Genomic DNA, 54,555 nt, shown 5'->3' on the forward strand with positions numbered 1-54,555 from the left:
GTCCCATTCCCGGGACGTGGATATCGTGCTCTACCCGGAGGACTTCGAGTTCGACGAAGGCTCGGATGAGGCCATCCGCACCAACAACCAGACCAAGACCATGGTCAACACCCTCACCAACTGGCTGGTCGAGGAGCAGGACACCGGCGCGTCGCGCCGGCTGCACCTGCACTTCCTGCACACCCCGGTGGAAATCCTCGAAGGCACCGGGGACGGGGCCGGCAAGGTCGCCGGCATCCGGTTCGAGCGCAACGAGCTGGACGGGACCGGCAACGTGCGCGGCACCGGCGAGATCGTCGAGTACCCGGTGCAGGCCGTCTACCGGGCCATCGGCTACTTCGGCTCGGAACTGCCCGAGGTCGGCTTCGACGAGCGCCGCGGCGTCATCCCGAACGAGGCCGGCCGCGTAATCGACACGGAGGGCAAGCCGGTACCCGGCCTCTACGCCACCGGCTGGATCAAGCGCGGGCCGGTGGGCCTGATCGGGCACACCAAGGGCGACGCCCTGGAAACCATCGGGTGCCTGCTCGAGGACCGCCTGGACCTGCCGCCGGCCAAGCACCCGGAAGAGGACGCGATCATCGCCCTGCTGCAGGAACGCGGCGTGGAGTACACCACCTGGGAAGGCTGGCTGAAGCTGGACGCCCACGAACTGAGCCTTGGCGCCTCCTTCACCGGCGGCGAGGACATGCCCGCGGTGGCACGCGAGCGCGTCAAGGTGGTGCCCCGCGAGGACATGATCGGGATCTCCCGCGGCTGAGCCGGAGCGGCCCTTGGCAGGGCACGTTAGCGGTTCACGTAGAACCGGAGGACGTCGCCGCCCGGAAGTTCCAGGCGCACCTTGTCCGCACCGACAGCCACCACCCGGGAACCGGGGTAGGCGCGCTGCAGGCTCCGGACCAGCCGCCGGGTTTCGGGGGTGCCGTCCCCGGCACCCCGCCGGACGACGGTCTGCCATGCTGCGCCCGGCCGGAGCAGGGACCACCTGAAAGCCACAGTATCCATCCTCTCGATGGGCCGGCCGCCAGCTGCGGCCACCGGGCCGCGGGCGGCCCTCGTTCCAGTATCGGAGCCTGTGTGGCCTCCGTCACGGCGGCATGCCGGGGCGGGCCGGAAAAGATATTCTGGGCCGGAAGCCCCGGCGAGGATCCCGAAGGAGCATATGGCCCGGCCGCAGAACCCGCAGCGCAAGCCGCAGCTGCTCGCCGCCATCGTGGAGTACCTCAAGGACAAGTCCCTGGCGGAGGTGTCCTTCCGCTCCCTCGCCGAGGGCCTGGGCATCAGCAGCTACATGCTGGTCTACCACTTCGGGCAGCGGGAGCAGCTCATCGCCGAAATCGACGAGCGGATCCAGGCCGGGCGCCGCTGGGCCCTGCCGGCCGAAACCTCCGCGCTGGGGCCGGCAGCGTTCCGGCGGAGCCTGGGCCGGTTCTGGCAGGCTTCCCTTCAGGACGGCAACCGCCAGCTGCAGCGGCTGGGCTTCGAAGCGGCCGTGCGCGCCCCGGACGACGACGGCGGCAGCGCGGCTGCCGGGGCGTACCTGTCCTGGGCGGAGGCGGCGGCCGGCTGGCTGCGCGCCCAGGGGATGCCCGGACCGGAGGCGGCGGCACGGGGCAGGATGCTCGCCGCAGCGGTGCACGGGCTGCTCTACGACTACGTCCTGACTGGGGACCGGCAGCAGTCCACCGCCGCGTTCGAGGCGCTGCTGGACACCTTCCTGGCCGGCCTCGAGGTGCCGCGGCAGTAACCGCTGCCGGAAGCGGCCGGCAAGGGTATTCGTCCGGTGCCGGCGCGGGAATACTTGACCCATGAGCCTCTTCCGAACCAAGTCGATCGAGCAGTCCATCGCGGACGCGGACGAGCCAGGCCACCAGCTCAAGCGCACCCTGAGCACCTTCGACCTGATGATCCTGGGCGTGGCGGTGGCCGTCGGCGCAGGCATCTTCTCCGTGGGCGCCAGGGCCGCCGGCAGCTATGCCGGGCCGGCGGTGACCTTGTCCTTCGTGCTGGCCGCCATCACCTGCGCGCTGGCCATCATGTGCTATGCCGAATTCGCCTCCACGATTCCGGTGGCCGGCAGCGCGTACACCTATACCTATGCGACCGCCGGCGAACTGCTGGCCTGGATCATCGGCTGGGACCTGATCCTGGAACTGCTCACCGCCGGCGCCGTCATCGCCAAGTACTGGGGGATCTACCTCAGCAACGTCTTTTCGCTGTTCAACCTGGACGTGCCCTCGACGGTCAGCTTCCTGGGCCTGCAGCTGACCTGGGGCCCGCTGCTGGTCGTCGCCGTGTTCACCACCCTGCTGGTGCTGGGCACCGAGCTGTCCGCCCGGGTGAACAACGTCTTCACGATCATCAAGGTCGGCATCGTCCTGTTCGTCATCGTGGTCGGCTTCATGTACGTGCGGCCGGAAAACTACACGCCCTTCATCCCCGAATCCGTCCCCACCAGCGGCGCCGGCGGCGACGCCTGGACCCAGTCGCTCTTCTCCTTCCTCAGCGGCGCCGAGCCGGCGCAGTACGGGGTCCTGGGCATCCTCTCCGGGGCCGCGCTCGTCTTCTTCGCCTTCATCGGCTTCGACGTCGTCGCCACCAGCGCCGAGGAGGTGCGCAACCCGCAGAAGACACTGCCGCGGGGCATCTTCGGCGGCCTGATCATCGTCACCATCCTGTACATCCTGGTGACCCTGGCGCTGACCGGCATGGTCTCCTACCGGGAGCTGGCCGAGGCCGACGAGGCCTCCCTGGCCACCGCCTTCATCAATGTCGGGGCGGAGTGGGCGGCCCAGGTTATTTCGGTGGGCATCCTGGTCGGGCTGACCACCGTGATCATGGTGCTGCTGCTCGGGCTGGCACGCGTGGTCTTCGCCATGAGCCGCGACGGTCTGCTGCCGCGCTGGCTGAGCCACACCACCGAGCACCACAGGACGCCCGCCCGCGTGCAGATCGTCTCCGGCGTGCTGGTGGCGCTGCTGGCCGGGTTCACGAATGTGGACGTGCTGGAGGAAATGATCAACATCGGCACCCTCTCGGCCTTCGTCCTGGTCAGCATCGGCATCGTCGTGCTGCGGAGGAAGCGGCCGGACCTGCCGCGGGCCTTCCGGGTGCCGGCATCGCCGGTGGTGCCGATCCTGTCCGCGGCGCTGTGTTTCTGGCTGATGCTGAACCTGACCACGCTGACCTGGGTGCGGTTCGCCATCTGGCTCGCCGTCGGGCTGGCCATCTACTTCCTCTACGGCCGGCAGCATTCGCGGCTGAACCACCCGGAGCTGATCGCGTTCGAACGCCAGCGCGAGGAACAGCACCGGATCGAGCACGAGCGGCGGGTGCACCAGCGCGGCGGACACCGGCACCACGGATCCCCGTAACCGGCCCGCCGCAGGCATCGTCACCTACGCTTGAGGTGTGACGGACAATATTCCCCTGAATGAAGAACAGACCAGCCGCGTCGTGGAGCTGGCCATGGACCTGGCCCGCGAGGGCCGGACCGGCGAGCTCGCCGAATTCCTCGACCACGGGCTGCAGGTCGACGTGGCCGATGCTGGCGGCAATACGCTGCTGATGCTGGCCGCCTACCACGGGCACGAAGAAACCGTGGGCATGCTGCTGGAGCGCGGCGCGGATCCCGACATCCGAAATGCGCGCGACCAGTCCCCGGTCGCCGGGGCGCTGTTCAAGGGCGAGGATGCGGTGGTGGGCAGGCTGCTTGCCGCCGGAGCCGACCTGGACGCCGGGACGCCGAGCGCGCGCGAGGCGGCCAGGATGTTCGGCCGCGAGCACCTGCTGGAGCAGTGAAGCCCGGGACATGAAAACTGCCCGGGACCGGACCCCGGACGGGGCACGGTCCCGGGCAGTTCCCGGATGATCAGGCGGAGTCGGTGTTGACGTCCACCGGGGAGATCTTGTTGGCCCGCAGGGCCTCGATGGCCTTGCGCACGCCTTCGCCGTAGGCCGGGTCGGCCTTGGTGCAGTTGGCGATGTGCCGCTCGATGGTGGCCTGGGAGGCACCGTCGATGGCACGGGCGGTGTTCTCGAAGAGCACCTGCCGCTGCTCGGCGGTCATCTTCTCGCGGAAGAGGATGCCCGGCTGCTCGAAGTAGTTGTCGTCGTCCTGGCGGTAGTCGAACCGGTCGGCGACGCCGCCCACACCCAGCTGCGGCTCGCGGTAGGCGGGCTGCTCTTCCCAGCGGCCGTAGGAGTTCGGGTTGATGCCGGGGGTGGCTCCCTGGTTGCCGTCGACACGCATGGCGCCGTCGCGGTGGAAGGAGTTCACGACCCTGGCGCCGCGCGGGTAGTTCACCGGGATCTGGTGGTGGTTGACGCCGAGGCGGTAGCGCTGGGCGTCACCGTAGGAGAACAGGCGGCCCTGCAGCATGCGGTCCGGGGAGAAGCTGATGCCCGGCACGACGTTGGCCGGCGAGAAGGCAGCCTGCTCGACGTCGGCGAAGTAGTTCTCCGGGTTGCGGTTGAGCTCGAACTCGCCGACCTCGATGAGGGGGTAGTCCTTCTTGGACCAGACCTTGGTGAGGTCGAACGGGTGGTACTTGTAGGACCCGGCGTCGGCCTCGGGCATGATCTGGACGAACATCGTCCACTTCGGGAAGTCGCCCCGCTCGATCGCATCGAAGAGGTCGCGCTGGTGGGATTCGCGGTCCTCGCCGACGAGCTTGGCAGCCTCTTCGTCGGTCAGGTTCTTGATGCCCTGCTGCGTGCGGAAGTGGAACTTCACCCAGTAGCGCTCGCCGGCCTCGTTGTAGAAGCTGTAGGTGTGCGAACCGAAGCCGTGCATGTGGCGGTAGGAGGCCGGGATGCCGCGGTCCGACATCACGATGGTGATCTGGTGCAGGGCCTCAGGCAGGTTGGTCCAGAAGTCCCAGTTGTTCTCGGCGCTGCGCAGGTTGGTGCGCGGATCGCGCTTGACCGCGTGGTTAAGGTCGGGGAACTTCAGCGGGTCGCGGAAGAAGAAGACCGGCGTGTTGTTGCCCACGACGTCCCAGTTGCCCTCCTCCGTGTAGAACTTCACCGCGAAGCCACGGATGTCGCGCTCGGCGTCGGCGGCACCGCGCTCGCCGGCGACGGTCGAGAAGCGGATGAACATCTCAGTCTGCTTGCCGATCTCGGAGAAGATCTTCGCGGACGTGTAATTCGAGATGTCGTGGGTCACCGTGAAGGTACCGAAGGCGCCGGAACCCTTGGCGTGCATGCGGCGCTCGGGGATGACTTCGCGGTCGAAGTGGGCCAGCTTCTCGAGGAACCAAACGTCCTGCAGCAGCATCGGGCCGCGCGGACCGGCCGTCAGGCTGTTCTGGTTCTCCGCAACGGGCGCGCCCGCAACGGTGGTCAGCGGCGTGGTGTTCTCAGCCATGCTTCTCTTTCTGTGGTCGGTTAGTGGTTGCGGGAGGATCAGTCCGCGGCCTGCGCCGCGGTCCTGCAGTCGGCGCAGATGCCCTGGTAGAGCACATCCGCCACCTGGATGGTCATGCCGTGCGTGTCCGACGGGGTCAGGCAGGGCGCATGCCCCACCGCACAGTCCACGTCCTCGATCCGCCCGCAGGAACTGCACACCGCATGGTGGTGGTTGTCGGCCACCCGTGTTTCGTAGCGGGCCGGGCTCTGCGGGACCTCGATCCGGCGCAACAGGCCGGATTCGGTCAGATCCGACAGAACCACGTAGACGGACTGCACGGTAATGTCCGGCAGTTCCGCCCGGACGGCGTCGACGACGTCCTCCGCTACGGCATGCGGTGCATGCTCGACGGCCTCCAGCACGGCCAGGCGCTGCCGGGTGACCCGGCGCCCATGGCCGCGCAGGCTTTCGGCCCAGCGGGCCTCGCGCGCTGCGCGTTCCGTATCCGGTACCGTCGAACTCATGTGAGTTATGTAACCACACAATTATGAGTAATTCATAATAAGGTGAGGCTAACCCGAGGCGAGGCCGGGAAGCGGCCTGAATGCCGGGCACGGAAAGGGAGCGCATTTGCAGGTAGGCAGTATGGAACGGCGGCATCTGAGCGTGGAGGGCCGCGAGTTCGGGATCGAGACCCAGGGGGCCGGGCCCGACGAATTCGTGCTGCTCCACGGGATCGGTGCCTCCCCGCGCTACTTTGCCCCGCTGGTCCGCGAACTGGCCGCCGCCGCCACGGTCCATGCCGTCCACCTGCCCGGCTTCGGCCGGACCCGCAGGCCCCGCCAGTCCCTGAGCATCGCGGAATTCGGGCGGCTCACCGGCCTGGCCCTGCGCCGGCTGGGCATCGGCCCGGCCATTGTCGTGGGCCATTCGATGGGATGCCAGGTGGCCGTCGAGCTGGCCCTGGCCGGCGCCGCCGTGCGCGGCCTGGTCCTGCTTGGCCCGACCGTCAACCGGCGGGAGCGGACCGCCTGGCAGCAGGGCCTGCGGCTGCTCCAGGACACCTGCCTGGAACCGCCCGGGGTAAACTGGAGGGTCTTCAGCGACTATGCGCGGTGCGGACCGCGCTGGTACCTGGCCACCCTGCCGCACATGATCGGGCACCGGCTCGAGGAACGGCTGCCGCTGGTCGGCGTTCCCACCCTGCTGCTGCGCGGCGAGCATGATCCCATCGTTCCGCAGCGCTGGCTGGCCGAACTGGCGGCGGGCGGAGCCGCGGCTGCGGCCCAGGTGCCGGGGGCGGCCCACGTGGTGATGTACCGGCGTCCGCAGGCCGTCGCCCGGCACTGCCTGGACCTGGCGGCCCGGACATGAGCCCGGACAGGAATCCGGATCCGGACCCGGACCTGGGCACGGGCGCCGGCCCGGGGAGGACGCGGCGCCGGCCTGCCGCGGCCGTGCTGGCAGCCCGCGGCTGGTGGTGGACGCTCGATTACGCCTATGCGGCCTATTGGCAGCTGCGCGGCCTGCTGTTCCCGGCCGACCCGGCGCCGTACCTGCAGGCGCCGCGCCGGGACCGGCCGGTGCTGCTGATTCCCGGGGTCTACGAGAACTGGCAGTTCATGCACCGGATCGCCGAGCTGCTGCACGGGGCCGGGCACCCGGTCCACGTGGTCAGCCTGCTGGGCTACAACCGCGGCGAAGTGCCCAGGATGGCGGCGCTGGTTTCGGCGTACCTGGAGGAGGCGGACCTGCGGGACGTGACCATCGTGGCCCACAGCAAGGGCGGGCTGGTGGGCAAGCGGGCCATGATCCTGCCGGCCTCCGCCGGGCGGATCCGGCACATGGTGGCGGTGAATTCCCCGTTCGCCGGCTCGGTCTACGCCCGGCTGTTCCTGCTGCCCAGCATCCGCGCGTTTTCGCCACGCAACGGCGAGCTGCGCGCCCTGGCCGCCGACCTGTCGGTCAACCACCGGATCACCTCCGTCTACAGCACCTTCGACCCCCACATCCCCGGCGGCAGCTACCTTCCGGGGGCCCGGAACATCCAGCTGGATTCGGCGGGCCATTTCCGCACGCTGGAGGATCCGGCGCTGCCGGGCATCCTGCTGCAGGCCCTGGCCGAACCGGATGCTCAAGGCAACTAGAATCGGCGCATGCCCCAACTGCTTGCCGACATCACGCCGCTGAAGGAAAGCCCGGACTTCCGAAGGCTGTGGATCGGCACCTCGCTCTCCTCCATCGGCGCGCAGCTGACCCTGGTGGCGGTGAGCCTGCAGGTGTACCAGCTGACCGGATCGACGCTGGCCGTCGGTGCCATCGGCGTGGCCGGCCTGGTGCCGCTGGTGCTGGCCGGCCTGTACGGCGGCGCCATGGTGGACGCCCACGACCGACGCAAGGTGGCCCTGTACTCGGGGCTGGTGCTCTGGGGCTGCAGCGCAGCCTTCGCCGTCCACGCCTGGCTGGGGCTGCGCGAGCTGTGGCTGCTCTACCTGCTCATCGCCGTGCACTCCGCCGCGGCCGGCGTCAACCAGCCAGCCCGCAGCGCGATCGTGCCGCGGCTGGTCCGCCAGCAGACCCTGCCGGCAGCCAACGCCCTGACCATGATGACCTTCGGCCTGGGCATGACCCTGGGGCCGCTGCTGGCCGGCGTGCTGGTAGCGCAGGCGGGCTTCGGCTGGACCTACACCATCGACGTGCTGACCTTCACCGCCTCGATCTGGGCGCTGTTCAAGCTTCCGCCGGTGCCGCCCGAGGGCGAGGTCAGCCGGGCCGGCGTGCGCTCGGTGCTGGAAGGACTGCAGTTCCTGGGCACCCGGCCGAATGTGCGCATGACTTTCCTGGCCGACCTGGCGGCCATGGTGATGGCCCAGCCCCGGGCGCTGATGCCGGCCATCGGCGCCCTGGTCATCGGCGGCGGCGAAACCACCGCCGGCATCCTGCTCGCCGCGGTGGCCGCCGGTGCCTTCCTGGCCGCGCTCTTTTCCGGGCCGGTGGGCCGGATCCACCGGCAGGGCCTGGCAGTGCTGGTCTGCGTGGCTGCCTGGGGCGCCGCCGTCGCCGGCTTCGGCGCCGTCGTCGTGCTCGCCGGCCATGCCGGCGCCGCCGCGCACGGGCAGACCCTGCCGTGGCTGCTGGCTGCGGCGGCCTGCCTGGCCGCGGCCGGGGCAGCGGACACCGTCAGCGGCGTCTTCCGGAACACGATCCTGCAGTCCGCCACCCCGGATGCGATGCGCGGGCGGCTGCAGGGCATCTTCATCGTGGTGGTGGCCGGTGGCCCGCGGCTCGGCGACGCGGTCGCCGGCGGCAACGGGCAGTGGCTCGGCGAGGGGATGGCCGCCGTCGCGGGCGGGCTTGCCTGTGCGCTGCTAGTCTGGCTGCTGCACCGGTGGCAGCCCGGCTTCGCCCGCTACGACGCGCGCCATCCCGTGCCGTAGGGATTGGGGCGCTCCCGCAGTGTCGGCTTCGGCGCCACTGCGGGCCCCTCGCGCCCCGCTCTGCGGAACACCGCCGGGGGCGCGTGCGTTCTTAAGGATGATCCGGCGCTCCGGCGTCCGCAGCCGGAAGCCAGTTGACAACCTTGCCGGATACAGGAGGAGACCAGAAGCGGTGCACAATCATTTCAACGGACTGAAGACGGCGGCCCTGTTCGGTGTGCTGTTCGCCATTCTGCTGGGCATCGGCGGCCTGCTGGCCTCCGGCACCCGCAACAGCAGCTTCATCTGGATCATGGGGCTGATCGGTGTCGGTACCGTCGCCTACAGCTACTGGAACAGTGACAAGATCGCCATCCGGGCGATGCACGCCTACCCGGTCACCGAGGCGCAGCAGCCGGTCATGTACCGGATCGTGCGCGAACTCTCCGCCCGGGCCAACCAGCCCATGCCCGCGCTCTATGTCTCGCCCACGGCGTCGCCGAATGCCTTCGCCACCGGCCGGAACCCGGCCAATGCGGCCGTGTGCTGCACCGAGGGCATCCTGCAGATGCTCAACGAGCGGGAACTGCGCGGGGTCCTGGGGCACGAGCTCATGCACGTGTACAACCGGGACATCCTGACCTCTTCCGTGGCCGCGGCGGTGGCCGGCGTCATCACCTCGGTGGCACAGTTCCTGATGTTCTTCGGCGGCGGCAGCAGCGAAAACCGCAACGCCAATCCGATCGCCCTGCTGGCGATGTCGCTGCTGGCCCCGTTCGCCGCAATGCTGATCCAGATGTCCATCAGCCGGACCCGGGAGTACGACGCCGACGAGGACGGCGCCCGCCTGACCGATGATCCGCTGGCGCTGGCCTCGGCGCTGCGCAAGCTGGAGATGGGGACCATGCGGGCGCCGCTGCCGGCGGACCAGCGGCTGGTGAACACCAGCCACCTGATGATCGCCAATCCCTTCCGCGGCGGCGGCCTGCGGCAGATGTTCAGCACGCACCCGCCGATGGACCAGCGCGTCGCCCGGCTCGAGCGCATGGCCGGACGTCCGCTCGGCTACTGAGGCGCCGTGCCGGGCAGGCTGCCCGGCGGCAGGTTCCCGAGCGGGTTTAATGAACCTATGCGCCTGCTGCTGATCCGCCATGGGCAGACCCCGTCCAATATCCGCGGCCTCCTGGACACCGCCGTTCCCGGCCCGGGCCTGACCCGGCTGGGCCGCGAACAGGCCCGGGCGCTGCCGGACGCGCTCGCCGGGGAACCGATCGAGGCCCTGCTGGCCTCCACGGCCATCCGCACCCAGCTGACCGCCGAGCCGCTGGCCGACGCCAACGGGTTGCCCGTCGAGGTGCGGCACGGCCTGCGGGAGATCTCCGCCGGGAAGCTGGAAATGCTCGCCGATGCCCAGGCCCACCGGACCTATATGTCGGTGGTCTTCGGGTGGAGCGCCGGCGACCTGGACCAGCGGATGCCCGGCGGCCCGGACGGGCATGAGACTTTCGGCAGGTTCGACGCCGTGGTCGCCGAGCTGCTGGCCTCCGGGCTGCGGACCGTGGCGGTCGTCAGCCACGGGGCGATGATCCGCAGCTGGGCCGGTGCCCGCGCCGCAAACCTCGGGGCGGACTATGTGGCCCGGAACATCCTGGGCAATACCGGCGTGGTCGTGCTCGAAGGCGACGGCAACGGCTGGGAAGCGTTGAGCTGGATGGGCGAATCGGTGGGTGGCCGGGCGTTGGAAGGCAGCCTGGCGGATGGCCCCGCCGGCGACGCCGTCGAGCTGGACGGCAGCCGCAGGCCCGAGAGCGGGACGGGCGGGGCAGGTTAGCCCCCGGACGTGCGCCCCGCCCGCCGGGCGCGGATTGTCAGCGGTAGTTGATGAACTGCAGATCCACGTCCAGGTCCGCCGACTTGAGCAGGGAGATGACTTCCTGCAGGTCGTCGCGGGACTTGGAGGAGACTCGCAGTTCGTCGCCCTGGATCTGGGACTTGACGCCCTTGGGGCCCTCGTCCCGGATGATCTTGCTGATCTTCTTGGCCTGGTCCTGGGCGATGCCCTCCTTGATGGAGGCCTCGATGCGGTACTCCTTGCCGGAGGCGTACGGTTCACCCGCATCCAAAGACTTCAGCGAGATGCCGCGCTTGATCAGCTTGGACTGGAGCACGTCCAGCACGGCCTTGACCCGGTCCTCCGAGCTGGCCTTCATCAGGATCTTCTCGCCGCTGAAATCGACCTCGGCACCGACGCCCTTGAAGTCGTAGCGCTGGGCGATCTCCTTCTGCGCCTGGTTCAGCGCGTTCGCCACTTCCTGCTTGTCCACCTTGCTGACAATGTCGAACGAAGACTCGCTGGCCATGGTTCCTCCTGGTTCGGTCCGGATATTCTCCTCCCTAGCGTACTGGCTGCCGCGCACGGCAGGACGTCCAGCCAATCCACAGGTTCGCAACAGGAAGCCCCCACGTTCTTTGGCCAGACTGGCTTCGGTTAATCGATCCACACCGAGGCACTCGAAGGAGCATCAGATGGGGAGCCGCCCGCGCTATATCGTCCGGTCCATGAAGGCAGCGGCAGGCTCGTTCCTGACTGCGGCGGCCGTGGGCGTCCTGGGAATGCTGGGGGCAACCCCGGCACAGGCCGCCGTGCTGGACGTGATCGCCGCCCACGCACCCCTGACCGCGGCCGGGGCCGGGACCCTGGTCCGGCGGGAGGGCGAAGCGCCGGAGCAGCAGGCGGCTCCCGCCCGGTCCGCAGGCCAGGGCGCAGTCCGGGAGCGGCTCGGGCGCATTGCCGGGATCCGCGCGGAAATGCAGCAGGCAGTGTCCCTGGGCCTGGTCAGCCAGGAACAGGCGGACCGGTTCACCCAGCAGCTTGCCGGCCGGATCATGTGCGGCCTCTGACAGGTCTCCGGCACGGCCGGAAACCGCCGATTCGAAACTCGGGAAAAGTTTGTGTACAGTTATGTTGCTCCCGAAAACGGGGGCGGTCTTCCCAGCGAAGACGTTCGGCAGATTACCCGAGCGGCCAAAGGGGGCTGACTGTAAATCAGCTGGCACTGCCTACGGGGGTTCGAATCCCTCATCTGCCACCGGACGCCTCAGGAGCCCGGAACCTAGCGGTAAAACGCAGGTTCCGGGCTCCTCGGCATATCAGGCGCCTATCGACCGATGTTCCGCGCCGGCCGGCATGGCGGCCGGCTGCCCCCAGCGAATACACAGGAAATTCCCAACCTGCCAACTGCATCATTGGTCACCATAGGGAAGGACCGACTGTCTAGCGCAACACGGACAAGGGGGACCGTCCATGCTGATGCGGCTGCTGCACTGGCTGGGCCTCGATCTGCTGGCCCACGAACCCGACGTCGAAGACTGGCCGGAACCGGCTGAGTAGGCCGGCTGCTCTGCGGGCCGGCACAGGCGCCCCTGCCTCCGGAGCCTGGCGTGCCTGCCCGGCGGCCGGCCATGCTTCCGGCCCCGCCGGATCCTGCCCTGCCGGGAAGCGCCCTGCGGGTTCGGTGAGCCGGGTGCCGCCGCCATCGTGACGTCACCCGGATTGCGATTCGGCATCGGACCTATCCAACCTTCCGCCGACACTCTAGTGTTCAGAATGATTGCTCCGTCTTCGAGGAAGGAGGGGTGCGTCAGACCAGGTGAACCGTGGTCCGGGGGAACCACCGGCGGCAGGGGGAAGCTGCCATCGGGGGCGCATTTCCAGATTTTTTCCTGCCATCAGGCACGCCCGGCCGGCACGAGGAAGTGCCGCCGGAGCGCACCGGCCCCGGACGGCCAGCAGGTGCGGATCACCGAATCTTCCGCACATCGGAACTATGGGGCTTTGGAGACGAAGGAAGCCGGACTCGATCGGGCTCGACCAGCTCATGGATGCCGCCCCGCAGGGGTATCCGGAGCGGAACCGCGGCATAGCCGCGCGTGCCGCCTTCTGGACAGCCTCCGTGGCCGCCGTCGCGCTGAGCGCCGGTTCGGTGGTCGCGCCGGCCGCGGTGGCGATTTCAGTGGCAGGCAACTCGGCGGTGGATTACTGGGAGGACCTGCCCGGGGAACTGCCGCTGGACAGGTCGCTGCCGCAGCATACCGTCCTGCTGGACAAGGAGGGGAACGAGTTCGCCCGCTTCTACAGCGAAAACCGGATTGACGTGTCCCTGGACCAGGTCTCCGACATCTTCCTGCAGACGCTCATCACCACCGAGGATTTCCGCTTCTACGAGCACCACGGCGTGGACCCGTACGGCATCACGCGCGCACTGGTCAACAACGCCATCTCGGACGACATCCAGGGCGCCTCCACCATTACCCAGCAGCTGGTGCAGAACATCCTGGTCAACAACGCCCGGGACGCCACCGAGGAAGCGGTGGCGGTGGGGGACACGTACAACGCCAAGATCCGCGAGGCCAGGTACGCCGTCGAACTGGAGGAACGGCTGACCAAGGACGAAATCCTCAACCGTTATGTGAACGCAGTGTATTTCGGCAACCAGGCCTACGGGGTCGAAGCGGCCGCTCGGATCTACTTCAGCACCACGGCGGCCAAGCTCAACCGTGCCCAGTCGGCGCTGCTGGTCGGCATGCTCAAGGCCCCCGGCCACTATGACCCCATCCGGAACCCGGACGCCGCCACGCAGCGGCGCAATACGGTGATCTCCGTGCTGCAGGACCGGGCCGTGATCAGCGCGGAGGAGGCCCGCAAGCTCAGCAAGGCTCCGCTGGGCCTCAAGCGCGGCTCCGTCCCCTCCAGCTGCGGAGATTCCAAATACCCGTTCTACTGCGCAGTGGTCCGCGAGGAGATCCTGACCGACCCCGCCTTCGGCGCCACGCCGGAGGAGCGCCAGGACCGGCTCTCCCGCGGCGGCATGACCCTGACGACGGCGTTGGATCCGAAGGCGGCCAAGGCCGCCCAGAAGGCGGTGCTCGAGGCCCTGGGCACGGGGAACCGGGCCGCCCTGGGCACCGCCGTCGTCGAGCCCGGCACCGGCCACATCGCGGCGATTGCCCAGAACCGCAAGTGGGGCAGCGGCAAGGGCAGGACCGAAGTCGTCTACGCCAAGCAGGCCTTCCAGGTCGGCTCCTCGATGAAACCGATAGTGCTGGCGACGGCGCTGAGCCAGGGCATTCCGGCCTCGACCCGGCTGGCGGCCAACGGTCCGTACCACTCGGTCCTGGACAACCCTCCGGGCGGCTACATCAACTACGGCAACCGCGACTACGGGGTGATCGATGCCTACGCGGCCATCCGCAGTTCGGTCAACGTGTACTTCATCCGGATGATCGAGCGCACCGGCGTCAGGAACGTGGCCAAGTTCGCCCGAACCTTGGGCATTACCTCCCTGCCGATCGACCAGCTCGGCGGGCTCGAGGCATCCCTGGCCCTGGGCGCCTACGAGGTGTCGCCGCTGGAAATGGCCGGTGCCTACGCCGCGTTCATGAGCGGGGGCGTGGTGTGCCGGCCGGTGGCGGTGGTTGCCGCCGAGCGCAGCGACACCGGGGAGAAGCTGCCGGTCCCGGACCCGGGCTGCCGCCAGGCGATCGACCCGGCAGTGGCCGATACGGTCGCCGACGTGCTCAAGGAACCGTTCAAGCCGGGCGGAACCCTCGGGCTGCTGGGCGGGCCCAAGGGCCGGGAGGCCGGGGCCAAAACGGGCACCACCAACGACTTCGCGGCGAACTGGATTGTCGGGGCCACCCCGCAGCTCTCCGCCGCCGTGTGGCTGGGGGACCCGCGCGGCGGCACCGCCTATCCGCTGAACCGGGTCCAGGCCTACGGCAAAACCTTCCACGACCTCACCGGGTCCGAGGTGGCCGGTCCGGTCTGGAAGGCGACCGTGGAAGGAGCGCTCAAGGGCCGGCCCGCGCTGCCGCTTCCGGAAGCGGAGTCATCGGTGGCGAGCCGGATCGCCCAGCAGGCCGTGCCGGATGTGCGGGGGCTGAAGGTGGACGAGGCACTGACGGTCCTGCTGCGCAACGACCTCCGGCCCGTCATCCGCACCAAAACCGCCGCGCCGAATGAGCTCTACCCGGCGGACACCGTCGTGCGGCAGTCCCCGGCACCGGGCAAGAAGCTGCGCTACCGGCAGAAAGTCGAGCTCACGCTCAGCGACGGCAGCCGGACCGGAATCACCGTTCCCGAGGAAAGGTAGGGCCCGCAGATGTCAGTGCTCGAAAAGCATCCGGTCCTGGCCCTGGCCGCCGGAGCGCTGGCGCTGGCCGCCGTCGCCGGAACGGGGGTGGCGGCGCTGTCGATGACCGGGGCGCCGCTGGCCTACCAGCGCCCGGCCGCGGTCGGCGGACGTACCGTCGGCCAGACCGCCCCCGAGGCAGTCATCGCCAGGATCAAGGATTCGCCGGCCGAATCCGTCCTGGCCAAGATGCTGGACTCCCCGCCCAAGGGCTTCAAGCCCACCGGCATCGTGCAGCGCGCTGCGGTGCCCCCGGTCCCGTTCTCCTGCCCGGCAGCCGGCACGGCACCGGCGGTGTCCGTCTCGCGGTTGTTCAGCGTCGAGGGGAAGCGGATCCAGGTGGTCCTCGCCGCCTACCGCGCCGGCCAGGGGGCCGAGGTGCTCCAGGAGCAGCTGGATCACGCCGGTTCCTGTGCCGACGACGGCATTACCGTTGTGGAAGCCGGGATTGAGGGCCGGGATCCCGGCATCGAGGCGTACCGGGTCTTCGCCTACCAGGGGCAGGCCGCTTCCCAGGTGCTGGCCGTACGCCGCGGCGACGTGCTGGCCTTCTACGTGGGGGACGAGGCGGCACCGCTGGTGGAGCTGGCGCGTGGATTCGACCGGGCCCTGGCCCGCCGGCTGGAGCCGGTCTGTGCCGACCAAAAGTCGACGGTGGCCGACGCCCGCAGGAACCCCTGGTCCGGTGAGGGCTACCAGCCGTATGCGGTCCGCACCGCCGTGGCGGTGCGGGACATGTCCCTGCCGCAGCAGCCTGCCGGTTCCGACGTGCTAATGGTGCAGCTGCCCGGGCCCGAGATCAAGATCAAGAAGGTCGAGCCGACGATGCAGCCGTGGTACCCGGTCTGGCCGGCGATGCCCGAGCCGATGGAGTTCCCGGAGCCGCCGGAAAGCCCGGACCCCGGCGCCGACACGGAGCAGGCCGTCCGGATCCTGGCCGAGGACAAGACCGGTCCCGGGTGCGGCTGGGCCTTCACCGGCATGTCCGGCGTCCCTTTCGACGAGGCGGCCGCCGCCAGGACCAATGCCGAACGCACCAGCAAGGCGCTGGTGTCGCTGGCCAAAGGCCAGCAGCAGTGGCAGCAGGACGTGCTGGACTACTGGAAGGAGTACGGCACATACAAGGAAAAGGCCCTGAAGTACAAGAAGTATGCCGCCCAGGTCCGCAAGGTCAACGCGGCCTGGGCCGACATCGAGGGCGACTGGAACGAATACTGGGCGCGCTACGCGCAGTACCAGTCCGCCCTGGCAGAACACAACCGGTTCCTGGCCGACCAGGCGGTCGCCCGGACTTCCTACTCGAAGGCACTGGACCGCTGCGCCAAGGAGAACGAGGAAGTCCTCGAGGAAGCGGAGGAGGCCGAGGAGGACGAGGAAGCCCCCGAGACCGTGGACTGCCAGGACACCGTCGACTGGCCGGCGATCCTGTCCCGGACCGCCCCGGAAGTGCCCGCCGAGCCCGTGCCGCCGGCCGACCCGCGCCCGGAGGACGCCCGCTGAGGCGGCCCCGGCCGGCCTGCCACCCGTCATGCGCTGAGCGAACACGGGCGACAGGCCGGCCGGACGGCCGTTACCCTCGGACTATGGCAACCATTAATGTCACCGAGGCCGAGTTCCCCCAGACCATCGAAGAGAACGACATCGTCTTTGTCGACTTCTGGGCCGACTGGTGCGGCCCGTGCAAGCAGTTCGCCCCCGTCTACGACGCCGTTTCCCAGCAGCACGAGGACGTGGTCTTCGCCAAGGTCGATACCGAGGCCGAGCAGCGCCTCGCTGCCGCCGCCGGCATCACCTCGATCCCCACCCTGATGGCCTTCCGCGAAAAGGTCCTGGTCTTCTCCCAGGCCGGCGCCCTGAACGCCACCCAGTTCTCCCAGCTGGTGGAGGCGGTCAAGGGACTGGACATGCAGGAAGTGCACGCCCAGGTCGCCGCCCAGCAGGCCGGCCAGGAGTAGCCTCCCGCCTTCCGGCAAGGGGCACCGCGCAACAGCGGTGCCCCTATTCCTTTTCGGGAACGCTCAGTGGAAGCGGTGGTCCTGCGGGGACAGCCGCGGGCCGAAGGCGGGCTTGCGGACCCCGCTGAGCCCGAGCATCCGCACCACGCGCTGGCGGTGGCCGCGCCACGGCTGCAGCAGCCGGAGCATGCCGGCGTCGTCGGTCCGGCGCCCGGTCAGGGCATAGCCCACGAAGGCTGCCAGATGGAAGTCGCCCACGGAGACCGAGTCCGGATCCCCGTGCGTGCGCTGGGCGATCTCGGCAGCGGTCCACGGGCCGATGCCCGGTACCGAGCACAGCTTGGCGGCCAGGTCCGGGCCGGGCGGCAGGGCGGCGAGCCGGTCCAGTCCGGCCGCCACGGCGCAGGCGCGCAGGATCGTGGCCGAACGCTTCGGATCCACGCCGGCACGGTGCCACTCCCAGGACGGGATGCGCCGCCACTGCGCGGGGGAGGGAGCCAGCATCAGCCCGGCCGGTGCCGGTCCGGGCGCCGGAGAACCGTGCCGGGCCACCAGGTACCTCCACGAGTGCCGGGCCTCGATGGTGGTGACCCGCTGTTCCAGCACCGCCGGCACGAGCGCGTCGAAGACCCGGCCGGTCGAAGGCAGCCGCAGGCCGCGGTGCCGCCGGCGGGGCTCGGTGACCAGCCGCGGGAGGGTGGCCTGGAAGTCCGGGTCGTCAAAACCCGACCAGTCGTCGCCGGCGCCCAGCAGGGCCGGCAGGCCCGCCAGCGCCGCCTCCACGCCCGGTCCCCAGCAGCCGGCGGTGACGGCGGTGGCCGCGGCGTCCGCCCGGGCGGCCAGGTGCAGCGTCACCGGGCCGGCCGGCGTGGCGAACGCCAGCCAGACGCCGCCGGACCCGATCCGGCAGGTGGGGTCCTGCCGGCCGCGCGGCAGGATGCCGAGCGTGCCGGCTAGATCGTAGCCTGCCGGCATGTCGACGACGGCGGTGCGCCCGGCGGGCAGCGCCGCCGGCGCTGCAGCCGTCGAAGCGGTGGCCGAAGCAGTGGCAGGCATGCATCCATCGTCCCACGCACGGGCCCGGCCGGCAGGCAGCCGGGCGCCCATTATGACGGGCGAACATGACCTTGCCGCGGCAGGCAGGTAGATTTGGGCCCATGAAATATGCCAATTCCGTGCTGGACCTCATCGGCAACACCCCGTTGGTCAAGCTGAACAAAGTGACCGAAGGTATCGCCGCCACAGTCCTGGCCAAGGTGGAATATTTCAATCCGGGCGGCTCGATCAAGGACCGCATCGCGGTGAAGATGATCGAGCAGGCCGAACGGGACGGCAAGCTCAAGCCCGGCGGCACCGTGGTGGAACCGACCAGCGGCAACACCGGCGTCGGCCTGGCGCTGGTGGCCCAGCAGAAGGGCTACAAGTCCATTTTCGTCACGCCCGACAAGGTCGGCCAGGAAAAGCGCGATGTGCTCAGGGCCTACGGCGCGGAGGTGGTGGTGACCCCCACGTCCGTGGCCCCGGACAGCCCCGAGTCCTATTACGGTGTCTCCGACCGGCTGGTGACCGAGATCGAGGGCGCGTACAAGCCGGACCAGTTCTCCAATCCTGCCGCCCCGGCCAGCCACTACGAGACCACCGGCCCGGAAATCTGGCGCGACACCGACGGCAAGGTCACCCACGTGGTGATCGGTGCCGGCACCGGCGGCACCATCACCGGCACCGGCAGGTACCTGAAGGATGTTTCCGCGGACCGCCCCTCGGGTCCGGTGAAGGTCATCGCCGCGGATCCCGAAGGCTCGGTCTACTCCGGCGGCACCGGGCGCCCCTACTTCGTCGAGGGCGTGGGCGAGGACATGTGGCCGGGCAACTACGACAAGAGCGTGCCGGACGAGGTCATCGCCGTCAACGACGCCGAATCCTTCGCCATGACCCGGCGGCTGGCGCGGGAGGAAGGCCTGCTGGTCGGCGGCTCCTCCGGCATGGCCGTGGTGGCGGCGCTGCGGGTGGCCCGGGAGCTGGCCGCCGGCGACGTCGTCGTGGTCATCCTGCCCGATTCCGGCCGCGGCTACCTGGCCAAGATCTTCAATGACGAGTGGATGCGCTCCTACGGCTTTATCCCCGGCGCCGAGGAAACCACCGTCGGCGAGGTGCTCCGCGGCAAGGGCGGCATCCTGCCGGACCTGGTGCACACCCACCCTGCCGAATCGGTGCGCGATGTCATCGAGATCATCAACGAATACGGCGTCTCCGTCCTGCCCGTGCTGTCCCAGGAACCGCCGGTGGTGATGGGCGAGGTGGTCGGGGCCGTCGACGAGCGCGCGCTGACCGCGAAGCTGTTCAAGGGCGAAGCGAAGCTGACGGACAGGATCGGGGACCACATGGGGCAGAAGATGCCCATCATCGGCGCCCTGGAGTCCATCTCCGCCGCCCGCGAAAAACTCCAGCAGGCCGACGCCCTGATGGTGACATTCCAAGGCGCGCCGGTGGGCGTGCTCACCCGCCACGACCTCCTGACCTACCTGACGAGCTGAAGGAAGCTGCCATGACCGCACTTGAGAATGCCTCGGGCTTCAACACCCGCGCCGTCCACGCCGGACAATCCTTCGAACCGCGCACCGGCGCCGTCGTGCCCCCGGTGCACTTCAGTTCCACCTACGCCCAGGACGGCATCGGGGGACTGCGCGACGGCTACGAATACGGCCGCGGCGGCAATCCCACCCGCGATGCGCTGCAGCTGCAGCTGGCGGCCCTCGAAGGCGGCCGGCACGCGTTTTCCTTCGCCTCCGGCCTGGCCGCCGAGGACGCCCTGATCCGGGCGCTGCTGGTGCCGGGGGACCACATCGTGCTGGGCAACGACGCCTACGGCGGCACCTACCGGCTGATCAGCCGGGTGCTCGGCGGCTGGGGCGTCGGGCACACCGTGGTGGACATGGCCGACCTCGAATCGGTCGCCGCCGCCGTCGCCGCGCAGCAGACCCGCTTCGTGTGGGTGGAAACCCCCTCCAACCCGATGATGAAGGTCACCGACATCGCCGGTCTGGCCGCCGTGGCGCACGACGCCGGGGCGCTGCTGGTAGTGGACAACACCTTCGCCTCGCCGTACCTGCAGAACCCGCTGGCCCTCGGGGCGGACATCGTGGTGCATTCGACCACCAAGTACATCGGCGGCCACTCGGACGTGATCGGCGGCGCCGTGGTGCTCAACGATGACGAGCTGGCCGGGAAGGTCGGCTTCGTGCAGTTCGCCGTCGGCGCCGTCTCCTCCCCGATGGATGCGTTCCTGACCACCCGCGGCCTGAAGACCCTGGGCGTGCGCATGGACCGGCACAGCGCCAATGCCCAGGCCGTGGCCGAGTGGCTGGCCGGCCGCAGCGGGGTGGAAACCGTGTACTATCCCGGCCTGCCGGACCACCCCGGGCACGAGCTGGCGGCGAAGCAGATGCGCGGCTTCGGCGGCATGGTCTCGGTCTCCTTCACCGGCGGGGAGGCCGCGGCCCGGAAGGTTGCCGAGTCCACCAAGGTGTTCACCCTGGCCGAGTCCCTGGGCGGCATCGAGTCGCTGGTCAACTACCCGTCCGAGATGACCCATGCCTCGGTCAAGGGCACCGAGCTGGCCGTACCGGAGAACCTGATCCGGCTCTCGGTGGGCATCGAGGACGCCGCGGACCTGATTGCCGACCTGGACCAGGCCTTCGGGCAGCTCTGACGACTGCGTCCGGAGCACCGCACCCGGGTGCGGTGCTCTGGCGCGCCGGGGGTGGTGTGGGAATACTGGTGGGCATGGAGAACAGACACTACCCACCGGCCGGCGTCTGGCCCGGCCTGCAATCGCGTGACGCCCGGGGCCTGATCAGGTTCCTGACCGGCACCGTCGGCTTCAGCACCCACGCCCTGTATGAGGAAGGCGGGGCGGTGGTGCACAGCGAGCTGCTCTGGCCCGAAGGCGGCCTGGTCCTGGTCTCCAGCTACAGTGAGGCCAGCCTGTGGGCCCGCGAGCCGGGCGGCGCGCAGCTGAATGTCTACACTCGGGACCCGGATGCCCTCTACCACAGCGTGTCCGCCGCCGGGGCGCAGATCATCCAGGAGCTCACCGACACGGACTACGGTGCCCGCCTGTTCGGCCTGCGCGATCCGGACGGGAACCTGTGGGGCTTCAGCACCTACCGCGGCCACCCGCTTCCTGCGTCCGCCGAGGAATTCCAGGACGTGAGCTTCGAGGGCCATGCCTGAGCCGGGGAGCCTGCTGGCCATCTGCCGGGTGCACGCACTCAAGCCCGACGCCGGGCCGGCCGGCCTCACGGCCATTGACAAGCGGCCCGCGTCCGGGCCGGTCAAGGTCACCGACCTGGGCCTGTACGCGGACGTGCAGGCCGACCGCAAGCACCACGGCGGGGAATGGCAGGCGCTCTACGCCTACGCGGACGAGGACGCCCGCTGGTGGGCCGCCGAACTGGGCCGGGAGATTCCGCCCGGCCTGTTCGGCGAGAACCTGCGCACCTTGGGCGTGGACGTCAACGGGGCGCTGATCGGCGAGCGCTGGCGGATCGGGCCCGAGGTGCGCGTGGAAGTGACCTCGGTGCGGATTCCCTGCGGGACCTTCGCCCGGCACCTGGGCGAGGAACGCTGGGTGCGCCGCTTCACCGCCGCCGGCCGGCCCGGAGCCTACCTGAAGGTCCTGCAGACCGGGCAGATCCAGGCCGGCGACGCCGTCGAGCCCACCTACCGGCCGCGGCACGGGGTGCCGGTGGCCCAGGTCTTCGCCGGCCTGGACAAGGCCGGCGCCGGGGCCCTGCGGGCCGAGGCCGCCGCCGGCCGGCTGCAGCTGGCCCCGCAGGTGCGGGCCGCCGTCGATCTGGCCCTGCGCGCGGCCGCACGGCAGGAGGCGGCCGCGCGTTAAGCCGCTCGGTGCAGGGGACCGGCATGGCCCCGCAGGTGTGCCCAAGCTCACCGCCGGCCGCGGCGCCGCCTGCTTGCGCCGTACCGTAGAATGGATGTATCCCCCACTCCGGTATTCCCGCATTTCGACGGGCAAACCACTGGCTGTCCGGGCGGAACCGCATAGGTTTACGCCCCCGGGTCCCATGTTTGCAGCGTCTGATTGGTGTGTAGGGTCCGCGTCCAGCGGGCAGTGTCATTTTGGGAGCGCCGGCTTTGAAAACGCCGTCAGGGGCATTGGCAGTGCAGGTGAAGCTGCGTGCGATGCGCTCCAGAGCGCGGCGGGAAGTCTTGCCATGGGATTGCAACAGTGCCGGACTTTGCTTACATCAGGCCTGCCGGCCGCTGTGCGTGAGCGCATTACCGGCGCGGCCCCGTCCCGAATGAAGATGAGGATTCTCCATGTCCGAATACACCCATGACCACCTGCCCGCCGAAGCGGAAGCCGGCACTGAAGAGGAAGCCACCGTGCTGTTCTCCGACTTCAACCTTGATTCCCGCGTGCTCGCGGCGCTGGCCGACGTCGGCTACGAAAAGCCCTCGCCGATCCAGGCTGCGACCATTCCGGTGCTGCTCGAAGGCCGCGACGTCGTCGGCCTGGCCCAGACCGGTACCGGCAAGACCGCAGCTTTCGCCATCCCGGCCCTGTCCCGGATGGCCGAGCTGGCCGAAGTCAACGGCCCGGCGCGCAGCACCCAGGTGCTGGTGCTGGCTCCGACCCGCGAACTGGCCCTGCAGGTCTCCGAGGCCTTCACCTCCTACGCCAAGCATCTGGAGGACTTCACCGTGCTGCCGGTCTACGGCGGCTCCGCCTACGGCCCGCAGCTGGCCGGTTTGCGCCGCGGCGCCCAGGTTGTGGTGGGCACCCCCGGGCGCGTGATCGACCACATCGAGAAGGGCTCCCTGGACCTGTCCGACCTGCAGTATGTGGTGCTGGACGAGGCCGACGAGATGCTGCGGATGGGCTTCGCCGAGGAAGTCGACAAGATCCTCGAAGCCACCCCGGAGGAGAAGCAGGTCGCCCTGTTCTCGGCCACCATGCCTACCTCCATCCGCCGGATCGCCAAGCAGTACCTGAACGACCCGGCCGAGATCTCGGTCAAGTCCAAGACCACCACCGGCGCCAACATCCGCCAGCGCTACGTGCAGGTGATGGGCGCCCACAAGCTGGACGCCATGACCCGCATCCTCGAGACCGAGGAGTTCGACGGCGTCATTGCCTTCGTGCGCACCAAGATGGCCACCGAGGAACTGGCGGACAAGCTCAAGGCGCGCGGCTTCCGGGCCGCCGCGATCAACGGCGACATCCCGCAGCAGCAGCGTGAACGCACCGTCGAGGCGCTGCGCGAAGGCAAGGTGGACATCCTGGTGGCCACCGACGTCGCCGCCCGCGGCCTGGACGTCGAGCGGATCAGCCACGTCGTGAACTACGACATTCCGCACGACACCGAGTCTTACGTGCACCGGATCGGCCGCACCGGCCGCGCCGGCCGCTCCGGCGACGCGATCCTGTTCATGACCCCGCGCGAGAAGTACCTGCTGCGGGCGATCGAGAAGACCACGAGGCAGAGCGTGGAGCTGATGCACCTGCCCACGGTGGACACCGTCAACGCCAACCGCCTGGAGAAGTTCGCCGGCCGGATCACCGAGACCCTGGAGTCCGAGGACCTGGCGGTCTTCCGCGGCCTGGTGGAGAAGTACGAGGCCGAGCACGACGTGACCGCCGTCGAGATCGCCGCGGCCTTGGCGCACATGGCCCAGGGCGGCCGCCCGCTGCTGATGGAGGAACTGCCGGTGGCCCCGGCCAAGCAGGCCCGCCTCGCCCGCGGCGAGCGCGACGGCTTCGGCTCGCGCGGCCCGTCCCGTCCGCTGACCGAAGGCAACGCGACCTACCGCATCGCCGTCGGCCGCCGGCACCGGGTCATGCCCGGGTCGATCGTCGGTGCCATCGCCAACGAGGGCGGCCTGACCGCCGGACAGATCGGCGGCATCGACATCCGCTCGGACCACTCCCTGGTGGAACTGCCGGCGGATCTGTCCGAGGAGCAGTTGCGCGCGCTGTCCAAGACTCGCATCGGGGGCGAGCTGATCCAGCTGGAGCTGGACAGCGGCCGCAAGCCGCGGCGCGACCGCGAAGAGGGCGGCTACCGGGGCGACCGGGACGGCGGCTACCGGGGCGACCGCGGCGGCTTCCGCGGCGGGTTCCGCAATGACCGTGGCGACCGCGACCGCGGCTTCCGCAGCGACCGCGGCGAGCGGCCGTTCAAGAAGAAGTTCGACGGCGACCGCGGCGGGTTCCGCAGCGACCGCGGCGACCGCTATGAGTCCAGCTTCGGCGGCCACGGCATGGGCGCGCGCAAGCCGCGCCACGGCCGCGGCTAACACCGGACGGCCGACGGTCGCGTCCGGCGCCGTCCTGCCTTGAGCGGCCTGTCCGGCCGCCCAGAGGCCCTCGGAAGGGGCATCCGCACCGCGGATGCCCCTTCTGCTGTTTCAGGCCCTCCGGCGGGGCCTGGCGGGCGCAGCGCCGGGCAGGGTCCCTGCGTCCGGCCCGGGCCGGTCCTGCCCGCGGCCGCAGCCGGCTGGCTCGACCGGGCAAAACCGGGGGAAGCTGGGGAAAATGTGCGATCCGCCACAAAGGCCCGATCCGATTTCACACCGGGGCAAAGTGCTGGTAATGTATTTCTCCGTTGCCCCCCTAGCTCAGTGGTAGAGCGCAGTCTTGGTAAGACTGAGGTCACGGGATCGATTCCCGTGGGGGGCTCTGAATGGCGGGGCCCGCGCCTGTGTCGCAAGGCGCAGCGCGGGCCGTCCCATTCGTGGCGGTGTAGCTCAGCTGGTTAGAGCGCACGACTCATAATCGTGAGGTCCCGGGATCGAGTCCCGGCACCGCTACTGCCGGAAAACCCCTCCCGGACCATGGTCCCGGAGGGGTTTTTGCGTCTCCGGGCACCGCGCCGGCGCGGCAGCAGGACGCCTTGCCTGCCGGTTCCCGGCGCGCCTACGGTGGAAGCAGGGCCGCACGTCCGGCGGCCACGTCCAGGCAGATCCGAGGAGGATGTGCACCATGGCTACTGCCGACATCTCCGGAAAGAAAGTCGCCTTCCTGCTCACGGATGGCGTCGAACAAATCGAACTCACCAGCCCCTGGCAGGCCGTGCAGGACGCCGGCGGCCAGCCCGTCCTCGTGGCACCCAAGCCCGGACAGCTCCAAGGCTTCAAGGGCACCGACAAGGCCGACACCTTCGACGTGGACGTCGCCGTCACGGAGGCCGATCCCGCCGACTATGACGCGCTGGTCCTGCCCGGCGGCGTCATCAACGCGGACCACCTGCGGGCCGAGTCCGCCGCCGTCGCCTTCGCCCGGGCCTTCTTCGATGCGCACAAGCCGGTGGCGGCGATCTGCCACGCCCCGTGGTTGCTGATCGAAGCCGGAACAGCGGACGGCCGGCGGCTGACCTCGTACCACACGCTGGCCACGGACCTGCGCAATGCCGGTGCGCACTGGGTGGACCGGGAGGTGGTGGTGGACCACGGGCTGGTCACCAGCCGCAGCCCGAAGGACCTGGCCGCCTTCAACGCCAGGATGCTGGAGGAAATCGCCGAAGCCGCCCACGCCGGGCAGAACGCCTGAGCAGCCGGCCCGGCGCAGCGACCGGCTGCCCGGCCTTGCCTGGCCGTGCGGGACCGGGCCTGGCCAACCGTTAGGCTTAAACCATGAATCCCTGGGACCTTGGCTCGCCGCTGTACCGCAAGCTGGTCATCTCGGCCATGGTGCTGATCGCCGCCGGCATCGTGCTTTCGTTGATCGCCGCGGCCGCGGGACTGCCGGGGCTGAGCTGGCCGGCCCTGGCCATCATTGCCGCCGGCCTGCTGGTGCACCTGGCCGGCCTCGTGGTCCGGGCCCGGGACGCCCGTGCCCGCCACGCCGCCCACGGGGCCGCAGGCGGGCGCACGCAGCGGCAGCAGGGTCAATAGCCGCCCGGTGCGCCAACGGGCCCTGAAAGGACGCATGAGCGAGATTCTGGACGATACCGCCACCGGCCGCATCCTCACCTGCAAGGTGGGCATGCGCTGGGGCGACATGGACGCCTACGGGCACGTGAACAATGTGGAGATCCTGCGCATCCTCGAGGAGGCGCGCATCCACGCCTTCGGCCCTCCCGGCGGCACCGGCGGCCCCGGCCAGGAACCGCTGGTCCCGCTCTTCTCCGCATTGCCCGCCGGCACCCAGGCGCTCGTCGTCGAACACCGGGTGAGGTACCTGGCGCCGCTGACCTACCGCAACATCCCGCTGGACATCGATGTCTGGGTCAGCTCCCTGAAGGCGGCCAGCGTGACCATCGCCTACATCGTGCACGACCCGGTCACCGGCGAGGCCTGCGCCAAGGCGGAAACCACCATCGCCTTCGTCGCCGCCGGCACCGGGCGGCTGCTGCGCATCGACGGGGAGCAGAAGGCCCTGATCCGCCCGTTCGTGGGCCGGCCGGTCTTCGCATAGGCTGGAGGGAGTTTTTTTGCCAGTGAAGGAGCTGTATGTCTGAGCACACTGGGGTCAATGCGGCCCTGGCCGGCCGCGTCTACCCGGCCGGCGAGGTCTACACGGTCGGCCGCGAGAAGATCCGCGAATTCGCCCGTGCCGTCAAGGCCACGCACCCGGCCCATTTCGACGTCGAGGCGGCCCGGGAACTGGGCTACCGCGACCTGCTGGCCCCGCCCACCTTTGCCATCATCGTCGCCCAGCGCGCGGACGCCCAGTTGGTCCAGGATCCGGAAGCCGGCATCGACTTCTCCCGGGTGGTGCATGCCGAGCAGCGCTTCACCCACCACCGCCCGATCGTGGCCGGGGACGAACTGGTCGCGGAGTTGCACGTGGACCAGATCCGGGCCATGGGCGGGGGAGCGATGATCACCACCCGCGCCGAAATCAGCACCGCGGGCGGGGAGAAGACCGCCACCACGACCTCGTCGATCCTGGTGAGGGGGGAAGGCCAGTGACCATCGGACTGGAAACACTCTCGGTCGGGCAGGAGATCGGCAGCAGGACCATCGAGGTCTCCCGGGCGGACCTGGTCAGGTACGCCGGGGCCTCCGGCGACTTCAACCCGATCCACTGGAACGGCCGCTTCGCCGAGCAGGTGGGCCTGCCCGGCGTCATCGCCCACGGCATGTTCACCATGGGTGCCGCCGTCCAGATCGTCACCGACTGGATCGGCGACCCGGGAGCCATCGTGGACTACCAGACCCGCTTCACCAAGCCGGTCGTGGTGGAAGACACCGACGGTGCCGGCGCCGAGATCCAGGTCAGCGGCGCCGTCGGTGCCATCGACGAAGCCAACGGCACGGTCCGCGTGGACCTGACGGTCACCTCCGCCGGACAGAAGGTCCTGGTCAAGGCCCAGGCCCTCGTCCGCACCCGGTAAGCCGCGGTGACTGCTGCCAGCCTGGCCCCGCTGACCACCGTCGGTGTCGGCGGTCCGGCCCGCCGCTGCCTCGAGGCCACGTCCGAGGCCGGGATCATTGATGCCGTCCGTGCCGCCGACGAGGCCGGCGAGCAGCTGCTGATCATCGGCGGCGGCTCGAACCTGGTGATCTCCGACGAGGGCTGGCCGGGCACCGTCCTGCGCCTGGCCAGCACCGGCTACTCGATCGAGCATTCAGCGGACGACGGCGGCTCCGGCACCGTGCTGTTGCGCGCCGAAGCCGGGCAGCCCTGGGACGAACTGGTCGAACTGTCCGTGCGGCACGGCTGGTCCGGGCTGGAGGCGCTCTCGGGCATCCCCGGGCTGACCGGAGCCACGCCGGTGCAGAATGTCGGCGCCTACGGGGCCGACGTCTCGCACACCATTGTCTCGGTGCGCACCTGGGACCGGCACGAGGGCACGGTGAAGACCTTCGGCAACGCGGACCTGGGCTTCGGCTACCGGGACTCGGTGCTCAAGCGCAGCACGGTCAACGGCTCGCCGCGCTACGTGGTGCTGTCCGTTCAGTTCCGGCTGGAGCGGGACCGGCTGAGCGCCCCCGTGCGCTATGCGGAGCTGGCCCGCTCCCTGGGCGTCGAAGCCGGCCAGCGCGCCGGCGCCGCCGATGTCCGCCGCGAAGTCCTCAGGCTGCGCGCCTCCAAGGGCATGGTGCTGGATGCGGCCGACCGCGATACCTTCAGCACCGGCTCCTTCTTCACCAACCCCATCGTCGATCCCGCCAAGGCAGACGCCCTGCCCGCCGATGCCCCGCGGTGGCCCGCGGGCGCGCAGGTGAAGCTCAGCGCCGCCTGGCTGATCGACCGGGCAGGCTTCGGCAAGGGGTTCGGGCTGGCCGGCACCGCCAACGGCGCCGTCGACGGATTCGCCGTGGCAGGCGGCCGCGCATCGCTGTCCACCAAGCACACCCTGGCCATTACCAACCGGGGCAATGCCGCGGCGGCCGATATCCTGGCCATTGCCCGCACCGTGCGCGACGGCGTCGAGGCCGCCTTCGGCATCCGGCTGCACCCGGAGCCGCTGCTGATCGGCTGCGCGCTGTAGCAGGCCGGACCCGGCGGCCTGCCCTGCCCGCCGCAGGTTGCCGCGCTTCACTTCGCCTGCCTGGCGTCCAGCGCGGCCCGGAAACGGACCAGGTCCTGCTGCTGGCGGCGGAAGTCCACCAGGCCCCGGCAGATCAGCCAGTGCACCAGCCGGCTGCTCTGGCTGGCCTGGACCCGGCAGTCCACGCCGTGGGGCATCAGCCAGCTTCCGCCCAGGAACTCCGGCAGCGCCGCCAGCAGGGCATCCGCGCGCAGCAGGCGGCAGAACGCCCCGTAGGGCTGGAACTGCCGTTCGAAGGCAAGCCAGCGGGCGTCCTCGGCGCAGACATGGTCCTGGCCCCGGGTCTCCAGGAACAACTTCAGGTGCTCGTTGATCCGCAGGTACCGGTCGACGGTTACCGGCTGCCTGCCGCGGCAGCAGTGTTCCAGGAAACGGGCCAGGACCTCGTTGATGGCCGGTGCCGCCGCCGGCAGGTCTGCGGGGTCCATGGGTCCGCGCTACGGAAGGGACACGGCCGCGGCGGCGTCCTGTACCGGAGGTGTGGACGGTCCGGCGGGCGGGGCGGCTGTGGAGGAGAAGCAGCAACCCGGAACCGGGCCTGAACGGCAGCGGGCCGCGTCCACCGGAGTGGACGCGGCCCGCCGGGGCGGCAAGTGCTTAGAGGTTGCCGGTGGCGATCCGCAGCATGCGGCGCAGCGGTTCGGCGGCGCCCCAGAGCAGCTGGTCGCCGATGGTGAAGGCGCTGATGTACTCCGGCCCCATCTCCAGCTTGCGGATGCGGCCAACCGGGATCTGCAGGGTGCCGCTGACCGCCACCGGGGTCAGCTGCTCCAGCGTCGCTTCCTTCGTGTTGGGCACCACGGTGGCCCATTCGTTGTCCGCGTCGATGATCCGCTCGATCTCCTCCACCGGCAGGTCCTCGGTGAGCTTGAGCGTCAGGGCCTGGGAGTGCGAGCGCATGGCTCCGATGCGCACGCACAGCCCGTCGAACGGGATGCGGTTGCCGGCGTCCCCGCCCCGGCCCAGGATCTTGTTGGTCTCGACGCCGGCCTTCCATTCTTCCTTGGACTGGCCATTGCCCAGGTCCTTGTCGATCCACGGGATCACGGAACCGGCCAGCGGCACGCCGAACTGGGTGGCGTCCAGTTCCGGGCTGCGCTGGGTGTTCAGCACGGCGCGGTCGATTTCCAGGATGGCCGAGGACGGATCGGCCAGCTGCGCGGCCACGGCGGCGTTGAGGGTGCCGAACTGGGTCAGCAGTTCGCGCATGTGCCGGGCTCCGCCGCCCGAGGCCGCCTGGTAGGTCATGGAGGTTCCCCACTCGACCAGACCGTTCTTGAACAGCCCGCCGAGGCCCATGAGCATGCAGGAGACGGTGCAGTTGCCGCCAATGAAGTTCCTGACCCCGCGCTGCAGGCCGGCGTCGATGACGTCCCGGTTGACCGGATCCAGCACGATGATCGCGTCGTCGGCCATCCGCAGGGTGGAGGCGGCGTCGATCCAGATCCCGTCCCAGCCGGCGTCGCGCAGCTTCGGGTACACCTCGGAGGTGTAGTCCCCGCCCTGGGCCGTCACGATGATCGGCAGCTTGGCCAGGGTGTCGACGTCGTAGGCGTCCTGCAGCGGGCCGGCACCTTCGGCGAAGGCCGGGGCGGCTCCGCCGGCATTGGAGGTGGAGAAGAACACGGGGTTGATCAGGTCAAAGTCGCCATCGTCCTGCATGCGCTGCATGAGGACGGAGCCGACCATGCCGCGCCAACCGACCAGGCCCACGGAAGGGGCGGAATTCCGGGCAGATTCAGTCATGCGCTCCATTTTACGCGAGCCGGCAGTGCAGCCCATCCCACGGGTGGGGGATCCGGGCGGATCCGGGCACATTCGGCACCTTTCCCTGCGGATCCGCGGGAGCGCTGCGGCCTACTGCGCGGCGCCGGGCCGGTTCCAGCGGGCGATCCGGTAGCGGGTGCCGTTGGCGCCGGTCTCCCAGCCTTCGCCGGGCAGCACCCCGTCGAGCACCCAGCCCGGTCCCAGCAGCGGGGCGAAGGTGTCGCCGTCGGACTCCATGTCGATCACCGTCACCAGGGCGGTGTCCGCCTCCTCGGCGGCCAGGCGGAAAATTTCGCCGCCGCCGATGATCCACAGTTCCTCGGCCCCCGGATACCGGCGGGCGTCGGCCAGGGCCTGCGGCAGGGATTCCACGACGACGGCGCCGTCCGCTTCCAGCGCGGCCCGCCGCTGCGGGCTGCGGCTGATGACAATGTTGGTCCGGCCGGGCAGGGGACGGTACTTGGCGGGGAAGGACTCCCAGGTCCGCCGCCCCATGATGACCGGATGGCCGGCGGTGGTGCGTTTGAAGTGGGCGAGGTCTTCGGGCAGGTGCCACGGCATGCCGCCGTCCTTGCCGATGACGCCGTTGGTGGTCTGGGCCCAGATGAGTCCGACCAACGGGGAATCGGGGGTGGCGGCGCGGCCGGGGGCGCTCATACGGCCACCGGTGCCTTGATGGCCGGATGGTGCCGGTAGTTGACCAGTTCGAAGTCCTCCAGCCGGTAGTCGAAGATGCTCTCCGGGGTGCGCGTGATGCGCAGCTGCGGGTAGGGGAAGGGCTCGCGGCCAAGCTGCTCGGTGACCTGCCGGAGGTGGTCCTCGTAGATATGGACGTCGCCGCCGGTCCAGATGAACTCGCCGGGTTCGAGCCCCACCTGCTGGGCCACCATCAGGGTCAGCAGCGCGTAGGAGGCGATGTTGAACGGCACGCCCAGGAACATGTCGGCGCTGCGCTGGTAGAGCTGGCAGGACAGCCTGCCCGGGCCCTCCGGCGACGGCTGGACGTAGAACTGGAAGAACGCATGGCAGGGCGGCAGCGCCATCTTGGAAATTTCGGCCACGTTCCAGGCCGAGACGATGTGCCGGCGGGAATCCGGGTTGGCCTTCAGGCTGTCGATGAGCTGGGCGATCTGGTCGATGTGCCCGCCGTCCGGGGTGGGCCAGGACCGCCACTGGACACCGTAGACCGGGCCGAGCTCGCCGTCCTCATCCGCCCACTCGTCCCAGATCGTCACGCCCTGGTCCTGCAGCCACTTCACGTTCGAGTCCCCGCGCAGGAACCACAGCAGCTCCAGGGCCACGGACTTGAAATGCACGCGCTTGGTGGTGATCAGCGGGAAGGACCCGGCGAGATCGAAGCGGATCTGGCGGCCGAAGACGCTGCGGGTGCCGGTGCCGGTGCGGTCGGACTTCGGCGTGCCGGTGGCCAGCACGTCGCGCAGCAGGTCCTCGTACGGGGTGGGGATCGAGGTGGCGTTCACGGATTACAGTCTAGGACGTTAGTCGTCGTAGGCGTCGAACTGTTCGACCGAAACGATCCGGCCGGGATGCTTGACACTGATCTGGCACACAATGATTCCGCCCGGATGCAGGTACGGGTCCGCCGCCGGCAGCTTGCCGGCCAGCTTCGGCGACATCCGTTTTTCCATCACCTTGAACACCTGCGGCAGCACCGGCCGGTGGGTGCAGACGGCGGTGGACTTCTGCTTGTCCAGCAGGGCCTCGATGGCGGCGCGGGCCTTCTTCGGGCTGCGCTCGGCCGCGTGCTCGGTCAGCTGGGGCACGGTGCGCAGTTTCTTGACCTGCTGCGCTTCGACATACGGGGTAATGGTCTGCACGCACCGCACCCAGGGACTGGAGGCAATGCGTTTGGGCCGCCAGGCGGTGAGCATCCGGCAGACCGCCAGGGCCTGGCGCCTGCCGGTGGCGGCGAGGGGGCGCTCGCCTTCGGCCTTGTTCCAGGTCGAGCGGGGCTTGGCCTTGGCATGGCGGACGACGATGAAGGGGTAGGTTTCCAGGTCCCCGCGGCTGTGCGCGGTGATGAGTTCCTCCAGCGGCTCGCGGTCCGAGGGGTTGGACAGCAGCTCCAGGGCCTCGTCCACCGGGCACCATTTGACCTCGTCCACCTCGGTCCCGTCCGGGACCGGTTCCACGTCCTGGAGCCTGGCCGCCCAGTAGAAGACCTCCTTGATGCCGGAGGAGATGCGGTAGCGCACGGTGGGCAGCGGGATGCCCAGCTGCACGTCCACCTGGATTTCCTCGCGCAGCTCGCGGACGGCGCATTCGGGCAGTGTTTCACCGCTGTCCAGCTTGCCCTTGGGCCAGGACCAGTCCCGGTAGCGGGGACGGTGGATCAGCAGGACCTGCAGCTTGTTCTCCCGGACGCGCCAGCACAGCGCACCCGCGGCGGTGACGGCGACGGGGCCGGCGAGGGGGTCCGGGGCAGGCGCGGGGGCCGTTTCCTCCATTGAGCGTTGTTCCATGTCCTGCCTAGCGGCGCAGCGCGGCGCGCTGGCGGGAGCGGGAGGCCAGCAGCCAGGACTGCACGTCGCTGAGCGGATTGCCCTCCTCGTCCTTGTGGTGGCGGATCCAGACGCCCCGGCTGTCCAGGTGCCAGCTGGAGGTGCCCGGATCCAGGTAGCGGTCCATGAGGGCAATGAGTTCGGCGATGTCGTCGCGGTTCTTCAGCTGCACCAGCGCCTCGACGCGGCGGTCCAGGTTCCGGTGCATCATGTCCGCCGAGCCGATGTACACCGCCGGATCCCCGGCGTTGGCGAAGGCGAAGACCCGGGAGTGTTCCAGGAAACGGCCCAGGATGGAGCGTACCCGGATGTTGTCGCTCAGCCCCGGGACCCCGGGGCGGACGGCGCAGATCCCGCGGACGATGACATCCACCTGCACGCCCGCCTGCGAGGCACGGTAAAGCGCGTCGATGACGGCCTCGTCCACCATCGAATTGACCTTGATGATGACCCGGGCGGCCAGGCCGGCCTGCCGGTTGGCGATTTCCTTCTCGATCCGGTCGATCAGGCCCGAGCGCACCGACCGGGGGGCCACCAGCAGGCGTTTGAAGGTGGACTTGGGTGCGTAGCCGGACAGCTGGTTGAAAAGCTTGGACAGGTCCTCGCCGACCTGGTCGTCGGCGGTCAGCAGGCCCAGGTCCTCGTAGTAGCGGGCGGTCCGCGGGTGGTAGTTGCCGGTGCCAATGTGGCTGTAGCGGCGCAGCCCGTCGCCTTCCTGGCGCACCACCAGGGAGAGCTTGCAGTGCGTCTTCAGCCCCACGATCCCGTACACCACGTGCACGCCGGCCTGCTCAAGCTTGCGGGCCCAGTCGATGTTGGCCTGCTCGTCGAAGCGGGCCTTGATCTCCACCAGGGCCAGCACCTGCTTGCCGGCCTCGGCCGCATCGATCAGCGCATCGGCGATGGGCGAGTCCCCGGAGGTGCGGTACAGGGTCTGCTTGATGGCCTGCACCTTCGGATCGGCGGCGGCCTGCTCGAGGAAGGCCTGCACCGAGGTGGAGAACGAATCGTACGGGTGGTGCAGCAGGATGTCCCGGCGGCGCATGGCGGCGAAGACATTGGCCGGCTTGGAGGTTTCGCTCTCGTTCAGGTAGCGGCTGGTGTGTGCCAGCTGCTTGGGGTAGTGCAGGTCCGGGCGGTCAATGTTGGAGATGACGTTGAGCCCGCGCAGGTCCAGCGGGGCCGGCAGGGCATAGACCTCGGAGTCCTCCACGCCGAGTTCGCGCACCAGCAGCCGGCGCACGCTGGGGTTGATGTCGGTGGTCACCTCAAGGCGGACCGGAGGGCCGAAGCGCCGGCGCAGCAGTTCCTTCTCCAGCGCCTGCAGCAGGTTCTCGGCGTCGTCCTCTTCCACCTCCAGGTCCTCGTTGCGGGTGACCCGGAAGCTGTGGTGCTCCAGCACCTCCATGCCCTGGAACAGCAGGTCCAGGTGCACGGCGATGACTTCCTCCAGCGGGATGAAGCGTGCGGTGCGCCCGGGCACCGAGCCGGCACGCGGGCCGTCGACCGAGATCAGCCGCGGCAGCTGGTCCGGCACCTTTACCCGGGCGAACAGTTCCTTCTCGCTCACCGGGTTGCGCACGATGACGGCCAGGTTCAGGGACAGGCCGGAGATGTAGGGGAACGGGTGGGCAGGGTCCACGGCCAGCGGGGTCAGGATCGGGAAGACCTTCTCCTTGAACATCACGGTCAGCTGCTGCTGCGCCGCGTCGTCGAGCTCGTCCCAGCGCACGATGTGGATGTGTTCGTACGCCAGTTCCGGGCGGATCTGCTCGGCGAAGACCCGGGCGTGCCGCTCATGGAGCCGGTGCGCCTGCTCGCTGATCTGCTCCAGCTGCTCGATCGGGTTGAGCCCGGCCGCCGAGGGCACCGCCAGGCCGGTGGCAATCCGCCGCTTCAGCCCGGCGACCCGCACCATGAAGAATTCGTCCAGGTTCGAGGCGAAGATGGACAGGAAGTTCACCCGCTCCAGCAGGAACAGGTCCGGATCCTCGGCCAGCTCCAGGACCCGGGCATTGAAGTCCAGCCAGCTGATTTCCCGGTCCAGGAAACGGTCGTTGAGGCTGAAGTCCCCGTCGGGGATCTGCGAGGGGGCGAACTCGGGGATGTCGATGCGGTCCTGGGTGGCACGGGCCGGGGCGACCTCCGTGGAACCGAACCTCACGGAAAGCGGAGGGGCGGATTCGGGAACCATGGTGTCTCCTTGGTGCTTGGGCCCTGCGGAGTGGAGGCAGGGCCATTGGTCCATCAGCCCTGGTGGCCAGGGCCTGGTTATAAGATTAATGATCCGCCGGAGCGTACATCACGTCGGTGTCCCAGCGGGTGAACCCGAGCTTGCGGTACAGCGCCACTGCGGCCTCGTTGTCCGCGTCCACGTACAGCATGATCGCGCTTTGGCCGGCCGCCTGCAGATGCTTGATGCCGGCCACGGTCAGCGCCTTGCCCAGCCCCATGCCCTGCGCCTGCGGGGTCACGCCGACCACGTACACCTCTCCGATCGGCGGGTGCGTGCCGGTGCGCGGGTGGACCTTGGTCCAGTGGAAGCCCAGCAGTTCGCCGTCGTCCTCGCGCACCGCCAGCAGGAAGCCTGCGGGGTCGAACCACGGCTCCGCCATCCGGGCGCGCAGGTCGGCCAGGGTCAGGGCGCCCTGCTCCGGGTGGTGCGCGAACGCCGCGGCGTTGGCCTTGAGCCAGGCCTGCTCGTCCTGGCCCGGCACGAAGCTGCGCAGCTTGACCCCGGCGGGCAGGACCGCGTCGGGCAGCCGGGGCACATGGGCCAGGCGCATCCGCCACAATTCGCGCACGGGCACAAAGCCGAACCGTGCCGCCAGCCGGGCGGCACCCTCGTGGGCACCGTGGGACCAGGCCCGCAGGTCGGGCAGCTCGGTGTGCCGGCGGAGCTCGTCAACCAGTCCGGTCCCCACCCCCTGGTTCCGGTAGGCGGGGTGGACCACCAGCTCGAACACGCCCTCGCCGCCGCGCGGCAGCAGGATGACGGCGGCCCCGGCCAGCGAGGAGGCGGTGGCCGGGTCCGAATGCTCCTCCGCGGCATAGGTCGCCAGCACCAGCAGGTTGTCCGGGTCCTCCGACCGCAGCGTCACCCAGGTCTGCTCGGACAGCGGCGGATTGCCGTCGGCTTCGGCGGCGGCCTCCGCCAGGGCCTTCAGGTCGGCCAGCACCTCCGGATCGGGTGCGCCCTTGATGATGGTCACCGGCCAGACCGGCGCTGTCTGTTCGCTCATGGACTTAGCCTATCCCGGGGCACCCTACCCCGTACGCTTCGCGCACGGGGACCCCGGGGTGCTCCCTTGCCCCGCCGCGAACGAAGTGAGCGGCGGGAGGCGGTTAGGCGCTATCCCGGGGCACCCTACCCCGTACGCTTCGCGCACGGGGACCCCGGGGTGCTCCCTTGCCCCGCCGCGAACGAAGTGAGCGGCGGGAGGCGGATGGGCGCTACATGAGGGATGCTGCTCCCTCGGCGGTGCCGGACGGGCCGGTGCCCTTACGTGCCCTGGGGCACGTCCGCAGGGTTCTCGTCCTGCGTCCGGGTCAGGGTGAAGCGGTAGCCGACGTTGCGCACGGTGCCGATCAGGCCCTCATGGTCCGGGCCGAGCTTGGCGCGCAGCCGCCGGACGTGCACGTCGACGGTGCGCGTGCCGCCGTAGTAGTCGTAGCCCCAGACCTCGTGCAGCAGCTGGTCCCGGGTGAACACCCGGCCCGGGTGCTGGGCCAGGTACTTGAGCAGCTCGAATTCCTTGTAGGTCAGGTTCAGCGGCTCACCGCCCACCCGGGCGGTGTAGCTGGCTTCGTCGATGACGACGCCGGAGGCATGGATTTCGGTGCTGGCCTCCTGGCCGGTGCTGTCGGCGCGCGCGATCGCCAGGCGCAGCCGCGCCTCCACCTCGGCCGGGCCGGCGGTGTCCAGCACGACGTCGTCGGCCAGCCAGTTGGCGGATACCGCAGCCATGCCGCCCTCGGTCAAAATGAGCATCAGCGGCGCGCTCAGGCCGGTGGCCTTGAGCAGCTGCGTCAGCGAGCGCGCGCCCACCAGGTCTTTGCGGGCATCGACCATGACGACGTCGGAGGGGTCGGTCTCGAGCAGGGCGGCAGGCTCGGCCGGGAGGATGTGCACCTTGTGGTTGAGCAGTTCGAGAGCCGGGAGGACGTCGACGGACGAGCCGGGGCTGTTGGTCAGGAGCAGTATGTGCGGCATGTTTCCTCCAAGGGGTAGATGGCGCACATCATCGGGCGGACCGCCGCAGGCCGCACGGAACTCGGGTCCTGCCTGACGGTTGCGCCTCATTATATCGCCGAGGGTGCCGAGCGCCACGCGTCCTCGCACTCGGGGAGCCGATAGGGCAGTATGGCGGGGTGAGGATCTGGATAGTGGCGGCGGCTTCGGCCGCCGTTTTGTGTGCCGTGGCCGGCGCCTCCTACCTGTCGCTGGGAGCGGTCGTAACAATCGTGTGCGCAGCGTCGGTGGCCGCCGGTGCCGGCTGGCCGGTGCTGCTCGCCGTGCCCGCCCGGAAGACCCTGGCCACGGTGATCGCCCTGTCCGGCATCTCCGCCGCGCTGCTGGCAGCAGCCGCCCCGGAAACGATGGCCATGCAGTGGACGGTGGTGGTCGTGGCGCTGGCCGTCATCGCCGTCTTCGTGATCCAGCTGCTGCGCGGCACCGGCCAGCCGCACCGCCTGGAGTCGACCTTCGGGGCCAGCACCGGGGCCGTCCTCGCCGCCCTGGGTTCGGGCTGGGTGGCCAGCGAGCGGCTCAGCGCCAACGCAGCCGATTCCCCGCTCCTGCTGGTCACCGCCGTCAGCATGCTGTTCGCTGTGGCCGCCTCCGTCCTGCCGTGGCCGGACCGCCTGGTGGCCCCGCTGGGCGTGGTGCTCGCGGGGCTGGCCGGGGGAGTGGGTGGAGCCCTGTTCACGTCGGTGCCGCTCTGGCCGGCGGTGCTCGTCGGCGCCGTGATGGGCACCGTCATCGTCTGCTTCCGCCGGCTGCTGCTGGCCGGCGGCGGACCGCACCGGGCCACCGCGATGGTCTCGGCGGGGCTGATGCCGGTGCTGGCTGCCGGCTCGCTGGTCTACCCGCTCGAACGTCTCCTGATCCACTGACCAGCCCGCGCGCAACGAACAAGCGGAACGGCGGAAAACAGTGCCGGATGTGACGCTGGTCATGAAACCGCCGGGGGTGCCGTAACGCGTCCGCACGGGCTCCGGGCGGCCGTTACTATGGGGGTATGTCGCATCTAGCACTCGAGATTTTCTTCATCAGCCTTCTCGTGATCGCCGGCCTGTCCATGGCATGGTTCGCGGGCCTGGTCGTCTGGCGCCTCTTCAAGGGCCAGAAGTAGGCAATTGCCGGAGGCAGGTATCGCGCCATGGCCATCGAAATCCCGACCGACCTGACACCGGAGCTGGTTCCGCTGTCCTGGCTGCTGGGCACGTGGGAGGGGCGCGGGCGCCTGGGCAGCGGTGAGGCGGACTCGGAGCACTTCTTCCAGACGGTGACGTTCAAGCAGAACGGACTGCCGTACCTGCAGTACACCGCGGAGAGCTGGCTCACCGACGAGCAGGGCACGAAGCTGCGCCCGCTGTCGGTGGAAACCGGTTTCTGGGCGCTGGACCGCAAGCTCAACGAGGCCGACGCCGGTCCGGGGCTGGTCCCGGCCGAAATCGTCCCGGCCCTGAAGTCGGCCGACGAGGTCGAAGAACTGCGCAATGCCAGCGGCGGCTTCGACATCACGGCCACCATCGTCCATCCCGGCGGCATCGCCGAGCTCTACTACGGGCAGATCAAGGGGCCGCAGATCCAGCTCGCCACGGACATGGTGATGCGCGGGTCGCAGTCCAAGGAATATACCGGCGCCACGCGCATGTTCGGCCTCGTGAACGGGGACCTTTTCTGGCGCTGGGACGTAGCCGCCCAGGGCAACGAACTGGAGGCGCACGCCTCCGCCATCCTGAAGAAGGTGGCCTGAGATGACCTACCGCAGCCCCCTGCTGGCCCGTCCCGGCGCGGTGGAAGCCGCCGGCGCCGATGCCGGGGTGGCCGCCCACTATGGGGACCCGCTGCGCGAGCAGCGCCTGCTGGCCGCGGGCGAGGCCCTCGTGGACCTGTCCCACCGCGGCGTGGTGACGGTCTCCGGTCCGGACCGGCTGCGCTGGCTCAACACGCTGTCCTCGCAGCTGCTGCTGGACCTGCAGCCGGGCGAATCCACCGAGGCCCTGCTGCTGACCGTCCAGGGGCGCATCGAATACGACATCCGCCTGGTCGACGACGGCGACACCGCCTGGCTGATCGTCGAATCCTTCGAGGCTGCCGGCCTGGCCGAGTGGCTGCTGAAGATGAAGTTCATGTTCCAGGTCGAGATTGCCGACGCCACCGGCCAGTGGGCCGTCGTCGGCAGCACCCGGGAAGTGCCCGGGTTCGCCGGCCGGACGGTGTGGCAGGATCCGTGGCCCCGGGTGGGCGCCGGGGGCTTCGCCTACACCGGCATCGAGGAGCCGGCCCATCCGGGCCGTGCGCTCACCTGGTTCGAGTACCTGCTGCCGGCCGGTGAGCTGGAGTCCGCGCTCCGGGACCAGGCGCTGGCCGGCGTCTGGGCGGCCGAAGCCCTGCGGATTGCCGCCTGGCGGCCGCGCTTCGGCGCTGAGACCGATGACAAGACCATCCCGCACGAACTGGACCTGATCCGCACCGCGGTGCACCTGGCCAAGGGCTGCTACAAGGGGCAGGAGACCATTGCCCGGGTGCACAACCTGGGGCATCCGCCGCGCCGGCTGGTCTTCCTGCAGCTCGACGGCGCCCGGCACACCCTGCCGGCGGCCGGCAGCGAGGTCCGGCTCGGGGACCGGAAAGTGGGTACGCTCACCTCGGCGGCCTTGCACTATGAAATGGGCCCGGTGGCGCTGGCCGTGGTCAAGCGGTCGGTGGATCCGGCCGCGCCGCTGCTGGTCGTGGATGGTGACGAAGAGTACGACGCCGCCCAGGAAGTGATCGTCGCGCCGGACGCCGGCCAGGTGGTCGGCCGGCCGGGCGGTTTCCTGCGCGGCCCGCGCTAACACATCCGCCGCGGCGGCGCAGCACGCTGCGCCGCGGGGTGGCTGCGAACGCTAGGCCGGCAGGTAGACCGAGGTCTGCGTGCCGGCTTCGACGAAGCCGAGGGAGCGCGCGGTGGCCCGCGAGGCGGCATTGTTCTCGTGCGCGCGCCACTGCGGAATCAGCCCTGCCCCCAAGGCCTCGTGGCCGGCGACGGCGGCCATCAGGCTGCCCATGCCGCGGCGCCGGTAGGCCGGGGCGGTCAGCGCGGCCAGATGCCCGAGGATGGCTTCCCATTCCTCGTAGCCGGCGCCGGCCACCGGTTCGGCCCCGTGCAGCAGCACAAAGGTCTTGTCCATATTGCTCAGGCCCACCTCGTTGATGTCATCCGGCGGGCAGAGCGCCTCAAGCCGTGCGGCGTCCTCGGCCAGGGTGGAGACGGTGTTTTCCCCGGCCGGCTGCGCCAGGGGCAGGTCGTCGGCGAAGGACAGGTACGCCTTGCCCAGCCCGTGGCCGCCATAGTCCCGGCTCAGCTGCAGCAGCGTATGGTACTCGGCCAGCTCTGCGTCCGAATAGGCGGCGGCACCTTCGACCGCCCAGGCGGGCCCAACCAGGGCGGAGCGGCCGAACAGCCGGACGAACGTCAGCACCGCGGCGTCGTCGTCGATCCGTGACAGCCGTCCCTCGGGGGCGGCCAGGGCCGCGTCGCCGAAACCGAGCAGGCGTGCCCAGGCCAGCAGGATGATGTCGGCGGTGCCGGAATCCAGCTGCATGCTGCCACATTAGGCCGAGGCGCGCCTCAGCCGAAGAGCATGGCCGCCTCGTCGTAGCGTTCCTGCGGAACTTTCTTGAGGTTGCCGACCGCCTCCTCGAGGCCGACGTTGACGATCTCGGTGCTGCGCAGCGAAACCATGGTGCCCCACAGGCCCTTGGTCGCCGCGTCCACCGAGGCCATGCCCAGCCTGGTGGCCAGCACGCGGTCGAAGGCGGAGGGGACGCCGCCGCGCTGGATGTGGCCCAGCGTGGCGGCGCGGGTTTCCAGTCCCGTCAGGTGCTCGATCTGCGGCGCGATCCGCTCGCCGATGCCGCCGAGCCGGGGCCGGCCGAAGACGTCCGTGCCGCGCACCGAATGCGCGATGTGCTCGCCGGCCGGGACCCAGCCCTCCGCGACGACCACCAGCGGCGCCCGCCCGCGGCCGTGGGCCTCCAGGACCCACTCCACCACCTGGTCCATGGACACCTGCTGCTCCGGGATCAGGATGGCGTGGGCACCGGAGGCCATGCCGGCGTGCAGGGCAATCCAGCCCACGTTGCGCCCCATGACTTCGGCGATCATGCACCGGTGGTGGGATTCGCCGGTGGTGCGCAGCCGGTCGATGGCCTCGGTGGCAATCTGCACGGCGGTGTCGAAGCCGAAGGTGTAGTCGGTGGCGTCCAGGTCGTTGTCGATGGTCTTGGGCACGCCCACGATCGGCAGCCCGGCCTCCGACAGTTCGCGGGCCCCGGCCAAGGTGCCTTCGCCGCCGATGGCGATGACGGCGTCGACGCCGAGCCGGGCGAGCGTGGCCTTGATCTTTTCCGGGCCACCGTTCGGGCCGTCATAGGGATTGGTGCGCGAGGTGCCCAGGATGGTGCCGCCCTGCTTGGAAATGCCGCGGACCATGTGCCGGGGCAGCTCGATGGTGTCGCCGTCGACGACCCCGCGCCAGCCGTCCCGGAACCCGACGAACTCGTGCCCGTAGATCTTGATGCCCTTAAGGACCGCGCCGCGGATGACAGCGTTCAGGCCGGGGCAGTCGCCGCCGCTGGTCAGGATGCCGATCTTCATGGAGCCCAGCTTTCGTCTTGACGGGTTCAAGGCAGGTAAGGGAGCGCTCCATCGGGCCCCTTCCGATTCTATGCGCGGTCGGAAACTGTGTCTCCACATTCGCCGGTGTTACGGCCGGCTGCTGCCCCTGCCGGCCAGCAGCCGCTCCAGGACGATGCTGCCGTCCTGCCAGGGCAGCAGCAGCCAGAGCACCAGGTAGGCCCCAAGGCCGATCCCGGGGAACAGGAAGAGCAGCAGCGTGGCGATCCGCACCAGGGATGGATCCCAGCCGAATCTGGCGGCAATGCCGCCGCAGATGCCGGCGACCCAGCGGTCCGGGCCGCGCCGGAGGGGAAGGGAACGGAGGAAGCTGTACACGGAGTCCATCAAGGCCTGCCTTCGGGAGGTGTCTGGGGGGATGTCTGCGAGGAGGGCTGCGCCGTTCCGCCGCCGGCGCTGCCGTCGTGGTCGTCCTGGCCGGTATCCTGGCTGCCGGCCTTCCTGCTGCGGATGAAGCTCAGGATACCGGCGGCCACCAGGGCGGTGCCGGAACCGATCAGCAGGGCGATCAGCACATAGCCGAGGTTGAAGCTGATGTCCCACCAGAGGCCGGCCAGCACCAGCAGGCCCACGGCGATAGCGGTCAGGCCCCAGACAATGGTGCCGGCGTGCGGTCCGGCGGGCGCGGCCCCGTTCCGTGGCTCCGGCGCGAAGTCGTTGTTCATCACAGTGCCTCTCTTTCCTGGATTCCCGGGATTGCCCGGGTTCCCTCGGGAGCCGGCGCGGCAGGGCCTTCGACGACCTCGACGCTGCTCATCGCGCCGCGGATCTGCAGGATCAGCACCGGCGGCGAACCGTTGTCGTTGAGGGTGAAGACCGCCGGGCGCCAGAACCCGGAGTAGCTGCCGTTGCCTTGCGCGGTGCGGTATTCGATGTTCCCGAAGGCCAGCCGGGAGCGGACCTGGACCACTGCGCCGCGGGGGATGATGACCTCCACGGAGGCGGCGGCGGCATTGACGGGCACGACGGCGGGGCCGCCGGCCGGGCCGGGCCGGACCCCGCTCAGGTCGACCGTGCCCTCGCCGGCGGCCACACTGTAGCCTTCGCCGGCAGGGGCCGTCCCGGACGTACTCCAGCTGGTGGCCGTACCGACCGCGACGTTGCCCGCCTGCCACTGCACGCCGGCGCTGGCGAGCAGGGCGGCGGCCACGCCGACGGCGGCCAGGAAGCCCAGCACTCCGGAGCTGCGGCCGCGGATGCCGGCGGCGACGACGCCGATGCCCAGCGTCACCAGCACGACTGCTGCCGTGGCCGGGACGACCGTCGGGCCAAGCTCCAGCACCCGCGCCGCATTCAGGGCCAGCACGAGTCCGCCCAGCAGCATGGCGGCCCCGAGGGTCACCGCCACGGCGGGGCCGGAGGGCCCCCGCCGGGCCGGCCGGGCCGCGGCGTAGCCGGCAGGCGGCGTCAGGTCGGGCGGGTAGGCGGCGGTTGCCGGGTAGCCCGGCGCCGCCGGGTAGGCGTCGGGGGGACCGGCTGCCGGGGCGAAGGACGTGTAGTCCCCGCCCGCTGCCGGGCCGCTGGCTCCGGGAGCGGGACCCCGCCTGCGGCCGCTGAGCCAGACGACCAGGGCAATGATGGCTGCCGTCCACAGCACGGCCCAGCCGGCGCCGCGGAACCGCCCGTCCGGGCCGAAGATCCCGAAGGGAGTGTTGACCAGGCCCAGGACCGTGACGATCACCGCGCCGGTCATGCCTGCGCTCCAGCGCCGGCGTCCGGCTTCCTCGGCATGGATCCTGCCGTCCGGTTCGGGCAGCAGTGCCCAGGCCAGGCCGTAGAGCAGCACGCCGGTGCCGCCGAAGACGGCCAGCAGGATGAACAGGCCGCGGACCAGGACCGGGTCCAGCCCGGTGCGCCGGGCGGTGCCGGCGGCGACGCCGCCGATCCAGCGGTCCTCGCCGCGCACGATGCCCAGGTTGCGCAGCCACGCGAAGAAGCTGTTCGACGCCGGCCGGGCCGGGGGTGCCTGCGGTGGCCCGGAGGGCTGTGCCGGTGGCTGCTCTGCGGGCTGCCCCGGCAGATGGGGGGTAGGTTCGGAGGTCATGTCCTGATCTTTCCAAGCCGGCCCGGCGCCAGCCATGGGGGCCTACCCTGAAACTTCCCTGAACCGGCCCCTGGACCTGCCCCGCACGGTGCCCGCGCCGGGGCCGGCCGTGCTTGGATTAATCCATGCGCGAACCTCTGGTCCGGTCCGACGCCCGCGTCATCGCGGGCGTGTGCTCCGGCCTTGCCCGGCACCTGGGGATCTCCGCCGCGGCCTGCCGGCTGGGGATGACGGCGCTCGCGCTCGCCGGCGGCGCCGGCGTGCTGCTGTATGTCTGGCTCTGGCTGCTGGTTCCGACGGCGGACGAATACGCACGCAGCCGCGCCGGCGGGCCGCAGGCACCTGCCGTCCGCGCTCTCCGGCGGGCGCCCGGGCCGCCGGCCGGCACCCGGCAGCCGATGCTCCGGCCCGGCACCAGGGAAATCGCCACCGGTGCCGCCCTGCTGGTGGCCGCGGCCGCCGTCGTCCTGCAGATGGCCGGAGCCGACGTGCCGTGGGGCACCTGGCTGCCGCTGCTGGCCATTGCCGGCGGGGCCGGGATCGCCTGGATGCAGCTGGACGAGGCCCGCCGGACGGACCTGCGGGACCGGGCAGGGGCCGCCGGCGTGCAGGGCGTGGTCCGGCTGGTGGCCGGGCTGGTGCTGGTCGTCGTCGGAATTTTCACCGCCATCTCCGGCACCGGCAGTGTCGAACAGCTGTGGCAGGCACTGCTGGCCTCGCTGGCGGTGCTGGCCGGGGTGCTGCTGGTGCTGGCCCCCTGGGTGCTGAAGTACTGGCGGGACCTGGAGGCTGAACGCAGCGGGCGCATCCGCGAGCAGGAGCGGGCCGAAATCGCCGCGCACCTGCACGATTCGGTGCTGCAGACGCTGGCGCTGATCCAGAACCGGGCCGGCAGCGAACAGGACGTGACCAGGCTGGCCCGGGCACAGGAACGCCAGCTGCGCCAGTGGCTGTACCGGGATGCCCGCAGCGAACACGGCAACCTGGTGGACCGGATCAGGGAGGCCGCAGCGGTGGTCGAGGACGCCTACGGGCATCCGGTCGAGGTCGTCGCCGTTGGCGACACGGCGGTCACCGAGCGGCACGAGGCCCTGGTGCAGGCCACCCGCGAGGCCGTGCAGAACGCGGCCAAGCACGCCGGCAGCCCCGTCTCGGTCTATGTCGAGGTCACCGGCACGCGCAGCGAAGTGTTCATCCGCGACCGCGGGCCCGGCTTCGAGCTGCAGGACGTGCCGGCGGACCGGCTGGGCGTGCGCGAGTCATTGGTCGGCCGGATGGAGCGCCACGGCGGCAGCGCCCGCATCCGCAACACCGGCAACGGCACCGAAGTCCAGCTCAGCCTGGACCATGTGGAGGAAGGAAACGGATGATGACCGAACCGACCAGTATCCCCGTCACCATGCCCATCGACATCGTGGTGGTGGATGACCACGCCATCTTCCGTTCCGGACTCAAGGCGGACCTAGACGCGCGGATGCGGGTGGTGGGCGAGGCGGCCACCGTGGAGGAGGCCATCCGGGTGATCCACGAGCACACCCCGCCGGTGGTGCTGCTGGATGTCCACCTGCCCGGCGGCCGCGGGGGCGGCGGCGCGGAGGTGGTGGCCGGGTGCGCGGACCTGCAGGGCATCACCAGGTTCCTGGCCCTGAGCGTGTCCGACTCGGCCGAGGACGTGGTCTCGGTGATCCGGGCCGGGGCCCGCGGCTATGTCACCAAGACGGTCTCCGGGGCGGAGATTTCCGACGCCGTGGTCCGGGTGGCCGGCGGGGACGCGGCGTTCTCGCCGCGTCTGGCCGGTTTTGTGCTCGACGCCTTCGGGACGGCGGCCGTGGCCGCCGCGGACGAGGAGCTGGACAAGCTCTCCGCCCGGGAACTGGAAGTGATGCGGCTGATCGCCCGCGGCTACAGCTACAAGGAGGTGGCCCGGGAACTGTTCATCTCCATCAAGACGGTGGAAACCCATGTCTCGGCGGTGCTGCGCAAGCTGCAGCTGTCCTCCCGGCACGAGCTGACCCGCTGGGCCGTGGACCGGCGGATCCTGTAGCCGTGCCGAAAACGGCGGCGGCCTGCCGGGAACCCCAGGGTCCCGGCAGGCCGCAGTCTTTGCTGCTTGAGGGTGCGCTACTTCATGGTGCCGAGGAATTCCTGCAGGCGCCCGACACCGGTGGCCAGGTCCTCGTCGCCCAGGGCGTACGAGAGGCGGATGTAGCCGGAGGGACCGAAGGCCTCGCCGGGAACGACCGCGACTTCGACCGTGTCCAGGATCAGGGCAGCCAGCTCGGCCGAGGTGGCCGGGGACACCGTCCCGGTGGCGGTGGCGAATTCCTGGCCCAGCAGGCCGCGGACGTCCGCGTAGGCGTAGAAGGCGCCCTTCGGCGTCGGGCAGTCGACGCCGTCGATGGCGTTGAGCGCGGTGACCATGGCCTTGCGGCGGCGGTCGAAGGCCACCTTCATCTCGTCCACCGCGGTCAGCGGTCCGGAGACGGCGGCCAGCGCGGCCATCTGCGAGACATTGGCCACATTGGAGGTGGCGTGGGACTGCAGGTTGGTGGCCGCCTTGATGACATCCTGCGGGCCGATCATCCAGCCCACGCGCCAGCCGGTCATGGCGTAGGTCTTGGCCACACCGTTGAGGATGACCACCTTGTCGCCCAGCTCCGGCACCGCGGTGGCAATCGAGGTGAACGGCACGCCGTCGTAGGTCAGGTGCTCGTAGATTTCGTCGGTAACCACCCACAGGCCCTTGGCGGCGGCCCACTGGCCGATTTCGCGCACCTGCTCCGGGGAGTAGACGGCACCGGTGGGGTTGGAGGGGGAGACGAACAGCAGGACCTTGGTCCGCTCGGTCAGCGCCGCGTCGAGCTGGTCCACGGTCACCAGGTAGCCCTGCTCCGGGCCGGCGAAGACCTCCACCGGCACGCCGCCGGCCAGCCGGATCGCCTCCGGGTAGGTGGTCCAGAACGGGGTGGGCACCAGCACCTCGTCGCCCGGATCCAGCAGGGTCGCGAAGGACTCGTACACGGCCTGCTTGCCGCCGTTGGTGATCAGGACCTGGGACGGATCCACCTGGTAGCCGGAGTCCCGCAGCGTCTTGGCCGCGACCGCCTGCTTCAGCTCGGGCAGCCCGCCGGCGGGGGAGTAGCGGTGGAACTTCGGCTGCCGCGCCGCCTCGATGGCCGCCTCGACGATGTAGCCGGGGGTGGGGAAGTCCGGTTCGCCGGCGCCGAAGCCGATCACGGGGCGCCCGGCGGCCTTCAGGGCCTTGGCCTTGGCGTCCACGGCCAGGGTAGCCGACTCGGCGATGGCAGCGATCCGCTGGGAAATGCGCGCTTGGGCAGGCATGGGGGTCCTGTCTGTGAAAGGGAGCGTGGTCAGCACTCAGTCTAGAGGTTGGGGCGCTCCCGTTCCCCACCCTTGGGCAGGCCGCAGCCCGGACCATGCGGGAAAACCGCGCGCCAAAATCGTGCATAATTGGAGAGTCGACGCCTGCCGGAGGGATCCGGGGCGGCGGAAGCGGACGGAGGTCCGGTTCGACGTCGGGCCAACCTTGGCGTACACTTGATCTCCGGTGCTTCAAACGCCATGCCGGTGTGTGCCCGTAAGGGGTGCGCGGGTTCCGGCAGGCAGTGCATCCTAGGGTAGTGGCGCAATTGGTAGCGCAGCGGTCTCCAAAACCGCAGGTTGCAGGTTCGAGTCCTGTCTGCCCTGCGCATAACCGTCGTGAGTGCGGTAGAGCAGCAGAAATGCGATCGGCATAAGGCGCAAGCCGGCAAACGGTCGGGCAACGAGCCGGGCAGGTCCCGGAAGTCTTCGTCCGCTGGCTGCCAAGGACGAGATGAGTGAGGCACAGGTTGACCGAGACGGCCGCCAGTAGCTCCAAGGGGAGCCCTTCCGGCAGGCAGTCGGACAAGCGCGGCTTCTTCGCCCGCATCGTCCTCTTCATCCGCCAGGTCATTGCTGAGCTGAAGAAGGTTGTCACCCCCACCCGCAAGGAACTGCTGAACTACACGCTCGTCGTGATCGGCTTCGTGGCCATCATGATGCTGATTGTGACGGTCCTGGATCTGGTGTTCGGCCAGGGTGCATTCTTCATTTTCGGTGACGGTGTGCCTGAACAGTAGCGCCCGCTGCTGCGCGTTCTGCCGGCTGCGGACCACCAGCAGGCGTCTCGGCCGGGACCCGCGCGAAACAACAGAGCTGAAGAAGAAAGCAGGAAGCTAAGTGTCCGACCAGGAACTCGAAGCCCGGAATCCCGAAGACGACGCGGATCTGGAATACGGGGAGCAGGTTACTGAGACCGGTGCCGGTGAGGCGCCGGCTTTCGGCGTTGCCGCCGAGCCCGGCGACGCCGACACTGCGGCCGATGCCGATGCCGATGCCGATGCCGATGCCGATGACGAGGACGCAGGCGAAGCCGCAGCGGATGCTGAAGAGGGCGCAGCCGATGCCGAGGGCGGCGCTGCCGTTGAGCCGGCTGCCGAGGAGGAGGACCCGGTCGCGGCCTTCCGCGCCAAGCTGCGCCGCCAGCCCGGCGACTGGTACGTCATCCACTCCTACGCCGGTTACGAAAACCGGGTCAAGGCCAATCTGGAAACCCGCATCCAGACCCTGGACATGGAGGACTACATCTACGAGATCCAGGTCCCCATGGAAGAGGTCGTGGAGATCAAGAACACGACGCGCAAGATCGTCAACCGCGTGCGCATTCCCGGCTACGTACTGGTCCGCATGGACCTGACGGACGCCTCCTGGGGCGCCGTGCGCCACACCCCGGGCGTCACCGGGTTCGTCGGCAACGCGCACAACCCGGTCCCGCTGAGCCTGGACGAGGTGTTCTCCATGCTGGAGCACACGATCACCGCCCCGGCCGCTGCGGGCAAGCCGGCCAGGGCCGCCGCAGCCGCCGCCCCGGTGTCGGTGGACTTCGAGGTCGGCGAGTCGGTGACCGTCAACGACGGCCCGTTCGAGACCCTGCCCGCGACGATCTCCGAGATCAAGCCGGAATCCCAGCAGCTGGTGGTCCTGGTGACCATCTTCGAGCGCGAAACCCCGGTGACCCTCTCGTTCAACCAGGTCACCAAGATCCACTAGCCCCAGACTTCGCGCAGCCCGGTGACGCTTTAGCCGGGACTGGGCGGACGGCCGCCGCGCCATGGCGGCCACCCGCCGCAGGTACGCTCCTGTGCCCGCGGTACGCAATTGAGAGAAGGACCCGATATGGCCCCGAAGAAAAAGGTCACCGGCCTCATCAAGCTCCAGATCCAGGCAGGCGCCGCCAACCCGGCCCCGCCGATCGGCCCGGCGCTTGGTCAGCACGGTGTCAACATCATGGAATTCTGCAAGGCGTACAACGCCGCCACCGAGGCCCAGCGCGGCAACGTGATCCCGGTGGAGATCACGGTCTACGAAGACCGTTCCTTCACCTTCGTCACCAAGACGCCTCCGGCCGCCGAGCTGATCAAGAAGGCTGCCGGCGTGCAGAAGGGTTCGGCCACGCCGCACACCACCAAGGTTGCGAAGCTGACCCAGGCTCAGGTCGAGGAAATCGCCAGCACCAAGATGGAAGACCTCAACGCCAACGACATCCAGGCTGCCGCCAAGATCATCGCCGGTACCGCCCGCTCCATGGGCATCACCGTCGAAGGCTAAGGACCAGGCTCCACCCGGTGGTCTTGTAGGTCGCCCTGCGGCCGTATCGAGACCACGCAAGACAAAACCAAAGAACGACGGCGGCTCCGAGCCGCAGCAGGTGGCATCCGCCGTCGTAGTGGCAGGGCCGGGCGCGGTCCGCAGACCACAACTGCACAAGGAGAAAAAGCAGATGGCAAAGCGCAGCAAAGCATACCGGGCGGCTGAAGCCAAGATCGAGGCGGAGAAGCAGTACGCCCCGGCCGAGGCAGTCGCCCTGGCGAAGGAAATCAATCCTTCCAAGTTCGACGCGACCGTCGAGGTGGCCTTCCGCCTCGGCGTCGACCCCCGCAAGGCGGACCAGATGGTCCGCGGCACCGTCAACCTGCCGCACGGCACGGGCAAGACGGCCCGCGTCCTGGTCTTCGCCACCGGCGACAAGGCAGAAGCTGCCGTCGCCGCCGGCGCCGACTTCGTGGGTTCCGATGACCTGATCGAGAAGATCCAGGGCGGCTGGACCGACTTCGACGCCGCCGTGGCCACCCCGGACCTGATGGGCAAGGTCGGCCGCCTGGGCAAGATCCTCGGCCCGCGCAACCTGATGCCGAACCCGAAGACCGGTACGGTGACCGCCGACGTGGCCAAGGCCGTCACGGACATCAAGGGTGGCAAGATCGACTTCCGTGTCGACAAGCACGCCAACCTCCACTTCATCATCGGCAAGGCTTCCTTCGACGCCCGCAAGCTGGCCGAGAACTACGCGGCCGCCCTGGAAGAGGTCCTGCGCCTGAAGCCGTCCGCTTCGAAGGGCCGCTACATCCAGAAGGCAACCGTTTCCACCACCTTCGGCCCGGGCATCTCCGTGGACCCGAACGTGACCAAGGTCGTCCTCGAGGGCTGACCACGGGCCTGGAAGTTCCGCAACCTGCCGGGAAACCGGCGCCGGCACGGCCGCAGCACTGCTGCGGCCGTGCCTCTTTTAATTCCTCATTTTGATGTTCGTGCGCCTCCTGCCGGTATATGCTGCGCCCAGCCCGGCGAAGCTCCCGGGACGGCAGCCACAAGGATGGAAGGGCCATGGACACGGAGCCGGTGACCATCAGGCCGCTGGCGGTGCCGGCAAGCCTGGACTCCCGCGGCGGGGCGGACTTCATCGCCTCGGCCCGGCTGGCCAACCTCGTGGCCCGGCTGCTGTGGGGCAGCAACGACCACCGGTCCGGCCCCGCGGTCCAGCTGGAGCAGGCCCGGAGCGCGGACCAGGAAACCCGCCTCTGGAGCGCGCAGCAGGGCAGCCGGCTGGTCGGCCGCGCCGACCTGTCGCTGCCGCTGGCGGACAACCTCCACCTGGCCGAGATCACCGTCATGGTCCATCCGGCCTGCCGCCGCCAAGGCATCGGCCGGCGGCTGCTCCAGACGGCCGAGGGAGCTGCGCGCGCAGCCGGCCGCACGGTGCTGCTGTCCTGGAGCGGCCATCCGGCAGGCTTCGACCCGGAAGGCCCCGGAACTGTGCGGGCCCGGACCGGCATCGGGGCACTGCCTGCCGCCGCGCCGGCAGTGGCCTTTGCCCGGGCCTGCGGGTACCAACTGGAACAGATGGAACGGTTCAGCATGCTGGATCTGGCTGCCGGCACCGGGCGGGTGCCGGCGCTGGCGGAGGGCGCCGCGGCCAGGGCGGGGCCGGAGTACCGGCTGGCCGGCTGGGAGGACCGCTGCCCGGACGAGTACCTGGATGAGTACGCCCGCCTGCGCCGGCGGATGAGCACGGAGGTGCCGCTGGGCGGCCTCGACTACCGCCCGGAGGCGTAGGACCGGGCCCGCGTGCGCCGCATCGAGGCGGAACTGGCCCGCCAGGGCGGACAGATGCTGATGGCAGCGGTGCTGCACCTGCCCAGCGGCGAGCTGGCCGGCTACACGTTCGTCCAGCGCTTCAGGGAAAAGCCCGACGTCGTCTACCAGGAGGACACCTTGGTGCTCCCGGCCCACCGCGGCCGCGGCCTGGGCATGCTGCTGAAGGCCGGCAACCTGCTGCGGATCAGGCGCCGCTGGCCCGAAGCACGCCGGCTCTACACCTGGAACGCCGCGGAGAACAGCCCGATGCTGGCGATCAATACCACCCTGGGCTTCACGCTGGCCGGCTACGAGGCGGGCTGGCAGAAAAGGCTCGCGCCGGACCGGGACGGGCCGGACCGGTAGCCGGCAGGCAGCCACTTCCGGCCGCCCCCGGCCGGGCGTACCCTGTGAGGTAGAGCACCGGTCGAGCAGGGGGGCACTGGCCATGTCCGGTCATTCCTCGGATAATCCAGGGCAGCACGGCGGCCTGAGCCGCAGGCAGTTCGCGATGGCCGGTGCCTGGACGGCAGCCGGACTGGCCGGGGCCGCCGTCGCCGGCACCGCCCCGGCCTACGGCGCGGCGGTGCTGAACCGGGTCTACACCATCACGGCCCGCGAGCGCCCCCGGACCACGGATGCCCCCAAGTACGAGTTCCGGGCGTTCTGGCTCTCCAGCGTGCTCAACATTGACTGGCCCTCCCGGGCCGGACTGTCCGCCGCCGCCCAGCAGGCGGAGCTGCGGGGCTGGCTGGATCTGGCCAGGAGCCTGAACTTCAATGCGGTGATGCTGCAGGTCCGGCCCGCCGGCGACGTCTTCTGGCCGTCCCGGCGCGGGGAACCCTGGTCCCGCTACCTGACCGGCGTGCAGGGCAGGAACCCCGGCTACGATCCGCTGGCCTACGCCGTAGCCCAGGCACACGCGCGGAACCTGCAGCTGCATGCCTGGTTCAACCCCTTCAGGGCCGGCATGGCAGCGGCGCTGGGCGACCTGATCGCCTCGCATCCGGCCCGGAAGAATCCGTCCTGGTCCTTCGCCTACGGCGGCAGGCGCTACTACAACCCGGGACTGCCGGCGGTGCGCAGCTTCATCATCGGCGTGATCAACGAAGTGGCCGCCGGCTACGACATCGACGGCGTGCACCTGGACGATTACTTCTACCCCTACCCGGTGGCCGGACAGGCCATCCCCGATTCGGCGGCTTACCAGGCATACCGGACGCCGGGGGAGAGCCTGGCGGATTTCCGCCGGCGCAGCGTCAACCTCTTTGTCCGCGACCTGGCTGCCCGGATCCGGGCCACCAAGCCCGGAATGCTCTTCGGGATCTCGCCGTTCGGCATCTGGCGCAACCGCTCGACCGACAGCCGCGGGTCGGCCACCTCCGGCTTCCAGGCCTATGACGGGATCTATGCCGACGCACGGCACTGGGTGAAGCAGAACTGGATCGACTATGTGGTGCCCCAGCTCTACTGGCACCAGGGCTTCGCCGCGGCGGACTACAACGTGCTGGTGGACTGGTGGGCCGCCCAGGTGGCCGGCACCACCGTCAAGCTGTACATCGGCGAGGCCGCCTACAAGGTCGGGGACGCCGCCCAGGGCGCCGCCTGGGCGGACCCAAGGCAGCTGTACAACCACACGGCCAAGTGCCGGGCGACCCCGGCGGTGAAGGGCCAGATCTACTTCTCCGCGAAGTCGGTGCGCGCCAACCGGCTGGGCGCCCTCACGCTGGTGAAGAACAAGTACTACCGCCGGGTGGCCATGACCCCGGCGATGCCCCAGCGCGGGGCCGGCCGGCCCTACACGCCGGTGATCACCGGCGCCCGGTGGAAGGGCACCGGCGTCGAACTCAGCTGGCGGGGCGCGGTCAGCGGCATCCTGCCGCGGCACTTCGCCATCTACCGCTGGGAGTCCTCCGGCGCCACCGCCGCCTACATCCCCTCGCAGGCGGGCGCCCTGCGGCAGGTGCAGCGGCGGCGGGGGAACCCCGAACGCTTCGTCGACACCGGCGCCGTGCGCGGACGGACATACTGGTACGTGGTGGTGGCGCTGAGCGGGACGATGGTGGAATCCGGCGGGGCCTCGGCGATCTTCATCCGGGCCTGAGCACCGGCCGGCGGAGGCCGGCCGGAGTGCCTGCCGGAGGCCTGATTTGGCCCGCAACCGCCCGGTCCCGTAAGCTTGAACTACCAAAGACCGCCGGTCGTTGAATTTCCTCCCGGAAATCAACCGAAAGTCCCGTGCCCGGGACGGCCTGCGCAGGTGAACGAAGCAACGCCCGTGTACCGGCCGCCACGCGCCGGAGACGGAGACTGCCCCGTGCATCTGCCCGGGGCGTTTTTTATTGCACGCGACCCGACCCGCCGGCACGATTCCCCGGAAGGAGGGTTATGGCAACGCCAAACAAGGTGGCAGCTGTTGCAGAGATCACCAACGATTTCAAGGAATCCAACGCTGCAGTCCTAACCGAATACCGCGGGCTTACCGTTGCACAGCTCAAGGAGCTGCGTGTATCTCTCGGCCAGGAGACCAAGTTCTCCGTCGTGAAGAACACCCTGACTGGCATCGCAGCCAAGGAAGCCGGCATCGACGCGTTCGACGGCCAGCTTGCCGGACCGACTGCGATCGCCTTCATCAAGGGTGACGCTGTTGCAGCAGCAAAGTCCCTGACGGATTTCGCCAAGACCAACCCGCAGCTGATCATCAAGACCGGCTACTTCGAGGGCAAGGCACTGGATGCCTCCGCCGTCGCAGCCCTGGCCGCTCTTGAGTCCCGCGAGTTCCAGCTGGCCCGTGTTGCCGGTGTCCTCAAGGCTCCGATGTCGGCCCTGGCCCGCACCATCGATGCCCTGCGCATCAAGCTCGAAGAGAACGGCGGTGCGGCCCCGGCCGCCGAAGAGGCTCCCGCTGCTGAAGCAGCAGAGGCTCCGGCTGCCGAGGCAGCCGAAGCTCCCGCCGAGGCCTAAGTCTCTTCACCACCCATAAACTCCCGGTGCGGTCGGCAGCCCTGACGGGCCCGGACGGCACCAACTGAACAGGAAGGACGCCATCATGGCGAAGCTCACCCACGACGAGCTCATCGAAGCTTTCAAGGAAATGACCATCATCGAGCTCTCCGACTTCGTGAAGGTCTTCGAAGAGACCTTCGACGTCACCGCTGCTGCGGTCGCCGTTGCCGGCCCGGCCGGCGGCGGCGCCGGCGAGGCCGCCGAAGAGGAGAAGGACTCCTTCGACGTCATCCTCGAGGCTGCCGGCGACAAGAAGATCGCAGTGATCAAGGAAGTCCGCGGCCTGACCTCCCTGGGCCTGAAGGAAGCCAAGGACCTGGTCGACGGCGCTCCGAAGGCTGTCCTCGAAGGCGCCAACAAGGAAGCTGCCGAGAAGGCCAAGGAAGTTCTCGAGGCTGCCGGCGCTACCGTCACC

Annotated in this window: 57 protein-coding genes and 4 tRNA genes (1 of these 61 cut by a window edge); 42 read left to right on the top strand and 19 right to left on the bottom strand. The window is 69.7% G+C overall.

Features of this window, described 5'->3' with window-relative positions; translation table 11 throughout:
• On the top strand, positions 1–760 hold a 760-nt coding region (locus tag HGG74_RS02805), incomplete at its 5' end, for a ferredoxin--NADP reductase domain-containing protein (RefSeq protein WP_512698800.1).
• A 26-nt stretch (positions 761–786) separates the two neighbouring features.
• Here the strand turns inward: HGG74_RS02805 and HGG74_RS02810 are convergent.
• Positions 787–996: a hypothetical protein gene (locus tag HGG74_RS02810; protein ID WP_168484832.1), complete on the bottom strand. Its 210-nt coding sequence runs from the start codon at positions 994–996 to the stop codon at positions 787–789.
• Between the two features lie 166 nt (positions 997–1,162).
• Between HGG74_RS02810 and HGG74_RS02815 the strand changes: the two genes are divergently transcribed.
• From HGG74_RS02815 to HGG74_RS02825, 3 genes are all read left to right on the top strand, one after another.
• A complete protein-coding gene (locus tag HGG74_RS02815; RefSeq protein WP_168484833.1) occupies positions 1,163–1,747 on the top strand; it encodes a TetR/AcrR family transcriptional regulator in 585 nt (194 codons plus the stop codon).
• Between the two features lie 61 nt (positions 1,748–1,808).
• On the top strand, positions 1,809–3,374 hold the full coding sequence (locus HGG74_RS02820; protein ID WP_168484834.1) for an amino acid permease: 1,566 nt from the start codon (positions 1,809–1,811) through the stop codon (positions 3,372–3,374).
• A 94-nt stretch (positions 3,375–3,468) separates the two neighbouring features.
• Complete coding sequence (locus HGG74_RS02825) at positions 3,469–3,801, top strand: ankyrin repeat domain-containing protein (protein ID WP_168485176.1); 333 nt, start codon at positions 3,469–3,471, stop codon at positions 3,799–3,801.
• A gap of 70 nt (positions 3,802–3,871) precedes the next feature.
• On the opposite strand, the gene HGG74_RS02830 is transcribed toward HGG74_RS02825, so the two are convergent.
• Together HGG74_RS02830 and HGG74_RS02835 are read right to left on the bottom strand one after the other, a co-directional pair.
• Entirely contained in the window at positions 3,872–5,371 is a 1,500-nt protein-coding gene (locus HGG74_RS02830) for a catalase (RefSeq protein ID WP_168484835.1), read from the bottom strand.
• A 38-nt stretch (positions 5,372–5,409) separates the two neighbouring features.
• Complete coding sequence (locus tag HGG74_RS02835; protein WP_168484836.1) at positions 5,410–5,877, bottom strand: Fur family transcriptional regulator; 468 nt, start codon at positions 5,875–5,877, stop codon at positions 5,410–5,412.
• A gap of 121 nt (positions 5,878–5,998) precedes the next feature.
• Here HGG74_RS02835 and HGG74_RS02840 point away from each other — a divergent pair, with 121 nt between their 5' ends.
• The 5 genes from HGG74_RS02840 (at position 5,999) to HGG74_RS02860 (ending at position 10,600) form a co-directional block, all read left to right on the top strand.
• The gene (locus HGG74_RS02840; RefSeq protein WP_168484837.1) at positions 5,999–6,727 is read left to right on the top strand and encodes an alpha/beta fold hydrolase; all 729 of its coding nucleotides are present in this window, start codon (positions 5,999–6,001) and stop codon (positions 6,725–6,727) included.
• The gene (locus tag HGG74_RS02845) at positions 6,724–7,500 is read left to right on the top strand and encodes an esterase/lipase family protein (RefSeq protein ID WP_246262603.1); all 777 of its coding nucleotides are present in this window, start codon (positions 6,724–6,726) and stop codon (positions 7,498–7,500) included. Before HGG74_RS02840 ends, HGG74_RS02845 begins: the two co-directional genes overlap by 4 nt.
• 9 nt (positions 7,501–7,509) lie before the next feature.
• Positions 7,510–8,790 (top strand): MFS transporter, encoded by a 1,281-nt coding sequence (locus HGG74_RS02850; protein ID WP_168484838.1) that lies wholly within the window; start codon positions 7,510–7,512, stop codon positions 8,788–8,790.
• Between the two features lie 172 nt (positions 8,791–8,962).
• Entirely contained in the window at positions 8,963–9,841 is an 879-nt protein-coding gene (gene htpX / locus HGG74_RS02855) for a zinc metalloprotease HtpX (protein ID WP_168484839.1), read from the top strand.
• 57 nt (positions 9,842–9,898) lie between these two features.
• On the top strand, positions 9,899–10,600 hold the full coding sequence (locus tag HGG74_RS02860; RefSeq protein ID WP_168484840.1) for a histidine phosphatase family protein: 702 nt from the start codon (positions 9,899–9,901) through the stop codon (positions 10,598–10,600).
• Positions 10,601–10,637: 37 nt separating this feature from the next.
• Here the strand turns inward: HGG74_RS02860 and HGG74_RS02865 are convergent, their stop codons facing one another.
• Positions 10,638–11,129 carry a YajQ family cyclic di-GMP-binding protein gene (locus HGG74_RS02865; RefSeq protein WP_168484841.1) on the bottom strand — a complete coding sequence of 164 codons (492 nt, stop codon included), beginning with the start codon at positions 11,127–11,129 and terminating at the stop codon, positions 10,638–10,640.
• Between the two features lie 166 nt (positions 11,130–11,295).
• On the opposite strand from HGG74_RS02865, the gene HGG74_RS02870 reads away from it, so the two are divergent.
• The 5 genes from HGG74_RS02870 to trxA all read left to right on the top strand — a co-directional run bounded on the left by HGG74_RS02870 (position 11,296) and on the right by trxA (position 16,915).
• Positions 11,296–11,670, top strand: a complete 375-nt coding sequence (locus HGG74_RS02870) for a hypothetical protein (protein WP_168484842.1) — start codon at positions 11,296–11,298, stop codon at positions 11,668–11,670.
• A 106-nt stretch (positions 11,671–11,776) separates the two neighbouring features.
• Positions 11,777–11,858 (top strand) — tRNA-Tyr (locus HGG74_RS02875).
• 738 nt (positions 11,859–12,596) lie between these two features.
• A complete protein-coding gene (locus HGG74_RS02880; protein ID WP_246262604.1) occupies positions 12,597–14,921 on the top strand; it encodes a penicillin-binding protein in 2,325 nt (774 codons plus the stop codon).
• 9 nt (positions 14,922–14,930) lie between these two features.
• Entirely contained in the window at positions 14,931–16,460 is a 1,530-nt protein-coding gene (locus tag HGG74_RS02885) for a hypothetical protein (protein ID WP_168484844.1), read from the top strand.
• An 83-nt stretch (positions 16,461–16,543) separates the two neighbouring features.
• A complete protein-coding gene (gene trxA, locus HGG74_RS02890; protein ID WP_168484845.1) occupies positions 16,544–16,915 on the top strand; it encodes a thioredoxin in 372 nt (123 codons plus the stop codon).
• Positions 16,916–16,978: 63 nt separating this feature from the next.
• Here trxA and HGG74_RS02895 read toward each other — a convergent pair whose 3' ends face one another.
• The gene (locus HGG74_RS02895) at positions 16,979–17,971 is read right to left on the bottom strand and encodes a DNA-3-methyladenine glycosylase family protein (protein WP_376766114.1); all 993 of its coding nucleotides are present in this window, start codon (positions 17,969–17,971) and stop codon (positions 16,979–16,981) included.
• 101 nt (positions 17,972–18,072) lie between these two features.
• Between HGG74_RS02895 and HGG74_RS02900 the strand changes: the two genes are divergently transcribed.
• The 13 genes from HGG74_RS02900 to HGG74_RS02960 all read left to right on the top strand — a co-directional run bounded on the left by HGG74_RS02900 (position 18,073) and on the right by HGG74_RS02960 (position 28,377).
• Positions 18,073–19,449 (top strand): cystathionine beta-synthase, encoded by a 1,377-nt coding sequence (locus tag HGG74_RS02900; protein WP_168484846.1) that lies wholly within the window; start codon positions 18,073–18,075, stop codon positions 19,447–19,449.
• An 11-nt stretch (positions 19,450–19,460) separates the two neighbouring features.
• A complete protein-coding gene (locus tag HGG74_RS02905; RefSeq protein WP_168484847.1) occupies positions 19,461–20,624 on the top strand; it encodes a cystathionine gamma-synthase in 1,164 nt (387 codons plus the stop codon).
• A gap of 74 nt (positions 20,625–20,698) precedes the next feature.
• On the top strand, positions 20,699–21,148 hold the full coding sequence (locus HGG74_RS02910) for a VOC family protein (RefSeq protein ID WP_168484848.1): 450 nt from the start codon (positions 20,699–20,701) through the stop codon (positions 21,146–21,148).
• A complete protein-coding gene (locus tag HGG74_RS02915) occupies positions 21,141–21,815 on the top strand; it encodes an MOSC domain-containing protein (protein WP_168484849.1) in 675 nt (224 codons plus the stop codon). The genes HGG74_RS02910 and HGG74_RS02915 overlap by 8 nt, the downstream gene beginning before the upstream one ends.
• A gap of 440 nt (positions 21,816–22,255) precedes the next feature.
• A complete protein-coding gene (locus HGG74_RS02920; RefSeq protein ID WP_168484850.1) occupies positions 22,256–24,235 on the top strand; it encodes a DEAD/DEAH box helicase in 1,980 nt (659 codons plus the stop codon).
• A 310-nt stretch (positions 24,236–24,545) separates the two neighbouring features.
• A tRNA-Thr gene (locus HGG74_RS02925) sits at positions 24,546–24,617 on the top strand.
• A 57-nt stretch (positions 24,618–24,674) separates the two neighbouring features.
• Positions 24,675–24,748 (top strand) — tRNA-Met (locus HGG74_RS02930).
• Between the two features lie 172 nt (positions 24,749–24,920).
• A complete protein-coding gene (locus tag HGG74_RS02935; RefSeq protein WP_168484851.1) occupies positions 24,921–25,487 on the top strand; it encodes a type 1 glutamine amidotransferase domain-containing protein in 567 nt (188 codons plus the stop codon).
• A gap of 83 nt (positions 25,488–25,570) precedes the next feature.
• Complete coding sequence (locus tag HGG74_RS02940; RefSeq protein WP_168484852.1) at positions 25,571–25,831, top strand: hypothetical protein; 261 nt, start codon at positions 25,571–25,573, stop codon at positions 25,829–25,831.
• A 34-nt stretch (positions 25,832–25,865) separates the two neighbouring features.
• Positions 25,866–26,354 (top strand): acyl-CoA thioesterase, encoded by a 489-nt coding sequence (locus HGG74_RS02945; protein ID WP_246262605.1) that lies wholly within the window; start codon positions 25,866–25,868, stop codon positions 26,352–26,354.
• A gap of 35 nt (positions 26,355–26,389) precedes the next feature.
• Positions 26,390–26,851 carry a MaoC family dehydratase N-terminal domain-containing protein gene (locus tag HGG74_RS02950; protein ID WP_168484853.1) on the top strand — a complete coding sequence of 154 codons (462 nt, stop codon included), beginning with the start codon at positions 26,390–26,392 and terminating at the stop codon, positions 26,849–26,851.
• Positions 26,848–27,276, top strand: a complete 429-nt coding sequence (locus HGG74_RS02955; RefSeq protein ID WP_168484854.1) for a MaoC family dehydratase — start codon at positions 26,848–26,850, stop codon at positions 27,274–27,276. The genes HGG74_RS02950 and HGG74_RS02955 overlap by 4 nt, the downstream gene beginning before the upstream one ends.
• A 6-nt stretch (positions 27,277–27,282) precedes the next feature.
• Entirely contained in the window at positions 27,283–28,377 is a 1,095-nt protein-coding gene (locus tag HGG74_RS02960) for a UDP-N-acetylmuramate dehydrogenase (RefSeq protein ID WP_168484855.1), read from the top strand.
• A gap of 47 nt (positions 28,378–28,424) precedes the next feature.
• Here HGG74_RS02960 and HGG74_RS02965 read toward each other — a convergent pair whose 3' ends face one another.
• From HGG74_RS02965 to HGG74_RS03000, 8 genes are all read right to left on the bottom strand, one after another.
• Positions 28,425–28,865 carry a hypothetical protein gene (locus HGG74_RS02965; RefSeq protein WP_168484856.1) on the bottom strand — a complete coding sequence of 147 codons (441 nt, stop codon included), beginning with the start codon at positions 28,863–28,865 and terminating at the stop codon, positions 28,425–28,427.
• 169 nt (positions 28,866–29,034) lie between these two features.
• Complete coding sequence (asd, locus tag HGG74_RS02970) at positions 29,035–30,183, bottom strand: aspartate-semialdehyde dehydrogenase (RefSeq protein ID WP_168484857.1); 1,149 nt, start codon at positions 30,181–30,183, stop codon at positions 29,035–29,037.
• 111 nt (positions 30,184–30,294) lie between these two features.
• The gene (locus HGG74_RS02975; RefSeq protein ID WP_168484858.1) at positions 30,295–30,861 is read right to left on the bottom strand and encodes a dihydrofolate reductase; all 567 of its coding nucleotides are present in this window, start codon (positions 30,859–30,861) and stop codon (positions 30,295–30,297) included.
• Complete coding sequence (locus HGG74_RS02980) at positions 30,858–31,685, bottom strand: thymidylate synthase (protein ID WP_168484859.1); 828 nt, start codon at positions 31,683–31,685, stop codon at positions 30,858–30,860. The genes HGG74_RS02975 and HGG74_RS02980 overlap by 4 nt, the downstream gene beginning before the upstream one ends.
• 18 nt (positions 31,686–31,703) lie before the next feature.
• The gene (locus tag HGG74_RS02985; protein WP_246262606.1) at positions 31,704–32,687 is read right to left on the bottom strand and encodes an NUDIX hydrolase; all 984 of its coding nucleotides are present in this window, start codon (positions 32,685–32,687) and stop codon (positions 31,704–31,706) included.
• 7 nt (positions 32,688–32,694) lie between these two features.
• The gene (locus HGG74_RS02990; RefSeq protein WP_205761243.1) at positions 32,695–34,920 is read right to left on the bottom strand and encodes an RNA degradosome polyphosphate kinase; all 2,226 of its coding nucleotides are present in this window, start codon (positions 34,918–34,920) and stop codon (positions 32,695–32,697) included.
• Between the two features lie 85 nt (positions 34,921–35,005).
• Positions 35,006–35,968 (bottom strand): mycothiol synthase, encoded by a 963-nt coding sequence (gene mshD, locus HGG74_RS02995; protein ID WP_168484861.1) that lies wholly within the window; start codon positions 35,966–35,968, stop codon positions 35,006–35,008.
• Between the two features lie 260 nt (positions 35,969–36,228).
• Complete coding sequence (locus HGG74_RS03000) at positions 36,229–36,939, bottom strand: winged helix-turn-helix transcriptional regulator (RefSeq protein WP_168484862.1); 711 nt, start codon at positions 36,937–36,939, stop codon at positions 36,229–36,231.
• A gap of 158 nt (positions 36,940–37,097) precedes the next feature.
• Between HGG74_RS03000 and HGG74_RS03005 the strand changes: the two genes are divergently transcribed.
• The 3 genes from HGG74_RS03005 (at position 37,098) to ygfZ (ending at position 39,791) form a co-directional block, all read left to right on the top strand.
• A complete protein-coding gene (locus HGG74_RS03005) occupies positions 37,098–37,841 on the top strand; it encodes a hypothetical protein (RefSeq protein WP_312856718.1) in 744 nt (247 codons plus the stop codon).
• A gap of 266 nt (positions 37,842–38,107) precedes the next feature.
• Positions 38,108–38,707, top strand: coding sequence for a nitrobindin family protein (locus HGG74_RS03010; RefSeq protein ID WP_168484863.1), 600 nt, complete (start codon positions 38,108–38,110; stop codon positions 38,705–38,707).
• A 1-nt stretch (position 38,708) separates the two neighbouring features.
• A complete protein-coding gene (gene ygfZ / locus HGG74_RS03015) occupies positions 38,709–39,791 on the top strand; it encodes a CAF17-like 4Fe-4S cluster assembly/insertion protein YgfZ (protein WP_168484864.1) in 1,083 nt (360 codons plus the stop codon).
• 51 nt (positions 39,792–39,842) lie between these two features.
• On the opposite strand, the gene HGG74_RS03020 is transcribed toward ygfZ, so the two are convergent.
• The 5 genes from HGG74_RS03020 to HGG74_RS03040 form a co-directional block, all read right to left on the bottom strand.
• On the bottom strand, positions 39,843–40,541 hold the full coding sequence (locus HGG74_RS03020) for a GNAT family N-acetyltransferase (RefSeq protein ID WP_168484865.1): 699 nt from the start codon (positions 40,539–40,541) through the stop codon (positions 39,843–39,845).
• A 26-nt stretch (positions 40,542–40,567) separates the two neighbouring features.
• The gene (locus HGG74_RS03025) at positions 40,568–41,596 is read right to left on the bottom strand and encodes a 6-phosphofructokinase (RefSeq protein WP_168484866.1); all 1,029 of its coding nucleotides are present in this window, start codon (positions 41,594–41,596) and stop codon (positions 40,568–40,570) included.
• Between the two features lie 108 nt (positions 41,597–41,704).
• Positions 41,705–41,962, bottom strand: a complete 258-nt coding sequence (locus HGG74_RS03030; protein WP_168484867.1) for a PspC domain-containing protein — start codon at positions 41,960–41,962, stop codon at positions 41,705–41,707.
• On the bottom strand, positions 41,962–42,300 hold the full coding sequence (locus HGG74_RS21130; RefSeq protein WP_205761244.1) for a hypothetical protein: 339 nt from the start codon (positions 42,298–42,300) through the stop codon (positions 41,962–41,964). Before HGG74_RS21130 ends, HGG74_RS03030 begins: the two co-directional genes overlap by 1 nt.
• Positions 42,300–43,679 (bottom strand): PspC domain-containing protein, encoded by a 1,380-nt coding sequence (locus HGG74_RS03040; protein WP_168484868.1) that lies wholly within the window; start codon positions 43,677–43,679, stop codon positions 42,300–42,302. The genes HGG74_RS21130 and HGG74_RS03040 overlap by 1 nt, the downstream gene beginning before the upstream one ends.
• Before the next feature lie 125 nt (positions 43,680–43,804).
• Here HGG74_RS03040 and HGG74_RS03045 point away from each other — a divergent pair, with 125 nt between their 5' ends.
• Positions 43,805–45,049, top strand: a complete 1,245-nt coding sequence (locus HGG74_RS03045; protein ID WP_168484869.1) for an ATP-binding protein — start codon at positions 43,805–43,807, stop codon at positions 45,047–45,049.
• Entirely contained in the window at positions 45,049–45,723 is a 675-nt protein-coding gene (locus tag HGG74_RS03050) for a LuxR C-terminal-related transcriptional regulator (protein WP_168484870.1), read from the top strand. The genes HGG74_RS03045 and HGG74_RS03050 overlap by 1 nt, the downstream gene beginning before the upstream one ends.
• 77 nt (positions 45,724–45,800) lie before the next feature.
• On the opposite strand, the gene HGG74_RS03055 is transcribed toward HGG74_RS03050, so the two are convergent.
• Positions 45,801–47,021, bottom strand: a complete 1,221-nt coding sequence (locus HGG74_RS03055; protein ID WP_168484871.1) for a pyridoxal phosphate-dependent aminotransferase — start codon at positions 47,019–47,021, stop codon at positions 45,801–45,803.
• 293 nt (positions 47,022–47,314) lie between these two features.
• On the opposite strand from HGG74_RS03055, the gene HGG74_RS03060 reads away from it, so the two are divergent.
• The 10 genes from HGG74_RS03060 to rplL form a co-directional block, all read left to right on the top strand.
• A tRNA-Trp gene (locus tag HGG74_RS03060) sits at positions 47,315–47,387 on the top strand.
• Positions 47,388–47,530: 143 nt separating this feature from the next.
• Positions 47,531–47,800, top strand: coding sequence for a preprotein translocase subunit SecE (gene secE, locus HGG74_RS03065; protein WP_168485182.1), 270 nt, complete (start codon positions 47,531–47,533; stop codon positions 47,798–47,800).
• 100 nt (positions 47,801–47,900) lie between these two features.
• The gene (gene nusG, locus HGG74_RS03070) at positions 47,901–48,770 is read left to right on the top strand and encodes a transcription termination/antitermination protein NusG (protein ID WP_168484872.1); all 870 of its coding nucleotides are present in this window, start codon (positions 47,901–47,903) and stop codon (positions 48,768–48,770) included.
• Between the two features lie 126 nt (positions 48,771–48,896).
• Positions 48,897–49,328, top strand: coding sequence for a 50S ribosomal protein L11 (rplK, locus tag HGG74_RS03075; RefSeq protein WP_168484873.1), 432 nt, complete (start codon positions 48,897–48,899; stop codon positions 49,326–49,328).
• Between the two features lie 172 nt (positions 49,329–49,500).
• Complete coding sequence (rplA, locus tag HGG74_RS03080) at positions 49,501–50,208, top strand: 50S ribosomal protein L1 (protein ID WP_168484874.1); 708 nt, start codon at positions 49,501–49,503, stop codon at positions 50,206–50,208.
• A 176-nt stretch (positions 50,209–50,384) separates the two neighbouring features.
• Positions 50,385–51,113 (top strand): GNAT family N-acetyltransferase, encoded by a 729-nt coding sequence (locus HGG74_RS03085; RefSeq protein ID WP_168484875.1) that lies wholly within the window; start codon positions 50,385–50,387, stop codon positions 51,111–51,113.
• Positions 51,114–51,125: 12 nt separating this feature from the next.
• Positions 51,126–51,500: a GNAT family N-acetyltransferase gene (locus tag HGG74_RS03090; protein ID WP_168484876.1), complete on the top strand. Its 375-nt coding sequence runs from the start codon at positions 51,126–51,128 to the stop codon at positions 51,498–51,500.
• Between the two features lie 82 nt (positions 51,501–51,582).
• Positions 51,583–53,238, top strand: coding sequence for a glycoside hydrolase family 10-like protein (locus tag HGG74_RS03095; protein WP_168484877.1), 1,656 nt, complete (start codon positions 51,583–51,585; stop codon positions 53,236–53,238).
• Positions 53,239–53,522: 284 nt separating this feature from the next.
• Complete coding sequence (rplJ, locus tag HGG74_RS03100) at positions 53,523–54,098, top strand: 50S ribosomal protein L10 (protein ID WP_168484878.1); 576 nt, start codon at positions 53,523–53,525, stop codon at positions 54,096–54,098.
• Between the two features lie 85 nt (positions 54,099–54,183).
• A protein-coding gene (gene rplL / locus HGG74_RS03105; protein ID WP_168484879.1) for a 50S ribosomal protein L7/L12 crosses the window boundary here: on the top strand, positions 54,184–54,555 show its 5' portion. Its footprint extends 9 nt past the window's final position; the window shows 372 of its 381 coding nt (coding positions 1–372); the start codon lies at positions 54,184–54,186; the stop codon falls past the right edge of the window.

The sequence above is a fragment of the Arthrobacter mobilis genome (genome assembly GCF_012395835.1).
GTDB lineage: Bacteria > Actinomycetota > Actinomycetes > Actinomycetales > Micrococcaceae > Crystallibacter > Crystallibacter mobilis.

What these genes read in the sequence shown, in the direction of transcription:
- HGG74_RS02820 (WP_168484834.1), top strand. Translation starts at nt 1,809, where the DNA reads ATGAGCCTCTTCCGAACCAAGTCGATCGAGCAGTCCATCGCGGACGCG.
- HGG74_RS03050 (WP_168484870.1), top strand. Translation starts at nt 45,049, where the DNA reads ATGACCGAACCGACCAGTATCCCCGTCACCATGCCCATCGACATCGTG.
- HGG74_RS02870 (WP_168484842.1), top strand. Translation starts at nt 11,296, where the DNA reads ATGGGGAGCCGCCCGCGCTATATCGTCCGGTCCATGAAGGCAGCGGCA.
- HGG74_RS02835 (WP_168484836.1), bottom strand. Translation starts at nt 5,877, where the DNA reads ATGAGTTCGACGGTACCGGATACGGAACGCGCAGCGCGCGAGGCCCGC.
- HGG74_RS02845 (WP_246262603.1), top strand. Translation starts at nt 6,724, where the DNA reads ATGAGCCCGGACAGGAATCCGGATCCGGACCCGGACCTGGGCACGGGC.
- HGG74_RS02850 (WP_168484838.1), top strand. Translation starts at nt 7,510, where the DNA reads ATGCCCCAACTGCTTGCCGACATCACGCCGCTGAAGGAAAGCCCGGAC.
- HGG74_RS03040 (WP_168484868.1), bottom strand. Translation starts at nt 43,679, where the DNA reads ATGACCTCCGAACCTACCCCCCATCTGCCGGGGCAGCCCGCAGAGCAG.
- HGG74_RS03085 (WP_168484875.1), top strand. Translation starts at nt 50,385, where the DNA reads ATGGACACGGAGCCGGTGACCATCAGGCCGCTGGCGGTGCCGGCAAGC.
- HGG74_RS02830 (WP_168484835.1), bottom strand. Translation starts at nt 5,371, where the DNA reads ATGGCTGAGAACACCACGCCGCTGACCACCGTTGCGGGCGCGCCCGTT.
- HGG74_RS02975 (WP_168484858.1), bottom strand. Translation starts at nt 30,861, where the DNA reads ATGAGCGCCCCCGGCCGCGCCGCCACCCCCGATTCCCCGTTGGTCGGA.
- HGG74_RS02815 (WP_168484833.1), top strand. Translation starts at nt 1,163, where the DNA reads ATGGCCCGGCCGCAGAACCCGCAGCGCAAGCCGCAGCTGCTCGCCGCC.
- HGG74_RS02950 (WP_168484853.1), top strand. Translation starts at nt 26,390, where the DNA reads ATGTCTGAGCACACTGGGGTCAATGCGGCCCTGGCCGGCCGCGTCTAC.
- HGG74_RS03055 (WP_168484871.1), bottom strand. Translation starts at nt 47,021, where the DNA reads ATGCCTGCCCAAGCGCGCATTTCCCAGCGGATCGCTGCCATCGCCGAG.
- HGG74_RS03025 (WP_168484866.1), bottom strand. Translation starts at nt 41,596, where the DNA reads ATGAAGATCGGCATCCTGACCAGCGGCGGCGACTGCCCCGGCCTGAAC.
- HGG74_RS02905 (WP_168484847.1), top strand. Translation starts at nt 19,461, where the DNA reads ATGACCGCACTTGAGAATGCCTCGGGCTTCAACACCCGCGCCGTCCAC.
- rplA (WP_168484874.1), top strand. Translation starts at nt 49,501, where the DNA reads ATGGCAAAGCGCAGCAAAGCATACCGGGCGGCTGAAGCCAAGATCGAG.
- trxA (WP_168484845.1), top strand. Translation starts at nt 16,544, where the DNA reads ATGGCAACCATTAATGTCACCGAGGCCGAGTTCCCCCAGACCATCGAA.
- HGG74_RS02945 (WP_246262605.1), top strand. Translation starts at nt 25,866, where the DNA reads ATGAGCGAGATTCTGGACGATACCGCCACCGGCCGCATCCTCACCTGC.
- rplJ (WP_168484878.1), top strand. Translation starts at nt 53,523, where the DNA reads ATGGCAACGCCAAACAAGGTGGCAGCTGTTGCAGAGATCACCAACGAT.
- HGG74_RS02865 (WP_168484841.1), bottom strand. Translation starts at nt 11,129, where the DNA reads ATGGCCAGCGAGTCTTCGTTCGACATTGTCAGCAAGGTGGACAAGCAG.
- HGG74_RS21130 (WP_205761244.1), bottom strand. Translation starts at nt 42,300, where the DNA reads ATGAACAACGACTTCGCGCCGGAGCCACGGAACGGGGCCGCGCCCGCC.
- mshD (WP_168484861.1), bottom strand. Translation starts at nt 35,968, where the DNA reads ATGAGCGAACAGACAGCGCCGGTCTGGCCGGTGACCATCATCAAGGGC.
- HGG74_RS02885 (WP_168484844.1), top strand. Translation starts at nt 14,931, where the DNA reads ATGTCAGTGCTCGAAAAGCATCCGGTCCTGGCCCTGGCCGCCGGAGCG.
- HGG74_RS02920 (WP_168484850.1), top strand. Translation starts at nt 22,256, where the DNA reads ATGTCCGAATACACCCATGACCACCTGCCCGCCGAAGCGGAAGCCGGC.
- HGG74_RS02985 (WP_246262606.1), bottom strand. Translation starts at nt 32,687, where the DNA reads ATGGAACAACGCTCAATGGAGGAAACGGCCCCCGCGCCTGCCCCGGAC.
- HGG74_RS02880 (WP_246262604.1), top strand. Translation starts at nt 12,597, where the DNA reads ATGGGGCTTTGGAGACGAAGGAAGCCGGACTCGATCGGGCTCGACCAG.
- HGG74_RS02840 (WP_168484837.1), top strand. Translation starts at nt 5,999, where the DNA reads ATGGAACGGCGGCATCTGAGCGTGGAGGGCCGCGAGTTCGGGATCGAG.
- HGG74_RS03045 (WP_168484869.1), top strand. Translation starts at nt 43,805, where the DNA reads ATGCGCGAACCTCTGGTCCGGTCCGACGCCCGCGTCATCGCGGGCGTG.
- rplK (WP_168484873.1), top strand. Translation starts at nt 48,897, where the DNA reads ATGGCCCCGAAGAAAAAGGTCACCGGCCTCATCAAGCTCCAGATCCAG.
- HGG74_RS03020 (WP_168484865.1), bottom strand. Translation starts at nt 40,541, where the DNA reads ATGCAGCTGGATTCCGGCACCGCCGACATCATCCTGCTGGCCTGGGCA.
- ygfZ (WP_168484864.1), top strand. Translation starts at nt 38,709, where the DNA reads ATGACCTACCGCAGCCCCCTGCTGGCCCGTCCCGGCGCGGTGGAAGCC.
- HGG74_RS03030 (WP_168484867.1), bottom strand. Translation starts at nt 41,962, where the DNA reads ATGGACTCCGTGTACAGCTTCCTCCGTTCCCTTCCCCTCCGGCGCGGC.
- HGG74_RS03000 (WP_168484862.1), bottom strand. Translation starts at nt 36,939, where the DNA reads ATGCCGCACATACTGCTCCTGACCAACAGCCCCGGCTCGTCCGTCGAC.
- HGG74_RS02990 (WP_205761243.1), bottom strand. Translation starts at nt 34,920, where the DNA reads ATGGTTCCCGAATCCGCCCCTCCGCTTTCCGTGAGGTTCGGTTCCACG.
- HGG74_RS02895 (WP_376766114.1), bottom strand. Translation starts at nt 17,971, where the DNA reads ATGCCTGCCACTGCTTCGGCCACCGCTTCGACGGCTGCAGCGCCGGCG.
- HGG74_RS02940 (WP_168484852.1), top strand. Translation starts at nt 25,571, where the DNA reads ATGAATCCCTGGGACCTTGGCTCGCCGCTGTACCGCAAGCTGGTCATC.
- asd (WP_168484857.1), bottom strand. Translation starts at nt 30,183, where the DNA reads ATGACTGAATCTGCCCGGAATTCCGCCCCTTCCGTGGGCCTGGTCGGT.
- HGG74_RS02900 (WP_168484846.1), top strand. Translation starts at nt 18,073, where the DNA reads ATGAAATATGCCAATTCCGTGCTGGACCTCATCGGCAACACCCCGTTG.
- HGG74_RS02915 (WP_168484849.1), top strand. Translation starts at nt 21,141, where the DNA reads ATGCCTGAGCCGGGGAGCCTGCTGGCCATCTGCCGGGTGCACGCACTC.
- HGG74_RS02910 (WP_168484848.1), top strand. Translation starts at nt 20,699, where the DNA reads ATGGAGAACAGACACTACCCACCGGCCGGCGTCTGGCCCGGCCTGCAA.
- HGG74_RS03010 (WP_168484863.1), top strand. Translation starts at nt 38,108, where the DNA reads ATGGCCATCGAAATCCCGACCGACCTGACACCGGAGCTGGTTCCGCTG.
- HGG74_RS02965 (WP_168484856.1), bottom strand. Translation starts at nt 28,865, where the DNA reads ATGGACCCCGCAGACCTGCCGGCGGCGGCACCGGCCATCAACGAGGTC.
- HGG74_RS02935 (WP_168484851.1), top strand. Translation starts at nt 24,921, where the DNA reads ATGGCTACTGCCGACATCTCCGGAAAGAAAGTCGCCTTCCTGCTCACG.
- HGG74_RS02860 (WP_168484840.1), top strand. Translation starts at nt 9,899, where the DNA reads ATGCGCCTGCTGCTGATCCGCCATGGGCAGACCCCGTCCAATATCCGC.
- HGG74_RS03095 (WP_168484877.1), top strand. Translation starts at nt 51,583, where the DNA reads ATGTCCGGTCATTCCTCGGATAATCCAGGGCAGCACGGCGGCCTGAGC.
- HGG74_RS02825 (WP_168485176.1), top strand. Translation starts at nt 3,469, where the DNA reads ATGGACCTGGCCCGCGAGGGCCGGACCGGCGAGCTCGCCGAATTCCTC.